The 57,671-nt window shown below is 68.6% G+C and carries 42 protein-coding genes, 1 tRNA gene and 1 pseudogene (1 of these 44 running past the window's edge); 32 read left to right on the top strand and 12 right to left on the bottom strand.

The window, feature by feature from the left end; translation table 11 throughout:
• The first annotated feature begins 309 nt into the window (after nt 1-309).
• On the top strand, nt 310-1,068 hold the full coding sequence (locus ACYVAN_RS19280) for a Fic family protein (protein WP_460961598.1): 759 nt from the start codon (nt 310-312) through the stop codon (nt 1,066-1,068).
• 63 nt (nt 1,069-1,131) lie between these two features.
• Nucleotides 1,132-2,070: a nucleoside hydrolase gene (locus ACYVAN_RS19285; RefSeq protein WP_460961600.1), complete on the top strand. Its 939-nt coding sequence runs from the start codon at nt 1,132-1,134 to the stop codon at nt 2,068-2,070.
• A 137-nt stretch (nt 2,071-2,207) separates the two neighbouring features.
• On the opposite strand, the gene ACYVAN_RS19290 is transcribed toward ACYVAN_RS19285, so the two are convergent.
• Both ACYVAN_RS19290 and ACYVAN_RS19295 read right to left on the bottom strand, forming a co-directional pair.
• A complete protein-coding gene (locus ACYVAN_RS19290) occupies nt 2,208-3,140 on the bottom strand; it encodes an N-acetylmuramic acid 6-phosphate etherase (RefSeq protein ID WP_460961602.1) in 933 nt (310 codons plus the stop codon).
• The gene (locus ACYVAN_RS19295; protein WP_460961604.1) at nt 3,137-4,063 is read right to left on the bottom strand and encodes a MurR/RpiR family transcriptional regulator; all 927 of its coding nucleotides are present in this window, start codon (nt 4,061-4,063) and stop codon (nt 3,137-3,139) included. The genes ACYVAN_RS19290 and ACYVAN_RS19295 overlap by 4 nt, the downstream gene beginning before the upstream one ends.
• Before the next feature lie 210 nt (nt 4,064-4,273).
• Between ACYVAN_RS19295 and ACYVAN_RS19300 the strand changes: the two genes are divergently transcribed.
• Both ACYVAN_RS19300 and ACYVAN_RS19305 read left to right on the top strand, forming a co-directional pair.
• On the top strand, nt 4,274-5,965 hold the full coding sequence (locus ACYVAN_RS19300) for a hypothetical protein (RefSeq protein ID WP_460961606.1): 1,692 nt from the start codon (nt 4,274-4,276) through the stop codon (nt 5,963-5,965).
• A complete protein-coding gene (locus tag ACYVAN_RS19305; RefSeq protein ID WP_460961608.1) occupies nt 5,962-7,728 on the top strand; it encodes a hypothetical protein in 1,767 nt (588 codons plus the stop codon). Before ACYVAN_RS19300 ends, ACYVAN_RS19305 begins: the two co-directional genes overlap by 4 nt.
• Before the next feature lie 166 nt (nt 7,729-7,894).
• On the opposite strand, the gene ACYVAN_RS19310 is transcribed toward ACYVAN_RS19305, so the two are convergent.
• From ACYVAN_RS19310 to ACYVAN_RS19330, 5 genes are all read right to left on the bottom strand, one after another.
• Nucleotides 7,895-8,143: an ABC transporter substrate-binding protein gene (locus tag ACYVAN_RS19310; protein ID WP_460961609.1), complete on the bottom strand. Its 249-nt coding sequence runs from the start codon at nt 8,141-8,143 to the stop codon at nt 7,895-7,897.
• A gap of 134 nt (nt 8,144-8,277) precedes the next feature.
• Complete coding sequence (locus ACYVAN_RS19315; RefSeq protein WP_460961611.1) at nt 8,278-10,020, bottom strand: serine hydrolase domain-containing protein; 1,743 nt, start codon at nt 10,018-10,020, stop codon at nt 8,278-8,280.
• 185 nt (nt 10,021-10,205) lie between these two features.
• Nucleotides 10,206-11,462, bottom strand: a complete 1,257-nt coding sequence (locus ACYVAN_RS19320) for an exo-beta-N-acetylmuramidase NamZ family protein (protein WP_460961613.1) — start codon at nt 11,460-11,462, stop codon at nt 10,206-10,208.
• A 53-nt stretch (nt 11,463-11,515) separates the two neighbouring features.
• Nucleotides 11,516-13,273, bottom strand: coding sequence for a glycoside hydrolase family 3 protein (locus ACYVAN_RS19325; protein ID WP_460961615.1), 1,758 nt, complete (start codon nt 13,271-13,273; stop codon nt 11,516-11,518).
• A 714-nt stretch (nt 13,274-13,987) separates the two neighbouring features.
• Nucleotides 13,988-14,815: an HAD-IB family hydrolase gene (locus ACYVAN_RS19330; RefSeq protein ID WP_460961617.1), complete on the bottom strand. Its 828-nt coding sequence runs from the start codon at nt 14,813-14,815 to the stop codon at nt 13,988-13,990.
• 623 nt (nt 14,816-15,438) lie between these two features.
• Here ACYVAN_RS19330 and ssd point away from each other — a divergent pair.
• The 8 genes from ssd (at nt 15,439) to ACYVAN_RS19370 (ending at nt 21,787) form a co-directional block, all read left to right on the top strand.
• Nucleotides 15,439-16,551, top strand: coding sequence for a septum site-determining protein Ssd (ssd, locus tag ACYVAN_RS19335; protein ID WP_460961619.1), 1,113 nt, complete (start codon nt 15,439-15,441; stop codon nt 16,549-16,551).
• Nucleotides 16,548-17,717 (top strand): TadA family conjugal transfer-associated ATPase, encoded by a 1,170-nt coding sequence (locus tag ACYVAN_RS19340; protein WP_460961621.1) that lies wholly within the window; start codon nt 16,548-16,550, stop codon nt 17,715-17,717. The genes ssd and ACYVAN_RS19340 overlap by 4 nt, the downstream gene beginning before the upstream one ends.
• On the top strand, nt 17,711-18,610 hold the full coding sequence (locus tag ACYVAN_RS19345) for a type II secretion system F family protein (RefSeq protein ID WP_460961623.1): 900 nt from the start codon (nt 17,711-17,713) through the stop codon (nt 18,608-18,610). The genes ACYVAN_RS19340 and ACYVAN_RS19345 overlap by 7 nt, the downstream gene beginning before the upstream one ends.
• Nucleotides 18,611-18,792: 182 nt before the next feature.
• A complete protein-coding gene (locus tag ACYVAN_RS19350) occupies nt 18,793-19,395 on the top strand; it encodes a type II secretion system F family protein (RefSeq protein ID WP_460961625.1) in 603 nt (200 codons plus the stop codon).
• Nucleotides 19,396-19,466: 71 nt separating this feature from the next.
• Nucleotides 19,467-19,784: a DUF4244 domain-containing protein gene (locus tag ACYVAN_RS19355; RefSeq protein WP_460961627.1), complete on the top strand. Its 318-nt coding sequence runs from the start codon at nt 19,467-19,469 to the stop codon at nt 19,782-19,784.
• 233 nt (nt 19,785-20,017) lie between these two features.
• Nucleotides 20,018-20,557 (top strand): TadE family type IV pilus minor pilin, encoded by a 540-nt coding sequence (locus tag ACYVAN_RS19360; RefSeq protein ID WP_460961628.1) that lies wholly within the window; start codon nt 20,018-20,020, stop codon nt 20,555-20,557.
• A complete protein-coding gene (locus tag ACYVAN_RS19365) occupies nt 20,554-20,910 on the top strand; it encodes an Rv3654c family TadE-like protein (protein ID WP_460961631.1) in 357 nt (118 codons plus the stop codon). Before ACYVAN_RS19360 ends, ACYVAN_RS19365 begins: the two co-directional genes overlap by 4 nt.
• Nucleotides 20,911-21,145: 235 nt before the next feature.
• Nucleotides 21,146-21,787, top strand: a complete 642-nt coding sequence (locus ACYVAN_RS19370; protein ID WP_460961633.1) for a bifunctional DNA primase/polymerase — start codon at nt 21,146-21,148, stop codon at nt 21,785-21,787.
• A gap of 128 nt (nt 21,788-21,915) precedes the next feature.
• Here the strand turns inward: ACYVAN_RS19370 and ACYVAN_RS19375 are convergent, their stop codons facing one another.
• Nucleotides 21,916-24,264 (bottom strand): DEAD/DEAH box helicase, encoded by a 2,349-nt coding sequence (locus tag ACYVAN_RS19375; RefSeq protein WP_460961635.1) that lies wholly within the window; start codon nt 24,262-24,264, stop codon nt 21,916-21,918.
• Between the two features lie 527 nt (nt 24,265-24,791).
• Here ACYVAN_RS19375 and ACYVAN_RS19380 point away from each other — a divergent pair.
• The 7 genes and pseudogenes from ACYVAN_RS19380 (at nt 24,792) to ACYVAN_RS19410 (ending at nt 34,113) form a co-directional block, all read left to right on the top strand.
• Nucleotides 24,792-27,155: a sodium-translocating pyrophosphatase gene (locus ACYVAN_RS19380; RefSeq protein ID WP_460961636.1), complete on the top strand. Its 2,364-nt coding sequence runs from the start codon at nt 24,792-24,794 to the stop codon at nt 27,153-27,155.
• A 199-nt stretch (nt 27,156-27,354) separates the two neighbouring features.
• Nucleotides 27,355-28,011: a hypothetical protein gene (locus tag ACYVAN_RS19385; RefSeq protein WP_460961638.1), complete on the top strand. Its 657-nt coding sequence runs from the start codon at nt 27,355-27,357 to the stop codon at nt 28,009-28,011.
• A 180-nt stretch (nt 28,012-28,191) separates the two neighbouring features.
• Nucleotides 28,192-28,776 carry a hypothetical protein gene (locus tag ACYVAN_RS19390; protein WP_460961640.1) on the top strand — a complete coding sequence of 195 codons (585 nt, stop codon included), beginning with the start codon at nt 28,192-28,194 and terminating at the stop codon, nt 28,774-28,776.
• Nucleotides 28,777-28,789: 13 nt separating this feature from the next.
• Nucleotides 28,790-31,654 (top strand): annotated as a pseudogene (gene topA, locus ACYVAN_RS19395) (type I DNA topoisomerase); the annotation flags it as partial.
• A 79-nt stretch (nt 31,655-31,733) separates the two neighbouring features.
• The gene (locus ACYVAN_RS19400) at nt 31,734-32,174 is read left to right on the top strand and encodes a pentapeptide repeat-containing protein (RefSeq protein ID WP_460961710.1); all 441 of its coding nucleotides are present in this window, start codon (nt 31,734-31,736) and stop codon (nt 32,172-32,174) included.
• Between the two features lie 9 nt (nt 32,175-32,183).
• A complete protein-coding gene (locus ACYVAN_RS19405; protein ID WP_460961642.1) occupies nt 32,184-32,711 on the top strand; it encodes a hypothetical protein in 528 nt (175 codons plus the stop codon).
• Nucleotides 32,712-32,826: 115 nt separating this feature from the next.
• Complete coding sequence (locus ACYVAN_RS19410) at nt 32,827-34,113, top strand: DNA polymerase III subunit delta' (RefSeq protein ID WP_460961644.1); 1,287 nt, start codon at nt 32,827-32,829, stop codon at nt 34,111-34,113.
• Nucleotides 34,114-34,134: 21 nt separating this feature from the next.
• On the opposite strand, the gene ACYVAN_RS19415 is transcribed toward ACYVAN_RS19410, so the two are convergent.
• Nucleotides 34,135-35,427: a hypothetical protein gene (locus ACYVAN_RS19415; RefSeq protein WP_460961646.1), complete on the bottom strand. Its 1,293-nt coding sequence runs from the start codon at nt 35,425-35,427 to the stop codon at nt 34,135-34,137.
• 366 nt (nt 35,428-35,793) lie between these two features.
• Here ACYVAN_RS19415 and ACYVAN_RS19420 point away from each other — a divergent pair.
• The 7 genes from ACYVAN_RS19420 to ACYVAN_RS19450 all read left to right on the top strand — a co-directional run bounded on the left by ACYVAN_RS19420 (nt 35,794) and on the right by ACYVAN_RS19450 (nt 42,062).
• A tRNA-Thr gene (locus ACYVAN_RS19420) sits at nt 35,794-35,867 on the top strand.
• 218 nt (nt 35,868-36,085) lie between these two features.
• Nucleotides 36,086-36,922 (top strand): SAM-dependent methyltransferase, encoded by an 837-nt coding sequence (locus ACYVAN_RS19425; protein ID WP_460961648.1) that lies wholly within the window; start codon nt 36,086-36,088, stop codon nt 36,920-36,922.
• A gap of 61 nt (nt 36,923-36,983) precedes the next feature.
• Nucleotides 36,984-37,913: an NADP-dependent oxidoreductase gene (locus tag ACYVAN_RS19430; RefSeq protein ID WP_460961650.1), complete on the top strand. Its 930-nt coding sequence runs from the start codon at nt 36,984-36,986 to the stop codon at nt 37,911-37,913.
• An 84-nt stretch (nt 37,914-37,997) separates the two neighbouring features.
• Nucleotides 37,998-38,657 carry a YdcF family protein gene (locus ACYVAN_RS19435; protein ID WP_460961652.1) on the top strand — a complete coding sequence of 220 codons (660 nt, stop codon included), beginning with the start codon at nt 37,998-38,000 and terminating at the stop codon, nt 38,655-38,657.
• An 800-nt stretch (nt 38,658-39,457) separates the two neighbouring features.
• Nucleotides 39,458-39,784: a M23 family metallopeptidase gene (locus ACYVAN_RS19440; RefSeq protein ID WP_460961654.1), complete on the top strand. Its 327-nt coding sequence runs from the start codon at nt 39,458-39,460 to the stop codon at nt 39,782-39,784.
• A 615-nt stretch (nt 39,785-40,399) separates the two neighbouring features.
• Nucleotides 40,400-41,239: a DUF4231 domain-containing protein gene (locus ACYVAN_RS19445; protein ID WP_460961655.1), complete on the top strand. Its 840-nt coding sequence runs from the start codon at nt 40,400-40,402 to the stop codon at nt 41,237-41,239.
• 166 nt (nt 41,240-41,405) lie between these two features.
• Entirely contained in the window at nt 41,406-42,062 is a 657-nt protein-coding gene (locus tag ACYVAN_RS19450; protein WP_460961657.1) for a hypothetical protein, read from the top strand.
• 229 nt (nt 42,063-42,291) lie between these two features.
• On the opposite strand, the gene nhaA is transcribed toward ACYVAN_RS19450, so the two are convergent.
• The 3 genes from nhaA to ACYVAN_RS19465 form a co-directional block, all read right to left on the bottom strand.
• The gene (gene nhaA / locus ACYVAN_RS19455; protein ID WP_460961659.1) at nt 42,292-43,524 is read right to left on the bottom strand and encodes a Na+/H+ antiporter NhaA; all 1,233 of its coding nucleotides are present in this window, start codon (nt 43,522-43,524) and stop codon (nt 42,292-42,294) included.
• An 813-nt stretch (nt 43,525-44,337) separates the two neighbouring features.
• Entirely contained in the window at nt 44,338-46,131 is a 1,794-nt protein-coding gene (locus tag ACYVAN_RS19460; protein ID WP_460961661.1) for a thiamine pyrophosphate-requiring protein, read from the bottom strand.
• A gap of 262 nt (nt 46,132-46,393) precedes the next feature.
• Entirely contained in the window at nt 46,394-46,882 is a 489-nt protein-coding gene (locus ACYVAN_RS19465) for an inorganic diphosphatase (protein WP_460961663.1), read from the bottom strand.
• A 258-nt stretch (nt 46,883-47,140) separates the two neighbouring features.
• Between ACYVAN_RS19465 and dacB the strand changes: the two genes are divergently transcribed.
• The 6 genes from dacB to folE form a co-directional block, all read left to right on the top strand.
• On the top strand, nt 47,141-51,787 hold the full coding sequence (gene dacB / locus ACYVAN_RS19470) for a D-alanyl-D-alanine carboxypeptidase/D-alanyl-D-alanine endopeptidase (protein ID WP_460961665.1): 4,647 nt from the start codon (nt 47,141-47,143) through the stop codon (nt 51,785-51,787).
• Between the two features lie 101 nt (nt 51,788-51,888).
• The gene (locus ACYVAN_RS19475; RefSeq protein WP_460961666.1) at nt 51,889-53,019 is read left to right on the top strand and encodes a zinc-dependent metalloprotease; all 1,131 of its coding nucleotides are present in this window, start codon (nt 51,889-51,891) and stop codon (nt 53,017-53,019) included.
• A gap of 127 nt (nt 53,020-53,146) precedes the next feature.
• On the top strand, nt 53,147-54,139 hold the full coding sequence (gene tilS / locus ACYVAN_RS19480; RefSeq protein ID WP_460961668.1) for a tRNA lysidine(34) synthetase TilS: 993 nt from the start codon (nt 53,147-53,149) through the stop codon (nt 54,137-54,139).
• Nucleotides 54,136-54,732, top strand: coding sequence for a hypoxanthine phosphoribosyltransferase (gene hpt / locus ACYVAN_RS19485; RefSeq protein WP_460961670.1), 597 nt, complete (start codon nt 54,136-54,138; stop codon nt 54,730-54,732). Before tilS ends, hpt begins: the two co-directional genes overlap by 4 nt.
• 204 nt (nt 54,733-54,936) lie before the next feature.
• Nucleotides 54,937-57,435: an ATP-dependent zinc metalloprotease FtsH gene (gene ftsH / locus ACYVAN_RS19490; protein ID WP_460961672.1), complete on the top strand. Its 2,499-nt coding sequence runs from the start codon at nt 54,937-54,939 to the stop codon at nt 57,433-57,435.
• A gap of 102 nt (nt 57,436-57,537) precedes the next feature.
• Nucleotides 57,538-57,671, top strand: the beginning of a protein-coding gene (gene folE / locus ACYVAN_RS19495) for a GTP cyclohydrolase I FolE (protein ID WP_460961674.1). It continues 1,468 nt past the right edge of the window; 134 of the gene's 1,602 nt are visible here — the first part of the coding sequence; it begins with the start codon at nt 57,538-57,540; its stop codon lies beyond the right edge, outside the window.

Raw genomic sequence — 57,671 nt, forward strand, 5'->3', positions numbered from 1 at the left:
CATTGGCCTGCGCAACAAACGAATCAGACGGCGCGAACGTCCTGCTCTCAGACAGCAAGTTGTCCAAGGTGTTGTTCGGCCCGTCGGACTGGCTCATTTCGGAGAACCTCCCTGGCTGGTGACGCCTGTACGAGGAGAACGGTAATGCGATCCGGCTCACCACGACAGAGGGGACCGACATTGGTGTGAACCAATGAGGAATTCGCTGCGCATCCGGACCGGTGCTCCGCGTGTGCGGTCCGGGCTGTGACACGAGTCGCCGCCGGGGGTGGAGCGGATGCGCGGTGTGGCCGGGTAGCGTCACGCGGCGTGAACGCGCAGGAGTTGCTGCTCCCCCTGCTGGAGCTGCCCGAGGTTCCCGAGGCCGTGGACGCCGCGCGCTCCGCGATCGACGAGGTGCACAACCACCCGGCCAACCGGCGGGGCTGGCCGGCCACCGCGGCCGAGGCATCGGTCCGCGCCGCCCGGGCTTCGGCGGCAGTGGCAGGTGGCAGTACGGAGATCCCGGACAGTGGCGACGTCGACGACCCGATGCTCGCAGGTTCGCTGCGGATGGCCGAAGCGTTGGGGCCACTGCTGCCCACCTGGCAGCGCGCCCCGTTGCAGGCGCTGGCCAGGCTGCATGTGCTGGCGGCGGCGGACCTCGTGGACGATCCCGATGCACTGGGACGCCCGCGTGCCGAGCAGCAGATCTCCAGCCGACTGGACATGTTGGCGCGGTTGGTCGTCGACGCGAGCGGCAAATCCCAGGGGCAGATACCGGGGCCGATCCAGGCGGCGATCGTGCACGGTGAACTGCTGTCGCTGGAACCCTTCGGCCACGCCGACGGGATGATCGCGCGCGCCGCTGCGCGGCTGAGCCTCATCGGAACCGGACTGGACCCGAAGGGCCTGGTCGTTCCGGAGGTGGCCTACTTCCGCAGGCAAGGCGAGTACAAGGCGGCGGTGGAGGCTTTCGCGACGGGTGAGCCGGAAGGCGTCGGCGGGTGGATCGTGTACTGCTGCCGCGCGATGGAGACCGGCGCGTCGGAGGCCAAATCCATCGCGGACGCCGTCCAGGGGGACTGAAACCGACCCGCCGTCGAGAGGTTGGCCGCGAGTTCGGCCCCCGGCTGAGGACACGAGGGAAGCATGACCAAGAAGATCCTGATCGACTGCGATCCCGGCATCGACGACGCGCTGGCGATCGCGCTGGCGCACGGCAGCCCGGATCTCGACGTCGTCGGAGTGACGACGGTCGGCGGCAACGTCGACCTGGCGAACACGACGAACAACGCGCTGTGCCTCGTCGACTATTACGGGATGTCGGGCGTGCCGGTCGCCCGCGGTGCCGGACGCCCGCTGGTGCGGGAGGCACGCACCGCTTCCGGCGTACACGGTGCGCACGGGCTCGGCGACGCGGTGCTTCCGGCGGCGGAAGGGGCCGTCGCCGAGGAACACGCGGTCGACTTCATCATCGACGCCCTCCGCGCCGCGCCCGGCGAGATCAGCCTGGTCGCGGTCGGGCCGTTGACCAACATCGCGTTGGCTCTGCGCAAGGAACCCCGGATCGCCGAGTGGGCGGCCGAGTTCGTGATGATGGGTGGCTCGTACAGCCGAGGAAACGTCACTCCGGCGGCCGAGTTCAACATCTTCGCGGACCCGGAGGCCGCGTCGGTGGTGTTCGGCGGAGCCTGGCGTCCGGTCCTGATCGGGTTGGACCTCACGGCGCAGGCGCGCGCAACGGTGGAGGTCCGCAAGCGGTTCGCCGGACTCGGCCGCTTGGAGTCCGAACTGCTGACTCCGTGCCTGGACTTTTACTCGCAGCACCCGCAGTACCGGGAACTCGGGCCTGCCGTGCACGATGCGTGCGCGGTCGCGTACGCGGCCGACCCCGGCTTGACCACGGCTGTTCCGGCTCGTGTGGAGGTGGAGACCCAGGGGCGGTTCACCGCCGGGATGACCGTCGTGGACTTCGAGGCCCAGGTTGAGTCGCACAACGCTCTGGTAGCCACGGAGCTGGATCGCGACGGCTTCTGGGACCGGTTGTCGAAGTCGTTCGAGCGGGTGTCCGAGGGGTTGCCCGACTGAGGTCGGCACCGCTGGCGTGACCCCTCGGACCGGGACCGCACGTCCGCCGGGCGAACCTCGGCGCACCGGGGGCAGTTGTCCGCCGCGACCGCGTACCGCCCACACAGGTGACCTGGTCGCCTGCTCCCGGCTCGGGTTCAGCCGTCGAGCTGGGCGAGGGCGTCGCGAACCTGCCCGTCGGTGGCCGCGAGCGTGGCGGCGGCCCGCTCCACGTCGACACCTGCCAGCAGGTGCACGAGCGCGGTCTTGAGGTCACCACCGGAGGCGTCGAGCGCTTCCACGCAGGCCTCCTCGGAGGCGTCCGCGGCTTCGCGCAGGATGCTCACGGTGCGTCCGCGCAGTTTGGCGTTGGTGGCGACCATGCTGACCATGAGGTTCGAGTAGGTGCGGCCCAGCCGGATCATCACCGTGGTGGAGAACGAGGTCAGCACCAGTTTCTGAGCGGTGCCCGCCTTCATCCTGGTCGAACCGGTGATCGGTTCCGGACCGGTGTCCGGGCTGATCACCACGTCGGCGGGGGCGTCACCCGCGGTCTCCGGGTTGGCCGATACCAGGCCGGTTCCGGCGCCCAAGCCACGCGCTGCTTCCAACGCACCCATCACGAACGGGGTGCGGCCGGATGCGGTGAGCCCGAGGACGAAGTCGTCGGCGGTGGCCGCCGACTCGATCACCGCCGCGCCGGACGACGAATCGTCCTCGGCGTTCTCCACGGCGTGCTGGAACGCGTTGGTGCCGCCCGCCTGATGGGCGATCACCCAGTCCGGCGGCACGTTGTAGGTGGGGACGAGTTCGGCGGCGTCGAGCACCGCGAGACGTCCGGACGTGCCCGCACCGACGTAGTGCACACGGCCGCCCGCGCACAGCGCCGCCACCGCCATGTCCACCGCTCGGGAAAGTTCGGGCAGCGCCCGGCTTACCGCTTCGGGAACCGCTCGGTCCTCGGCGTTGAGCAGGTGGAGGATGTCCAACGTCGGCAGCAGGTCGATATCGCCTGTTCGAGCGTTGGTGCGCTCGGTGGGGGCGTCCACCCGGACCGATGGGTGACCGGACTGCTTGGTTTCGCGGCTCAACGACCGTCCTCCTTCTGTCGGCGTCGATCCGGGCGTGAACCCAGCCGGTGGGAGCCGACAGCTTCGTAGGTGACTTCGAGTGCTTCCTTGGTGTCCTCGATGCGGTGCTGCGCCACACCGATGAACAGGCAGTCGATCACGGTCAGCTGACCGATTCGGCTGGCCATCGCACCCGATCTGAACGTGGTCTCGCGTACCGCCGTTGTCAGCACCAGGTCGGCGACCTCGGTGATGGGGGACCGCGCGAAGTTCGTCAGCGCGGCCGTGGTCGCACCGTGCCTGCCCGCTTCGCGCAGCGCCTCCACTGTCTCGCTGGTGGCGCCGGTGTGCGAGATCGCCAGCGCGACGTCGCCTTCGCGCAGCAGGGCCGCCGAGGTGAGTGCGGCATGGGTATCCGACCAGGTGAAGCAGGTGAGCCCGATCCGGTGGAGCTTCTGCTGCAGGTCGAGGGCGACGAACGCGCTGGCGCCCACGCCGTACACATCGATTCGGCGGGCTCCGGAGACGGCCTCGACGAGCTGGGCGATGGCCTCGACGTCGAGTTGACCGGCCGTCTCCTCGACCGCTTTGGCATCGGTGTAGGCGACCTTGTGGACGATCTGTTCGAGACCGTCCTCGGGTTCGATGTCGCTGCCGAGATCGCGGTCCCTGGGCGAGGTTCGCGCGGTGTCGGCGGCCAGCGCGATGCGGAGGTCCGGGTATCCGCCCACATCGATCGCCTTGCAGAAGCGGGTCACCGTCGTCTCGCTCGTGCCCGCGGCCTCGGCGACGTCGGTGATGCTCCGACGCGCGATGGAGGCGGGGTCACCGAGAACGATGTCGGCCACTCGCTGTTCCGCGCGAGCCAGTCCGGGCAACAGCGAACGAATCCGGACGAGCGGGCTGGATTCGCCGGATTCTGGCGAGTTCTCGTCAATGCCCATGTGGGAAACTTACTAACAATTTTACCTGCAGGTCAATCCGCCTCTCCTCGCGGTGGGTCCGCGGGCGTGTTCGCGGTGGCAGGGAGCGCGCTCCGAGAACGTCGCGCGGGAACCTCGCCGGCCTGGCGCGCCTGGCGCGGAAGCCGGATGAAAGACGGAACAGGGGAACCCGAACGTTGCATGCGAGATTGGCTAGGCTCGAAACCACCGGTGGCGGCGCGACGAACCGGTGGGGAGACGTACCGGACACCAGCCGACGAGCGGGAGCACATGCAGCGGCCACCGGAAGCGGTACCCACCGAGCTGTTCTGCGCGACCGGCCGGAACATCGCATCCGTGCCCGAGCACGAGGAATTCCTGATCCAACAGCACGAAGCCGGTTCGCTCAGGATTCACGACCGCGGACGGCACCCCGGCGCGAGCGGAACCTCGCGGCGATGGCGGGTCAGCTGGGAACGCGCCGGAAACACCGTCGACGCCGCACTGGCCTTCGACGAGGAAGCGGAACTGCTCCACGCCGTCGCGCACCACGCATCCGGCTGGGGAGCGGACTCGGTGTCACCGATGGTCCGGCTCGGAATCGGCGAACGTCCCCTGCGGGACGCGGCCACCGGTATCCCGTTGACCGGATCGGTGGTCGTCGGGCGGGACCTCGCGCTGCCGGACCTGATCGAATCGCTCCGGACGCGGGCCAACAGCGTTCCGGTCCTGGTGCGGCACGTCGATCCGGCGGCACCCACCGGAGCGTCGACGTTCCGCACAGCCACGACCGGCAACGCCGCCGTGGTGCTGCTGAGCGATGCGGAAGCCGACCGGCTGTGGCGTGAACTTCCCGAGTCCTGGGGTATCCCCCCGCGCGGCGGGCGGTTGTTCCTGCCGCAGCGGGTGCTCGACGAGCCGAGCGGACTCGGGATCTGCGAGGACGGCGCCGATGCCGCGTGGCGCGAAGCCGTCGTCCACACCCTCCGGGCGGCCCGCCACGCACCTCCGGACTCGACGTCCACCCCGGGAGTGACTCCGCGTGAGATCGACACCGCGCAGGACTTCTGGTCGGCACTGCTCTCGGAAGACGGGTACGGCGAACGCGTCGCCGAGTCGGCCGGGCACGGAAGGTCGCCCGGCCCCGGCAGCGGGAAGACGGACCTGCGGCAGCGAACCCGGGCAGCCGACGAGGAGATCGCGAGGTTGCGGACCCAGCTGTCCGAACACGAACGAGCCCGCACCGAGACCGACCTCGAAATCGACGCCTCTCGCGGGCAGCTGACGGCGATCAACCGCTCCCGAAAAGCCCTGGCAGGTGCTGTGCTCCGGTTACGAGCCGAGCGCGACGCCGCGCGCGAGGATCTGGCGAACACCTCGGTCGGAATCGCCGCCGCACGTGAACGCGACGCGCGGCGGCTCGTCCGGCGGCAATCGGCCGAACTGCGAGCGCGTGAAGCCGAACTCGCCGGATTACGTCGCAAAGCCGCCTGGTTGGGAGCCAACCCCGCGGCGGTACCGCCACCCGTGCCGGAGGATCCCGGCGAACTGCCGGGCATCCGCCTCGGCCAGGACGTGACCGCGGAACTGGCCGGGCTCGACGCCGGACGACTGCGGCGGTCCCTGGCAGTCCTGGCGGCGTTGTCCGAACACGCGCGGGCGCCGTCCGGAAGCGCGGCCGAACATCTCCGGTCGACCGGTACGTCCTCGCTGCTGCTCGGAAGCTCGTCGGGGGCGGCCGTGACCTTCCCGGTGCCGTCGGCCATCGACCCGGCGGGCTGGTCGGAATTCCGCGACCACGTGCTGCTCGACCACAGTGGACGGGAACAGCTGGCGATGTACTACCTCGACGACACCGCGGGAGAGACCGGAGCGGTGCACATCGGCTACATCGGGCCGGTGTTGCCGGAGGCTCGCGGATGATCCCGCAACCGTTGCCGCCGACCTCGGCCTGCGCGGCCGGATACGCGGCCGAGAGCATCGCCGACCACGAATCCGCGCTCGTCGGCCTGCACGAATCGGGCAGCATCAGGTTGATCGACACCGGTGGGGACGGCGACCACCTGATGCCCCGGCGCTGGCGCATGAGGTGGGGGCGGGACTCGACGGCGGTGCGCGCAATGCTCGGAATCGCCCGCACCGCGCCTGGTTCCGGCGAGTTCGCGTTCTGGCTGCGCGCCGAAGCCGGGCGGCCGTGGTCCATCCGCGACCAGCGAAGTCCGGTCGAACGGTTGGGGTTGCTCGAACATGCGTTGAAAGACCCCAGCGCCGCGTTCTCGCTGACCCAGCAGAACCCGCTCGTCGGACTCGACGACGTCGGCTTCCTCGAGCACACCTTCAACCACGGGGTGCGGGACAATCCGGTCCTCGTCTACAACGACCACGCCCACGCTCGGTTCAACCACGAGATGCTCCGGTTCCGGAACGCGACCAGGGGATTGTGCGGGCTGCTGCCGATCGACGATTCCGCCCGGAACCGGCTCAACGAACTCCTCCCCACCGAGCGTCAGGTTCCCCGTCGGGCCGTCCGGCTCTACCTGCCGCCCTGGTGGGTGGGACACCTGGAAGACGTGATCGTCCCGGTGGAACGGTTGAGCCGCCCGGCGGTATGGCGCCGGATCGTGGAGACCGTCGTGCACGTCGGCTCGTGGCGGCCAGGTGGCAAGGTTCCCGCTACCGTCGAAACCTGGCAGGCGCTCATGGACGACCCCATGGGGGACCGTCGGGTCGTGCCTGCGACGAGGGGCGGCAACCTGCACTGGCAACCCGTCACCGCGGACCGTGGTGACCAAGCGCTGCGCAAGCGACTGCACGACGGCACCGAGCAAACCCGTCAACTGCGCGCGGAGACAGAGCGCGTCAGGACCGAGACCGCCGACCGCGAGGCCACGCTGCGCGAACTGCGCAACCAGCGAGACCTGGCGCAGCGTTCACGCCGACGGCTGGCCGAACTGACCCACCGGTTCCGACGGGAACGCGACGCCGCCGAACAGGCGCTCCGAGGGGGCGCTGTCGCCGAGACGTGGCACCGAGCGCGCGAAGCCGAACTCGAAGTATCGCTCTACGCCGAGGAACTCGACCGGATCGAAACCGAACTGCACCGCCTACGGTCCGCCACCGCCTCCGCCGTACAGCACCCGGACGCAGACGAACCGGAATCCCGGAGCCCGGCCGCGCCTCCCGGGTTCGCCAACTTCGAGGAACTGCTCGTCGCCGCCCGCGGACTGGACGGGCTCGAACTCGGCGTTCGCACCCGGGCGGCGTCCAAACTCGACGGACAGCGGCGAACCCCGCAATGGCTCCGGCGTACCTGGGACGTGCTCGAACTGCTCGACGCCTACGCGCACGCGCGGCGGGATCCGACCGATCACGGCGCCCCCGACCTGCGCGGATTCGCCCACTACGTGCGCGAACACGGCGGCGACCGGGGGCTCAGCCCGACCCTGGTGGCTTCCGGGGAGAGCGAGCAGGTGGTCAACACGCCACGCTTCCGGGAAGCGCGGACGTTCCCGGTCAGCGTCGAGGTGCGCTCCGCCGGGCAGGCGTTCTTCGGGGCACACGTGAAGATCGACCGGGGCGGCGGTGTAGCACCGCGACTGCACTACCTCGACGACACCAGAGGAGCGACGGGAGTGGTGCACGTCGGCTACATCGGCCCACACCTGCCCGGTCCCGAATCCAACTGAACTCCGCCGTGTGAGCAACCGGAGTGGCCATCACCTGGTCACGAGGAACCTCGGGGACGAGCTTCATTCAGTCGGGCAGCCCGTGCAGGTACTCGGCGAACTCGGCCACTGCACCGGGATTGCGTGGCCCCTCCACGAGAGCCGCGTAGGGCAGCGCGAAGAACCGCTAGTTCTGCACGACATCCACCGCGGCCAGCGTCGGATGCGAGGTGAGGAACTCGATCTTCTCCTGGGCGGACCCGTCCGACGTGTAGGCGTAGTCGTTGATCAGGATCACTTCCGGATCGGCCCGCACGACCGACTCCCGGCCGACGCTGGTCCAGCTGTCGTCCATGTCGGCGAAGATGTTGGTGCCACCGGCCTCGGCGATGATCTGGTCGGCCGCGCCGCCGTGCGTGCGAGCACATCCACCCACACCAGGAAGAGCCCGCCCGCAGGGGCCGCCAGCGCGAGAACTCGACGGTGGTCGGCACCGGCCACCAAGTTGAGGCGTGTGCCGGAGCAGTGTGTGCTCGCTTGCTGCGGCGCAAATCTCGGCGGGAGGACCGGTCAGCGAGGTGTGCTGGTCCAGCCCTCCGGTGTGATCCGGTCCTGCTCGCGTTCACCGTCGAGCAGAACCCGGTCCCGGTCGGCCACAGACAGGCCGTCGACCGACACGCCACGACCCGTGTACTGCTCGTCGGGCGCGTACTTCCAGCGCAGTCGTACCTGATCTCCCGGTGCGGCGGGCACCGTCCCGCGCACCTGCCACCAGGACCGATGTCCCGCACCGGCCAGCTCCCGCTGCTCGCCGTCCGGTGCGCCGGTTCCGTCCGCGGTGAGCGGAGCGGGGCGCCAGGTCCTTCCGCCGTCGACACTGGATTCGACAGTGAGCGGGTCGGCTCCGTCCTCGTTGTTCTGGGTGTCGACGAACGCGTCGAACGAAACCCGCACCGGACCCGCCACCGGGCCGAGCGAATCGGTCGTCAACCGCGCATCCTGGGAGGCGTCGGCGAACCACGCTTCGGAACCGTGCCTCGGAGCAACCGCCAGCGCTTCGGCGAGGCCCTGGGCGAGAGCGCGGCGCGCAGGGTTGTTCGAACCCCATTCCCGCGACGGGTGCACCCGGTTGGTCAACAACACCGCTACCGAACGGGATGCGGGGTCGAGCACCAGCGATGTGCCGGTGTAGCCGGTGTGCCCGGCGCTTCGCGGGGAACCGAGCCCGGCCATGTACCAGCGCTGGTCGAGCTCGAAGCCGAGACCGTGCGAATGCCCCGGGAACTCGGGGTTGTGGTCGGTGAGCATTTGCTCGACGCTCGATTCGTCGAGTACGCGTTCGCCGTCGTAGGTTCCACCGTTGAGCAGTGCCTGGCCCAGCACCGCCAGATCGTCGGCGGTGGAGAAGATGCCCGCCTGCCCGGCCACCCCGCCCAGCGACCACGCGTTCTCGTCATGCACCTGACCCCGCAACATGCCGCGCTGCGGATCGTTCTGGTACTCGGTGGCGGCGATGCGGTCGACCTTGTGATCTGGCGGGTTGTAGCCGGTGTCCGACATGCCCAACGGTTCGGTGATGCGCTCGGCGACCACGTCGTCCAGCGGTTCGCCCGCCGCCTGCTCGACCAGGAAACCCAGTGTGATCATGTTCGGGTCGGAGTAGGTGTAGCTCGTGCCGGGAGGGTTTTCCGGGCTCAGCTCCATGATGGTCGGCACCCGCCGATCCGGGGGGACCTTCCACAGCTGCACCTCGGCCGGCAACCCCGAGGTGTGGGTGAGCAGCTGCCGCACCGTGATCGCCTGCTTGCCGTTCACTCCGAACGCGGGCAGATAGCGGGCCACCGGCGCGTCCAGCTGGAGACGACCGTCCTCGACCTGCTGCAGGACCGCGATCGAGGTGAACAGCTTGGTGATGGACGCGGCGTCGAAGATGGTGTCCGGGCGCATCCGCTCCTGCTCGTCGGGCGCGAGTTCGGTGCCCTGCCCGTCGGCGTAGCGCAGCTCGTGGCCGACCGCGCTGTGATCGACCACGATCCCGTCGTGCGCGAGCAGGCTCACCGCCCCGCCGTACATGGGATGTTCCCGGCCGGGAACGCGCTCGGTCCACGCGGCGATATCGCGCAACGCGGCGTCGATCGGTCCCGCCGCCAGCCCGGCATCCGCCGGAGTGCCCTCGCGCAACGTCGTGTCCGACGCGGCGAAGCCCGACCGTGGTCGGTCGAAGTGCCCGCGCCAGTCCGGAGCAGCACAGGCCGGAACCGCCACCAGCGCGGTGGCGGACAGCAGAGCTACCGTCGTCAGCGTTCTGCGCATCGCGATCCCATCGGTTTCGGTATTCCGCAGGAGGTCGGTGCTCCGCGGGCGGGGCAGCCGATACGAATGTACGCGGGGACCACGGGCCATACACCGCGTTTGCCCACACGCGGGATCTTTCGGACGTATGGGTCGCGTGTTCAGCGGTACATCGGTCAGCGGTACATCGGTCAGCGGTACATCGGTCAGCGGTACATCAGGTAGCGCTGGCGGAGCCGCTGGAACGAGGCCAGTTCCTCGTCCCACGAGCCGATGACCTCGTCGACGCCCGCACCGGCGTCGATCATCGTGCGCAACCGATCCGACCCGGACAGCTTGTCGATCATGTGGTCGGAGCGCCAGCCGAACACGTCCGGATACAGCTTCCGGACGGTCACCAGCATGGTGACCGCAAGGCGAACCGCATCGATGTCGCCGGAGCGGTGGATCTGGACCCCGCCGCAGGTCTCGCCTTCGTGCTTGGAGAACGTCGGCACGAAATAGGACTCCCGGAAGCGCACGCCGTTCAACCCGGCCGCGTCGAGTTCTTCGGCCCACCGCCAGTCGATGCCCGGCGCGCCGATGAACTCGAACGGTCGAGTCGTCCCCCGGCCCTCCGACAGAAGCGTGCCCTCGAACAAACCGGTGCCCGGGTAGACCATCGCGGTGTCCTGCGTCGGCATGTTCGGACTCGGCGGGACCCACGGCAAGCCGGTGTCCGCCCTGCGCTGGAACCAGTCCTCCGTGCGCACCACCCGCAGATCCCGCCCCAGCGGTTTCGGGAGGTGCTGCTCGTCGAACAGCTTCGCCAGCTCGCCGACGGTCATCCCGTGCTGCATCGCGATCGGCAGCATCCCGACGCCCGACGCGAAGTCGGGATCCAGCAGCGGCCCGGCCACGCGCCGCCCGCCGATCGGGTTCGGTCGGTCCAGCACGGTGAACGCCGCGCCGACCTCGGCCGCTGCTCGCATCGCGAGGTACATCGACCAGATGTAGGTGTAGAAGCGGACCCCCACATCGGCGATGTCGAACACCACGTGCTCGACCCCGGCCTTGACGAAGAGCTGCGCGAGCTTGTCGGCACCCACGCCGTAGGCGTCGTAAACCGGGATCCCGGTTCTCGGGTCGGCGTAGTCGCCCTCCGAGCCGCCCGCCTGCGAGGTGCCGCGAAAGCCGTGCTCCGGGCCGAACACGCCCACGATGTCGACCGTGCCGCCCGCGTGCATGTCGTCGACGATGTGGGTGAGCGAACTCAGCACGCCGGTGGGGTTCGTCAACACGGCCACGCGCCGCCCCGCCAGCGGTTGCCAGTCGTCGGCGGCGAGGACGTCCGCGCCGCTGCGCGCGACACCCGTTTCCCGCGGGGCCGCGCAGGCCGATGCACCGCCCCCCAGCATCGGAACCGCCAATGCCGAGGTGGCCAAGAACCTGCGCCGATCAACCCGCATCAAAGAGCCCTTCATCCTTTCTCCGCGCCGCGTGGCGCCCACCGCACTCCAGCCGTGGTGCTGAACTTCTACCAGCTCACGCCGTGGCCGAACGGGTAGCGGTCGACGCCCGGTTCGTTCGGGTCGGGGATCGGGACCGGCAGCTTCCCGGTCGGGGCGACTTCACCGAACATCACCCGCGCCAACGACCCCATTGTGGCCGGTTTGTCCGAGTAGGTCGTCACCCAGGTCGGCACCTCCTCGACGTGGGCCGCGTCGTACGGGTCACGGACGGCGACCGCGACCACCGGGACGCCCGCCTGCTCGATCGCCCGAACGAGGTCGGTTTGAGCGGCGTTGGCCTCCTTCCACGCCGCGTTGGTCAACACCACGGCCATGCCGCTGTCCGTCGCCCGCCGGACCGCCTCGTCGATCTGCTCGCGCGTGGGATCCATACCGGTCGGCAGTGCGGTCGCCCGCGGTCCGCGGGCCCGGATCTCCTCGGCCAGCGCGCCGGTCGCCTCGTCGCCCGCCCCCGTCACCAGCATCCGCTGCGGTGGTTCTCGCAGCGGAAGGAGTCCGGCGTCGTTGCGCAACACCGTGGTGGTCCCGTCGGTGATCTCGCGGGCCGCTCGGCGGTGTTCGGCGTTGCCGACGACCTGGTTGACCGCGCCGACGTCGACGAACGGGTCGTCGAGCACACCGCGTGCCTTCTTCAGCTCCAGGATGCGGGTGACGCTGCGGTCGATGCGTTCCTCGGTCAGCTCGCCGCTGCGGACGGCATCGAGCACGCCGTCGATGGCCGCCGGCAGGTTTTCCGGCATGAGTAGCTGGTCGGCGCCAGCTTTCAGCGCGAGCACCGGGATCTCGGCGTCCGGATGCATCTGCCGGACACCTTCCATCTGCAGCGAATCGGTGACGATCACGCCTCGGTAGCCGAGCTCCTCGCGGAGCATCCCGGTGAGCACCGTCGGTGAGAGCGTGGCCGGCTCGCCCGAGTCGTCCAGCTTCGGCACCAGGATGTGGGCGCTCATCACCGAGTCGGTGCCCGCCGCGATCGCCTCGCGGAACGGTGGCGCGTCGAGCTGTTCCCATTGCGCGCGGGTGTGTTCGATGACCGGCAGCGAGGTGTGGCTGTCCTGGTTCGTGTCACCGTGCCCGGGAAAGTGCTTGACCGCGGCCGAGACGGTTCGGTTCGCCGGTGCGGAGTCCTCGTACCCGCGGACCTGTGCGCCGGTGAGCTCGGCGGCCAGCGTGGGATCGGAGGAGAACGATCGCACCCCGATCACCGGGTTCTCCGGATTGACGTTGACGTCGCCGATCGGGGCGAAGTTGTGGTTGAGGCCCATCGCTCGGAGCTCCCGGCCGGTGACGGCGGCCGCGCGTTCGGCGTCCTCGGCGTCCCCGCTCGCGCCCAGCGCCATGCTCCCCGGGAATTGGGTGGCGGGTTGCCCGATGCGCGTGATCAGGCCCTGCTCCTGGTCGGTGGAGATCAGCAGTGGCACGCCGGCTCCGGACGAGACCGCCGCGTCCTGCACGCCGTTGGACAGTCCGGCGATCTGCTTCGGCGCGTACAGGCTGTCGGTCCAACCGAAGTGGATGAGTCCGCCCAGGTGGTAGCGCTCCACCACCTGGGCGGGCGTGTCCACCCCGAACTCCTGCTGGTTCTGGGGGTGCGCGGTGTCGGCCGTCCGCCCGTAGGCATAGGTGACGAACAACTGTCCGACCTTCTCCTCGAGGGTCATTTCCGCGAGTGGGTCGGCCGGGCCTGCTGACCGGTCGTCGGCGCCTCCGGCGAGCCCGGCCAGTGATGCGGTGGCGGCGACAGCGCTGAACGTGAGCGCCACGAGACGACGATTCGGGGGCGTGCGGCCCACATGGCCTCCCTGGACGAATGACCGCGGTCCCGTAGGCATCGAGTCGGGCCGCATGGCGCGCAAGTGTTTCACCAAAAAGGAGAACGAGTTGGGAAGCTACCCACGTGGGGACGCGAGGTCAACGCTGTGCGTGGGTGCGGTCGCGTACGGTAACGACCGTTCGCGAAGGTGAATCACCGGCGGGCCGTGGTCAGCGCAGGTGGCCGCCCATTACAGGTGGCCCGTGGTCGGCACGAGGGGAGCCGTGGTGAACGGGCCGGTCGTCTCGGTGGAACAGGAACGGTCTCGGCGTGTCCGGCCGGGGCGGGTGCGGGACCGTGTCCGGAAGGGTGGATCCACCCGAACATAGACGGCGGCGTTCGTCCGAGACGAACGCCGCCTTCCGCGTGAATACGGGGTACCAAGCGTGCGACATCTGTCGTAACTTCTGGGCTAGGCGTCCGGCGTCCCGGTACGCAACCCTGTGGACGACAAGCCTCCTGCGGCGGCTGCGCGTGGGTTTCCCGCGATCACGCACGGAGCCGGATCGGGGGAGACGCTACTTCTCCTCCGTAACGTCCCTGGCCAACCAGGTTCCGCACCTTCATTTGTAGTCCGTGATGGCGGTCACTGCAAGGCCTCGAACCGGTGTTGACGGGCCCTTTCGTCGGACACGCCTCGACCACTCGCCGGTTGCCGGTCCCGTCAACGGGGACGGCGCCAATGGCGGAGGCCCCACCACGCCGCACCCGCTGCGGCGACGGCGCCCACGCTCACCCCGGCAGCGGTCATGGCGGTCCGGGAAGGGGTGGGGAAGCGCGCCCGCAGTGACACGGGATGTTCGAAGGTCAGTGACGGCCACCCGCGTTGCACCGCCTCCTTGCGCAGCCCGCGATCCGGGTTGACCACGGTCGGGTGGCCGACGCTTTCCAGCAGTGGCAGGTCGGTGATCGAGTCCGAGTACGCGTGACAGGCCGAGAGGTCGTACGAGTACTTGTCGGCGATTTCGCGCGCGGCGGCGGCTTTGTACTCCCCCGAGCAGTAGAAGTCGACTTCGCCGGTGTATCGCCCGTCGGAGACGACCATCCGGGTTCCCGTGGAATGGGTGGCGCCGAGCAGTTCGGCGATCGGGGCGACAACCTCCTCGCCGGAGGCGGACAGGACGACGATCTCGTGTCCCTCTTCGCGGTGGTCCTGGATGAGCTGGGTGGCTTCCTTGTAGACGAGCGGATCGACGATGTCGTGCAGCGTTTCCTCGACGATGGCGTTGACCTGCTCGACGTCCCAGCCGGCGCACAGGGACGTGATGTGCGCGCGCATCCGCTCCATCTGGTCGACATCGGCACCGGCGAGCATGAAGACGAACTGGGCGTAGGCGCTCTTGAGCACCGCCCGCCGGTTGATCAGACCTTCCTGGAAGAACGGTCGGCTGAACGCGAGCGTGCTTGACTTGGCGATGACCGTCTTGTCCAGGTCGAAGAACGCGGCCACTCCGGTTCCGGTGGGGGTCTGTTGGTTCGCGGACTCTGTCACGCCGCACAGCATACGAGTTCGCCTTCCCGTTGCACGGGTGTGCACATACTGCTTCGCGCGCAAGAGGAATGTCCACGGCGCTGTCAGTCGAAGAACGATTCGGTCGTCGAATGGCAAATCGTGGCTACGAAGAGTCCGCCAGGAGGCGTACATTCCCCCTAATGGACGGAACGCGTCACTGGGTCGTGGAGCGATAGAGTGTCGGAGTCCGTTGATTCGGACGGGTTCAGCCCACCCCCCGGGGCTGAACCGCAGACGACCCCCGTCCCTCCCCCCTGACGGGGGTCGTCGTCGTTTCGGAGTGGGACACAAACACGAAGACAATTCGTATTGAGCCGCGTTTGTGGGATTGACCCACGAATACGTCCGTTCTCTTCCTCCGGCTGAGTGAAGTCGTTTATCCACAGCTCCTGCAGTTGTACACAGATTGCAAATCGAGTGTTGGCAGCTGTTGCTCCCCTGACCACTGTGGATACCAAGCGGGCATTCACCGCCCCGACCTACGGGGGTCCAGTCGAATCGGCAGCGAGCTGTTCCGCGCCGGTCCGGCGATCGGCTACGTCGGCGGGGGAGGCATCGGTGCATCTCGCACTACTGATCCTCCACCGGAACGGAACGCACCCATGGTCACGACCAGACCTCTGCTGATCACACAGGACGCCGAACTCGCCGATGAGGTGTCCAGGCTGGCGGCAGCCGCGAACTGCGAACCGGAGCGGCTCGAGGCCCCGAGCGAGGCAGGCGGTCGGTGGCGAGAGGCGCCGTTGGTGTTGCTGGACGAAGCCACGGCCGTTTCGGCCGCAGCAACGGAATTTCCGCGACGTCCGGACGTCTTCGTGCTCTGCCGTGCGCCCACGCCCGACCTGTGGCGGGCGGCGTTCGAGATCGGCGCGGAACAGGTGTTCGTGCTGCCGGACGAGGAGGCCCCGCTGGTCGAGTCACTCGCCGAAGTGGTCGATGCGTCCGCGCGCCACGACGGCCGGGTGGTGGCCGTCGTCGGCGGGTGCGGAGGCGCGGGAGCTTCCGCGCTCGCCACGGCAACAGCCGCGATCGCCGCTCACCGAGGTGACCGGTCATTGCTGCTCGACTGCGATTCCCTGGGTGGCGGGCTCGACCTGACGGTCGGTGTCGAAGAGGTGCAAGGTTTGCGGTGGTCAGGCCTGACCGTCAGTGGCGGACGGGTGGCGGTCACCGCACTCCACGACGCACTGCCCGAGCGCAAGATCGGTTCGGGAAGGTTGACCGTGCTCGCCTGCGACCGCGATGGCCCCTCCGCCGGATTGACCCCCGAGGCCGTCCGCGCCGTGGTCGCAGCGGGGCGGCGGGCAGGGGACACCGTCGTTTGTGATCTGCCCCGTTCGCTTCCGGAGGCCGCGAAAGCCGGACTGCGCAGGGCGGACATGACCGTGATCGTGGTTCCCGCCGCCGTTCGCGCCTGCGCCGCCGCGGCCCGGCTGGCCGGGGCCGTCGCCGCTGCGGCCACCTGCCCGGTGCGCCTGGTCGTGCGCGGGCCGGCACCGGGTGGTCTTCGCGTCCGGGACGTGGAGCGGGCGGTCGGGTTGGACGCGATCGCCACGATGCGCCCACAGCCCGACCTACCCGCGGTGCTGGACCGGCACGGTTTCTGCGCCGCGGAACGGGCCGCACGCGGCCCGGTATCCCGCGCCGCCAAGGAGCTGCTCACCGCACTCGACAGTCCGGAGACTCCCGGAGCCACGGCGGTGACCGCCCGATGAACAACGAACTGATCGAACGAGTGCGGAACCACCTCGTGGGTAGTGGAGCTCCGGTGACCTCGGCGGCCGTGGCCGCGGCGGTCCGTGAAGAAGCAGGCGGTCTGGTAGGCGACGCTGATGTGCTGACCGCACTCCGCTCCATGCAACAGGAATTCCTCGGCGCGGGACCGTTGGAGCCGCTGCTGCGGGATCCCGAGGTAGCCGATGTGCTGGTGACCTCGTCCGAAGCCGTCTGGGTCGATCGGGGTCACGGTCTCCGGCGCAGCTCGGTGAGCTTCCCGGACGAGGACGCGGTGCGCCGACTCGCCCAACGACTGGCCTTGGCAAGCGGCAGACGGCTCGATGAAGCGCAACCGTGGGTGGACGCATGGCTGCCCGGAGTCGGTTCCTCCGGAGCGACCAGGCTGCACGCGGTGCTGCCGCCCATCGCGGCAGGCGGGACGTGCTTGTCCCTGCGTGTGCTGCGACCGGCAGTGCACGACCTCGACGAACTGCGCAGGCTCGGAGCACTCGACGAGCACATCACCGGGGTATTGCGGTCCATCGTCGCTACTCGGCTCGCTTTCCTCGTCTCCGGCGGCACTGGTGCGGGGAAGACGACGCTACTGGCCGCGCTGCTGAGCGAGGTTCCCGAAACCGACCGGATCCTCTGCGTAGAAGAAGCGGGAGAACTGCGTCCCAAACACCCGCACGTGGTCCGGCTGCTCACCCGTCCGGCCAATGTGGAGGGTGCGGGTGAGGTGCGCATGCGCGACTTGGTGCGCCAGGCGCTGCGGATGCGCCCGGACCGTCTGATCGTGGGCGAAGTGCGGGGCTCGGAGGTCTGCGAGCTGCTGAGCGCGATGAACACCGGACACGAAGGCGGTGCCGGAACGGTGCACGCCAACTCCCCGCAGGAGGTTCCGGCGCGGATGGAAGCGCTGGCTGCGCTGGGTGGGCTCGGGCGTGCGGCACTGCACAGCCAGTTGGCGGCAGCGGTGCAGGTCGTCCTGCACGTCCGACGCAACAGCGCTGCCGGGCGGCACCTCGCGGGCATCGGGGTACTGCGACGCGACACGGACGCGCTCCGCGTGGTCCCGGCTTGGGATGCGGAAACCGGATGGGGGCCGGGAAAAGCGGACTTGGCCGGTTTGCTGGCCTGCCGAGGTGGTGCGTTGCCGTGCTGACCTTGCTCTGCCTGTCGATGTCGTTGTGGTTCTGGCCCGACGGGTATGCGCGGCATCGTGCCCACTGTGCCCGGCACGGTGCTGCACGTCGCCTCCGACAGCCGGGGCACCACCTGGTGCGCGTGTTGCCGATCCCGGCGGCTGCTCTCGGCGGTGCCGTGGCGGGAGTCGGTGGGGTCTGTGCAGCCCTGTCCGTGGCGATCCTGGCCACGCGAACGTGGCGGTCCCGGTGGGAACGGAACCGCAGGCGAAACCGGGTCGCGCAGCTGGCCGGAGGATTGCGTGTCCTGGTCGCCGAGCTGCGGGCGGGTTCGCATCCCGCATCGGCCGCCGCCGGTGCCGCCGCGGACGACCCGCTGGACAGTGATTCGGCTGGGCGAACTTCGGCCCGGCCCGGTCTGCCCGCGCCCGGAAGAGGTCGCCTCACGCCCGCTGGTGCCGCGTCCGGTGGGACGAACAGCGCCGCGACCGTGTTCCGCGACATGGCGGCGACCGCGCGGCTCGGCGGTGATGTCTCGGAACTCCTTCGTGACGAGGACCGGTGGCCCGAGCTGCGCCGACCGCTCGGTCGGATCGGTCGAGCCTGGGAGCTGGCCGATCAGCACGGCGTGGCGCTGGCCGACCTGCTCGACAGCGTGTGCCGTGATCTCGAACACCGGCTCTGCTTCGCGGGCGAGGTCGAAGCACGAATGGCAGGTCCACGGGCGACAGCTCTCGTGCTGGCGGGACTGCCGATGCTCGGGCTACTGCTGGGAGAAGCCGTCGGGGCCGCACCACTGGCCTTCCTGGCTGGTGAGCCTCTCGGGCAGGTATTGCTGGTGGTCGGTACCGGATTGGCCTGCGGTGGAGTTGTGTGGACCCGGCGATTGACCGAATCGGCGGTGCCGCTATGAGCGTGCCGATATTGCTGCTGGCGAGCGCGATGCTGCTCTTCGACACTTCTTCCGCCGGTGCCCGGCTGGTGTCGAGCACTCCGCTCCGTGCCCGGAGCGTGCCTCGCGCCGGAATGCACGGAGGGAGACCGCTGCCACGTGTGTCTTCGGGACGCATGGCAGCGCGGGTGGCACGATTTTCGTTGCCGACCGCGTCTGCGCTGGCGTTGTCGACGGTGTTGAGTGTGTCCGCGGGAGTGTGGGCCGCCGTCGGCATCGGCCCGGCAGTAGTCGTCGGCCCGATCGTCGGGGCTGCCGCATGGTTCGCGTGGGGACGTCTGATGCCGGAGCGGACGATCCGGAGCGACCCCATCGGTTTGGCGGCCTGTTGGGATCTACTCGCCGCGAGCCTGCGCGCTGGACTGGCCGTTCCGGTGGCCGTTCGTTCGGTTTCCGACGAACTCTCGGGTACAGCACGAGCAGCCATGCGGAAGGTCGCGGACCTGTTGGTCCTCGGTGCCGACCCGGTTTCCGCGTGGGAACCGGCCCTGGTCCACCCGGACACTGCCGAGCTCGCCCGTGCGGCACGCCGAACGGCGCGCACCGGCAGCGGGTTGGCCGCCGTCGCGGATGAACTGGCCGCCCGCACTCGGACGAGTGCCGACCAAGCAGCGCAGGAGCGGTCCCAACGCGCGGCCGTATGGGTTACGGCCCCGTTGGGCGGCTGCTTTCTGCCCGCATTCCTGTGCCTCGGCATCGTCCCGGTCCTGGCCGGAATGGTCGGCCGCCTCGCAGCTTCCTGGTGAACACGACGACGCCCTAGATCAACAACCCCAACCCATCCCGACCGGGGTCGGGTGAACGAGAGGAGCAGTACATGACGTTTCGGACCGTGGCACTTCCGGAGCGGAACTCCGCACCGACGAGTCCTCAACCGCTGAACAACGGCCCGACGAGCCCCGTACCGAGTACCGAAGCGCCGACTCGGCGCCAGAAGGGGTGGTTCCTGCGGCGGATGCGTTGGCGGTTGACCGGCCTTCTGTGGGGCGATGCGGGTATGAGTACCGCTGAGTACGCCATCGGGACGATCGCCGCGGCCGCGTTCGCCGCCGTCCTGTACACAGTGGTCACCGGTGACACGGTCACAGGCGCACTCACCGCGTTGATCGAGCGAGCGCTGCAGGACAGTTTCTGATGCAGAGCGTTGCCACCGGCGTTCAGCGGCCTCCCGAACCGGACGGTTCCAGGACTTCCGGCGATGCAGGGACTTCCGGCGATGCAGGGACTTCCGGCGATGCAGGGACTTCCGGTGATGTCAGAGCTTCCCGTGACGTCAGAGCTTCCAGCGATGCCAACGGTTCCAGCTCTTCCACTGGTTCCAGCGTTTCCGGTGGTTGCGGCAGTTGCGGAGAACAGGGTGCCGAGAACATGCCGGAACCGGCGGGTGGCGCGTGTTCTGGCGAACCGCGGAGGGAGACCGACACCGGTGCGGTAACAGTGGAAGCAGCACTCGGAATCTGCGCTGTGATCTCGGTGTTCGTGCTCGGACTGCTCGGGGCCGGTGCGGTGATCAGTCACCTCCGGTGCACCGATGCGGCCGTGGAGGCCGCTCGCCTGGTCGCTCGTGGTGCGCACCGGCAGGCGAGCGAGGCGGTTGGTCGGCTCGCTCCGCGGGGCGCGGAGCTGAGCGTGAAAGTGCGAGAAGATCGGGTCGTCACCGAGGTCACCTCGCCCGCTGCGGTGGAATTCCTGCCGGGGGCGGCAAGTACTGCCTACGCCGTATTGGAACCCGGCGCGATCCCGCCGGATGAATCCCCGCCGGATGAATCCCCGCCGGAGGTGCCGCCGCTGGATGAATCACTGCCGGATGAATCCCCACCGGACGAATCCCCGCCGGATGAATCCCCGCCCAGCGATCCGCGAGGACCGCCGAGCGTGCCGGAACCGGTCTCGGAGCCGGTGTCGTGACGATCCCGGACGAACGTGATCGGGGAGCTGCCACCGCATTGTCCGCTGTGCTGTCCGTCGCGTTGCTCAGCGTCCTGTGGTTCGCCGCTCAGTTCGGCGCGGCAGTGGTTCATCGCCACCGGGCGGAGGGCGCAGCCGATTTGGCAGCGCTGGCCGTGGCGTCGCACGCTCCGTACGGGCGCGATCTCGCGTGCGGCCGGGCGGGCTGGATCTCGGACGGAATGGGGGTTGAACTGCTCGAATGCCGAGTGCATGGCTGGCATTCCCGAGTGAAGGTACGGGCGTCCGCACCAGGAATCCTTTCCGGCCTCCTACATGCCGAGGCACGTGCGCGCGCGGGTCCGGTTTCGTGACCGGTTTGGTTGCCGTTCATCTGCTCCACCGTTCGGTGGTCCTGTCACCCGAACGAACACTCGTCGTCGCCAAACGACCGGTCGTCGATGGAGGGGTCGACTTGAGTGACGTAAATGACGTTGATTGGAGGTGTAGGCGCAAGGCAGGGGCATCGACAACGTGGTCGGGCTTCGAGTGGTCGGTACGGATATCGCCGTCCCGTCGAGCGTCGGCAATCGACAAGGAGGCGACGTAATGGATTGGTCGGCGGACGGTTGGCGAAGCGCCTTCCGGATCGAACTGCGAGTGCAGGCCATCGGTCTCGCATCTCGCGGGTGGCCGGTACTCCCCGGCACCTATCCGGAAGGTTCTCGCTGGACCGGTCGCAGCGGCAACGACGCCGCACACGGCCAGGCGGTTACCGGGCTCGAACCCGTGCACCTGGACTGGCAGCAGCGGCTCGAGCAGGACCGGGACACCGACCAGGTCGCCTCCTTGTGGACCGAGCGGCCGTACAACTTGCTGGTGGCGACCGGTACGGCGGTCGAGGCACTGGAGATCGACGCTGACTGGGGCAAGCGCGCCGCGGGTGCACTGCGGTCAGTGGGGGCGCCTACCCCGATCGTGGCGACGCCCGACGGTCGTTGGTACTTCTTGACGGCTCCGGGCGGGCGGTTGTGCGCCGAACTCGCCGACTCCGGTCGAGTGCGGTTGCACAGCACCGGTAGCTGGATCCCGCTGCCTCCGACCACGTACCAGCACGGTGTTGTGCACTGGCGCGCCAAGCCGGAGACGTGCGGTTGGCGGTTGCCCGTACCCGAGATGGTGCAGGATGCGCTGTGCTCGGGCATGGACGACTTCGAAAACGTGGCGGGCCTCGTCTCGGCCGGCCGTTGACGGCTCATTCGAGCGAATGAGCCGAGGAGACCAGCACTGTGCTGAGCCTTCCCCGAACGCGGGGCAGGCCGTGTCGCCGAGCCTTCCCCGAACGGCGAGCACACCGGCGAGCACGGCACCCGCGTGGCTCAGCCGGTGCGACGGTCTCCCGGATCAGCGGCCGACACGACGTCGAGGACAGCCACCGCCCCAGCCTTGTCCAGCGGTTCGTTGCCGTTTCCGCACTTCGGCGACTGGACGCAGGACGGGCATCCGGCCGGGCACTCGCAGGAGGCGATTGCTTCCCGCGTCGCTCGCAACCAGGTGAACAACGCGGCGAATCCGCGGTCGGCGAAGCCCGCACCGCCCGGATGACCGTCGTGCACGAAGACCGTTGCTTCCCCCGTGTCCTCGTGCAACGCGGTCGAAACTCCGCCGATGTCCCACCGGTCGCAGGTAGCGAACAGCGGTAGCAGGCCGATCGCCGCGTGCTCGGCAGCATGCAGGGCGCCGGGGATGTGCGCCGGATCGAGTCCGGCGGCCCCCGGTGCCTTGCCGGAGAGGATCTCGTCGCTGAGCGTGTACCAAACCGCTCTGGTCCGCAGGGTCTGCGCGGGCAGGTCCAACGGGATCTGGTCGAGTACCTGCCCGGTGGGGAGCTTCCGGAGGTAACCGACCACCTGTGAGGTCACCTCCACCTCACCCAGGTTGACCGTGATGTCCGGCGCCGGGCGGTGGGATTCGACGGTTCGACGGATCGAGATGTCGATGATCTCGCGCGGTGAGGTCGTCCAGTCGGGACTCTCCGCGTGGACGAGGGCCAGTCCGGTTTCGAGATCGAGTTCGTCGACGACGAAGGACTGTCCCTGGTGCAGGTACAGGGCTCCGGGATGCACCGTGCCGCAGGCCGAATCCGGGTCCACCGTGCCCAGCATGCGGCCGGAGTCTCCTTCCACCACGGCGATCTGCTCGCCACCGGAACCGCGCAACTGAACCGTCCGGTGTGGACGGTCGCGGGATGTCCAGTACCAGCCGCGGGGACGTTTGCGGAGAACACCCGCATTGGTGAGCGCTGCTGCTGATTCCACCGCCGGTTGCCCGCCGAAGAAGTCGAAGGTCTCCTCGGTCAGGTGCAGCTCCGCCGCCGCGCAGGCCAGGTGTGGCTCCAGCACGTACGGATTGGTCGGGTCCAGAACGGTCGTCTCCACCGGCTGTTCCAGAACGGCTGGTGGATGGTGCACGAGGTAGGTGTCGAGGGGGTCCTCCCGCGCGACGAACACGACGAGCGCATCCTCGCCGTCGCGTCCGGCGCGCCCGGCCTGCTGCCAGAAGGAGGCGAGCGTGCCGGGGTAACCGGCCACCACGACGGCGTCCAGGCCGGCGATGTCGACTCCGAGCTCCAGCGCGTTCGTGGTGGTCACAGCGAGGAGTTCCCCGGAAAGCAGGGAACGTTCCAGTGCCCGGCGATCCTCCGGGAGGTAGCCGCCGCGGTAGGCGGCGACCTTGTCGGCCAGTGATTCGTCGACCTCGGCCAGGGCCCGCTGGGCGGAAAGCGCGGCCAGCTCCACTCCGCGTCGGGAGCGGATGAACGCCAGCGTCCGGGATCCCTCGATCACCAGCTCGGTGGTGATCCGGGCGGCTTCGCTCCCGGCCGACCTGCGTACGGGAGCGCCGTTCTCGCCGGTGATCTCGTCGAGCAGGGGTGGCTCCCAGAGGGCGACGGTGCGTGCGCCGCGCGGAGATCCGTCGTCGGTGACGGCAAGGCACTTGGCCCCGGTCAGGCGTTCGGCGAAGGCATCGGGCGCGGCGACGGTGGCGGAGGCCAGCACGAAGATCGGTTCGGCGCCGTAGTGCTGGGCGATGCGGCGCAGTCTCCGCAGGAGCAGGGCGACGTGCGATCCGAAAACGCCCCGGTAGGTGTGGCATTCGTCGATGACCACGTAGGTGAGTTTGCGGAAGAGCCGCGCCCATTTGCTGTGCTGCGAGAGGAACCCGTGGTGGAGCATGTCCGGGTTGGTGAAGACCCAGCGTCCGTGGGCTCGGACCCAGTCACGTTCGACGGTCGGCGTGTCGCCGTCGTAGGCGGCGGCTCGGATGCCCGGTAGGTCCAGCGCCGTGATCGCGCGGAGTTGGTCGGCGCCCAGCGCTTTGGTGGGGGACAGGTACAGCGCCGTGGCCTTCGGGTCGGTGTGCAGACGGGACAGCACGGGCAGTTGGTAGACCATCGATTTGCCCGAGGCGGTGCCGGTGGCGACGACGACGTTGTTGCCGTGCCAGGCCGTTTCGGCCCCTTCGGCCTGGTGCGTCCAGGGTTGTTCGGCTCCCGCGGAGCGGAGTGCCGTGACGACCGGTTCCGGTGCCCAGGTCGGCCACGGCGTGTGTCGGGCGGCGCGTGCGGGCAGCTGCTCGACATGTCGCAGCGGCGATTCGCCGGCGGGAATGCCTGCGATCACCCTGTCGAGCAGTTGCCTGCCGTTGCCCGTTCGGCTTGCGGTCACCGTTCGAGCCTCGCATGCGCGTCCCGCGTGCGGTACGCCCGCATACCTCGCTGAGCACCGGCAATCGATTATCCCGATCAGGTGATCTTGAGCGTGGTTTTCGGTGGGTTCGGGCGGCGGACAGGCGGTTCCGGGCGGTGTGGCCGGCCCCCGACGGACTTCGGAGGCGCGCTCACGTACGTCCGGTCCCGACTCTCGCCGAGGAACTTTCCTTGGCCGCCGATCGGGTGACAAGCACTCGCGCGCTGTGGCGCAGGCGCATTACCTTAAGTAGCCCGTTCAGGCCAAATCGATGATTGGCTGAACGGGTGATCAAGTAGCTTCTGAATCGATTCCCACATAACGAATCCGCACGTCGAAGAGAGGCACAGATCACACGGTGAACTAAGACACGTTCTCTCTGAATAGACTCCGCGAGCACGGTTTCGCTTCGATCGGTCCGCCGGGCGGAGTGCGACCACCTACCGCGCGTCGGAGCTGACGCCACTGTCTTCCGGCGCTGAACCGAGCACAATCCAGGAGGACGGATGTCCCTGCTCAACCCGGTCCAGCAAGGCTGGAGTCAGGGCGCTGCACCACCGAGCTCGTCGATCCGTGTCCAGGCCCAGCAGGCCATCGAACTAGGCAGCGCCGACTATGCGGTGGTCGGAGTGGTCATGGTGATCGCTCTGGCCGCTTTGACGTTCGGCTACGTGCTGATCAAGGAGGTCCTGTCCGCCGGGCAGGGCACCGCCAAGATGCAGGACATCGCCAAAGCCGTGCAGGAAGGCGCATCGGCATACCTCAACCGGCAGTTCCGAACGCTGGCGGTCTTCGCCGTCGTGGTCTTCGTACTGCTGTTCGCGCTGCCTGCGGAGAGCATGGGCGAGCGCGTGGGCCGGTCGATCTTCTTCCTGGTCGGTGCGGCGTTCTCGGCGTCGATCGGCTACCTGGGCATGTGGTTGTCGACCCGCGCCAACCTGCGGGTGGCCGCGGCGGCCAACGATCCGGCCGAGGGTCGGGAGACGGCGATGCGGGTTGCCTTCCGCACCGGTGGGGTTGTCGGTATGACCACCGTCGGGCTCGGCCTGTTCGGTGCCACGCTGGTGGTGTTGGTCTACACCGGCGACGCCCCGCGTGTGCTGGAGGGCTTCGGATTCGGTGCCGCGTTGTTGGCGATGTTCATGAGGGTCGGCGGCGGCATCTTCACCAAGGCCGCCGACGTGGGCGCCGATCTGGTCGGCAAGGTCGAGCAGAACATCCCGGAGGACGACCCGCGCAATGCGGCGACCATCGCCGACAACGTGGGCGACAACGTCGGGGACTGCGCCGGGATGGCGGCCGACCTGTTCGAGTCCTACGCGGTCACGCTGGTCGCCTCGCTGATCCTCGGCACCGCGGCATTCGGCCTCAAAGGCCTGCTCTTCCCACTGATCGTGCCCGCCATCGGGGTCGTGACCGCCGTGATCGGCGTGTACATCACCAAGGCCCGGTCGGGGGAGAGCGCCCTGACCGCGATCAACCGCTCGTTCTACATCTCGGCGGGAATCTCCGCTGTGCTGTGCGCGCTCGCGGCCATGTTCTACCTGCCGAGCTCGTTCGGGGAACTGGCCGGTGTGTCCGAGGAGATCCGCGGCACCGAAGGCAACCCCGCGGTGATCGCCATGGCCGCGGTGATCATCGGCATCGTGCTGGCGGTCGTCATCCTCAAGCTGACCGGTTACTACACGGCCACCGAGACGCGCCCGGTCCGCGACGTGGGCAGGTCGTCGATGACCGGCGCGGCGACCGTGATCCTCACCGGCCTGTCGGTCGGCTTCGAATCAGCCGTCTACACGGCACTGGTGATCGCCGCGGCCGTGTTCGGAGCCTTCCTGCTCTCCGGCTCCCTGACGGTGGCGCTGTTCGCGATCGCGCTGGCCGGTTGCGGTCTGCTGACCACGGTCGGCGTGATCGTCGCGATGGACACCTTCGGCCCGGTCAGCGACAACGCGCAGGGCATCGCCGAGATGTCCGGTGAGTTCGAGGGCGAGGGCGCGAACATCCTCACCGAGCTGGACGCGGTCGGCAACACCACGAAGGCCATCACCAAGGGCATCGCGATCTCGACCGCCGTCCTGGCGGCGACCGCGCTGTTCGGCTCGTACCAGGACGCCATCGTGAAGGCGGCCCAGGCGGTCAACTCCGCGATCACCGCCGATGAGTACCAGGTCTTCGCGCCGAACGTCCTGGTCGGCATCACCATCGGCGCGGCAGTGGTGTTCCTGTTCACGGGACTGGCGATCAACGCGGTCTCCCGCGCGGCAGGGGCCGTCGTGTACGAGGTACGGCGCCAGTTCGCGGAGAGCCCCGGAATCATGGACGGTTCGGTGCGGCCCGCGTACGGCCGGGTGGTCGACATCTGCACCCGCGATTCGCTGCGCGAACTCGCCACCCCGGGTCTGCTGGCGGTGCTGGCACCGATCGCCGTCGGGTTCGGTCTCGGCGTCGGTCCGCTGGCGGGTTACCTCGCCGGTGCGATCGCCACCGGCACCCTGATGGCGATCTTCCTGGCCAACTCCGGTGGTGCCTGGGACAACTCCAAGAAGCTCGTCGAGGACGGTTACCACGGCGGCAAGGGGTCCGAAGCGCATGCGGCGACCGTCATCGGTGACACGGTCGGCGATCCGTTCAAGGACACTGCCGGACCGGCGATCAACCCGCTGCTCAAGGTCATGAACCTGGTGGCTCTGCTGATCGCCCCGGCGGTGGTGACCCTGACCGTCGGCGACATGGCCTCTCCCAGTGTTCGGATCGCCATCTCGCTGGGCGCCACCGCCGTGATCGTGGCCGCCATCGTCGCGGCGAAGCGGCGCAGCACCGCGATCGCCGAGGACCACACCGACGACAAGATGGTCAACGGAGCGGCCTGAACCGTCATCGCATTCCGAGGGACGTCGCCCGTTCGGGTGGTGTCCCTCGGAATGTCGTGTCCGGTTTGGTGGCTGCTCAGCGGTTATATGGGGTTTCGTGCGGGGGATCGCCCCGTTTTTCCCAGCCCCGGTGCCGGTCGGCGGTAGCGGTGTACGAGAGGGTCAGGGGGCACGGAGAAGCGACCCTTGGGGAACACGCATGAAGATCCGTTCAGTGTCCGTAGCGGTGTTGGCGACCCTGCCGATCATGATCGCGGGCTGCGGGCAGGAAGACCCCGCCCAGTCGCAGACCGAGCAGGCTCCCGCGGCTGAGCAGAAGGGGAACGAGCAAACCGAGGGGGTCGCCTGGGTGGATCAGATGTGCGGCCACGTCGCGGGTTTCGCACTCTCCCAGCAGGATGGCCCGAAGGTGGACAAGTCGAGCATCCCGAAGTTCAAGGAATCCTCGATCGCCCAGATGCGCGCGGCCGAGCAGTCGGCGAGCGAGTCGGTGGCCGCCCTGCGGAAGATGCCCGAATCGCCGATATCCGGCGGAAACAAGGTGAGTAGCGGTTTCGCGGACGGGTTCACCCAGGTGCGCGACATTCTCACCACCGCGGCCCAAAAGGCGGAGCAGGTGGACACCACCAACAAGGAGACCTTCACCGCCGGGATGGTCGCGGTGCAGGAGGAGCTCAAGAAGGGCGAGCAGCTGAACCTGCAGCCGCAGTTCGACGAGTTCTCCAAGAACAAGGAACTCGCCGCGGCAGCCGAGCAGGCTCCCCAGTGCAAGCAGTTCAACCAGCAGCCGCCGCCCCAGCAGGGCCAGCCGCCGCAGGCTCCCGGCCAGCAGCCCGCCCCGCAGCCGCAGGGCTGACCCGCAGGCGCCGGCCCCCGGGGGTGCGCTCCGCTGGTCGGCACGATCGTCACCCATCCGCGGCGACCCCGTCCGCGTGGCCGGGGTTCGCCGTTCGCGAACGCCGACCGCGCGGACGACGAGTCGACCACCCGCGCAGGAACGGACCCGGGAGGCCGGGATTGCTCTACGATCACGCCCGTGGACCAGCTGTCCTTCTTCTCCGCTGAGGCTCGGCGGCCGCGTGTCGCCGACCTCGCGGGGCTGCTGTGCGGGCCCGGCCAGGCAGTCGGCTTCGGGCGCGGCACGGCGGCGCGCGTCTCGGTCGTGGTCCTCGAGGACTGGCGCGCCCGGTCCGTCGTCGCCGCGTGCGCCGAGCGCGGTATCGCAGCGGAGGTCGACCGCTCCGCGGAAGGCAACCCGCTGGTCCGGACCGCCTTTCGCAGCGACCTGACCGGACTCGCGGGCCAGTGGCTGCGCGGCGCCGTCAAATCCGTGCCCCGGGGTTACGTGCCGGACGGGCCCGCCCTGCGGTTCTGGGCACTCGCGGCCGGGCGGATGGACCCGGCCGGCTACTTCCTCGGGCTCGACCCGCATTCCGAAGCTACGCACGAACCGCTCGCGCAAGCGTTGGCTCACGGTGGTCTACCGGCCGCGTTCGTGGGTACCCGTGCTGGTGGTCCTGGATTGCGGGTCACCGGCAAACGCCGCCTCGCCCGACTCGCCGAGCTGGTCGGGCCTGCTCCCGTTGGCGCGATCGAGCGAACGTGGCCGGAAGCCTCCTGACTGTCTTTGGTGCATGTCACAGGAGGTCACGCAACGGAACACACCGGCTACCCGATACGTTCGTAGAGGCGAAAGACGCAACGGTCGGCGTGTTGTATGCAACGCTGTGCGTCCCCGGCGCGGCATATTGACCCGCGCACGGTGCACACTGGCAAATCGGACGCCTCCGGCGAGAAGAGAGCAGGTAAGCGTGGCTGGGTCGACACGGACGAAGAAGGACGGCGGTACAGGCCGGGCTTCGGGGTCCCCCACCGGGGCGGCCTCCGGAGGGCGTCGATTGGTCATCGTCGAGTCGCCCGCCAAGGCCCGCAAGATCGCTTCCTTCCTGGGCTCGGACTTCGTCGTCGAGTCCTCCCGGGGACACATCCGGGACCTGCCGCGCGGTGCCGCCGACGTGCCGGCCAAGTACAAGGGGCAGGCGTGGGCGCGCCTCGGCGTCGACGTGGAGAACGACTTCGAGCCGCTGTACCTGGTGACCGCGGACAAGAAGTCGACCGTCAGCGAACTCAAGGACGCGCTCAAGGACGTCGACGAGCTCTACCTCGCCACGGATGGTGACCGCGAAGGCGAGGCGATCGCCTGGCACCTGATGGAGACGCTCAAGCCGAAGGTCCCGGTGCGCCGGATGGTCTTCCACGAGATCACCGAGTCGGCCATCCAGGCGGCCGCGGCCAACCCGCGCGACCTGGACCAAGACCTGGTCGACGCCCAGGAGACCAGGCGCATCCTCGACCGCCTCTACGGCTACGAGGTCAGCCCGGTGCTGTGGAAGAAGGTCATGCCGAAGCTTTCGGCGGGCCGGGTGCAGTCGGTGGCCACTCGGATCGTGGTGGAGCGCGAGCGCGAGCGCATCCGATTCGTTCCCGCCTCCTACTGGGACATTTCCGCGACGATGGACGCCGGGGCCGAAGCTGAACCACCTCGGTTCAGCGCCAGGCTGGTCAGCGTCGACGGCGCGAAACTGGCTACCGGGCGCGACTTCGGGCCGGACGGGCAGCTCAAGAACGACGACGTGCGACTGCTCGACGAAACCGAGGCGCGCCGGATCGCCGACGGCCTTGCCGAGGCCCGGCTCGGCGTCTCGAGCGTCGAGGAGAAGCCGTACACCCGGAAGCCGTACGCGCCGTTCATGACCTCCACGCTCCAGCAGGAGGCCGGCCGCAAGCTGCGTTTCTCGGCGGACCGCACGATGCGCACCGCGCAACGGCTGTACGAAAACGGCTACATCACCTACATGCGTACGGACTCCACGACGCTGTCCGAGACGGCGATCGAGGCGTCCCGCAACCAGGCCCGCGAGCTCTACGGCGACGATCACGTGTCGCCCCAGCCGCGCCAGTACAACCGCAAGGTCAAGAACGCGCAGGAAGCCCACGAAGCGATCCGCCCCGCGGGCGAGAGCTTCCGCACGCCTGGTGAGGTGGCGGCCGAACTCGATGCCGACGGCCACAAGCTCTACGAGCTGATCTGGCAGCGCACCATCTCCTCGCAGATGTCCGATGCGAAGGGAACCACGCTCTCGGTCCGGATCACCGGCTCGACCGACGGTGGCGAGGAGTGCACGTTCGCGGCCTCCGGTCGGACGATCACCTTCGCAGGGTTCCTCAAGGCCTACGTCGAAGCGGTCGACTCGGAGGCAGGCGGTGTCGCTGACGACGCGGAGTCCCGGCTGCCCCGGTTGTCGCAGGGCCAGGCCATCAGCGCACCGGAGCTGTCCCCGGACGGACACAGCACCAACCCGCCGCCGAGGTTCACCGAAGCAAGTCTGGTCAAGGCGCTCGAAGAGCTGGGTATCGGCCGTCCTTCCACCTACGCGTCGATCATCAGCACCGTGCAGGAACGTGGCTACGTGTGGAAGAAGGGGTCCGCGCTCGTTCCGTCGTGGGTCGCGTTCGCCGTGGTCGGGTTGATGGAGAAGCACTTCGGTCGGCTGGTCGACTACGATTTCACCGCCGCGCTGGAGGACGAGCTGGACCGCATCGCCGAGGGCACGCAGGAGCGGACCAAGTGGCTGTCGGGCTTCTACTTCGGTGGCGATGTGGGGCCGGGCGGCTCGATCGGCCGGGCCGGTGGGCTCAAGAAGCTGGTCGGGTCGAGCGTCGAGCAGATCGATGCTCGCGAGGTGAACTCGATCCCGATGTGCACCGACGATGACGGCCGCACCGTGTACGTCCGGGTCGGCCGTTACGGTCCGTACCTGGAACGTCCGACGGGCACCGTCGACGAGAACGGTGCGGAGAAGTCCCAGCGGGCGAATCTGCCCGACGACCTGCCGCCGGACGAACTCGACGTCGGGGTGGCCGAGAAGCTGTTCGCCACTCCGATGGAGGGCCGCAGCCTGGGGACCGATCCGGAGTCCGGGCACGAGATCGTGGCCAAGGACGGCCGGTTCGGGCCGTACATCACCGAGATCCTGCCCGAAGGTGACAAGTCCAAGCCGCGGACCGGCAGCCTGTTGAAGTCGATGTCGCTGGACACAGTGACGTTGGACGATGCGCTCAAGCTGCTGTCCCTGCCCCGCGTGGTCGGTACCGACCCGGAGTCGGGCAATGACATCACCGCGCAGAACGGCCGCTACGGGCCGTACTTGAAGAAGGGCACGGACTCGCGGTCGTTGGAGACCGAGGAGCAGATCTTTTCGATCACCCTCGACGAGGCGCTCAAGATCTACGAGCAGCCGAAGCAGCGTGGGCGCCGGGCGGCGACCCCACCCCTGCGCGAGCTGGGAGACGAACCGGAGACGGGCAAGCCGCTGGTGATCAAGGACGGTCGGTTCGGCCCGTACGTCACCGACGGCGAGACCAACGCCTCGTTGCGCAAGGGCGACGACGTGGAGTCGTTGGATATGGACCGGGCTGTCGAGCTGTTGGCCGAACGCCGGGCGAAGGCGCCTCCGAAAAAGAAGGCGCCGGCCAAGAGCGCGTCCACGAAGTCCAAGAGCACGGCTTCGAAGAGCACTGAGTCGAAGAGCACGGCTTCGAAGGGCACGGCTTCGAAGGGCACGGCTTCGAAGGGCACGGCTTCGAAGGGCACCACATCGAAGAGCACCGCTGCCAAGGGCACGGCTTCGAAGAGCACCACATCCAAGAGCACCGCCGCCAAGAGCACCGCTTCGAGCAGCACATCCAAGAGCACTGCTGCCAAGAGCACTGCTGCCAAGAGCACTGCTTCGAAGAGCACGAACTCGAAGAGCACGGCTCCGAAGAAGAGCGCCGGGACCAAATCCTCCGGCACCACGAAATCGAAGAGCACGACGGCGAAGACGAGCACGTCGAAGCAGTCCTGACCGCGCGCACCGCGCGGGGACGTCGATTTCTCGCGAAGTCGACGTCCCCGCCGGGGTGCGGAGTGCGGGTTACGGTTGCACGCTCGAGAGTGGTGGAATGTCCTCTCGCTAGGAGGCAGCCGTGGATGCTGATGCTCCGTCCCGCACGCCCTCCCCATCCGGCACCGCTGCACCGTCCGGCACGCCCTCACCGGCGGGTACGGATGCTCTCTCCGGTGCGGACGGCACTCGCGCCATCCCGCCCGGGCGCAGGTTCCCGGACGCATTGAGCGGTGTCGTGGCGGCCGCCGTTCCCGAGGACCGCCGCGGACAGCTGTGGACGCGCCCACCGGCTCCGGTGCCGCCTCGGCCTCCGGAAGAGCAAGAGCGGCACCGCAGCCAGGAACCCGCTCGACAGCACGCTTCTCGAAGTCGAGGTACCCGCCAACAACACCGCCCGCACCAGCAGTCGGTGTACCAGCACCAACCGGACAGGCGGTCGGGGCTCGCGGATGCGGGAGCGCCCCAGCGTCCGAGCCCGGCGGAACGCGGAACCCGCAGCGCGCCGTCCCGGCAGGCCCGGACAGCGGCGGTGGCGAGCGGGTGCGTCACGGTGGTGCTGGTCGGCGGTTTCCTCTTCATGCTGCTGGTGATGTTGGCTTCGGTGTGAAACCCGGCCGCGCTAGCTGGGAGGAGTCTGCCGGAGGAATGGCCGTGGGAGGCTCGGCCGGAGCAGGAAGCAGAATGGTGGCGGCAGGCACGATCCGTGTGGGAGGCGAGGCGACGTGCTCGAAGCCGAGGTCAGCGACACCTTCGAAGGCGATTCCGCCGAAAGCGGCCATGCCGATCCGGTGGAGGGTGCGCTGCCGCCGAACACCGGTGTGTGGGCCGACGTCGTCGGCCAACCGGCGGCGGTGCGCACCTTGCACGCTGCGGCGCTCGCCGCACATCAGCAGGCGGAGGGCGCGGAGGCTGCCGCGGGGGCGATGACGCACGCGTGGCTGTTCACCGGCCCGCCCGGTTCGGGCCGTTCGGTGGTGGCCCGTGCCTTCGCCGCCGCCCTGCAGTGCGCGGGGGAGGAGGGGGCTCCGGGCTGCGGCCGGTGTACGGCCTGTCACACGGCGCTGGCGGGCACGCACGCCGACGTGAAGGTGGTCGTCCCGGAAGGCTTGTCGATCTCGGTCGCGTCGATGCGCGCGTTGGTACAGGCAGCGGCTCGCAGACCGTCCACCGGGCAGTGGCGGGTCGTGTTGATCGAGGATTCCGACCGGCTCACCGAGGGGGCGGCGAACGCGCTGTTGAAGGCGGTCGAGGAGCCACCGGACCGCACTGTGTTCCTGCTGTGCGCACCTTCGGACCATCCGGAGGACGTTTCGGTGACGATCCGTTCCCGCTGTCGAGCGGTTCAGTTGCGCACACCGCTGCCCGGCTCGATCGCGGAGGTGTTGCACGAGCGGGACGGCGTGCCCGCGGACTCCGCCGAGTGGGCGGCGTCCGTGTGCGGCGGCCACATCGGCCGGGCGCGGCGACTGGCCACCGATGAGCGGGCGCGGGAGCGGCGGGAGTCGGTGTTGAGCATCCCTCTGGGCCTGCGCGGGTTCTCCGACGTGTTCACCGCGGCCGGCGGGCTGGTCAAGGCGGCGGAAACGGAAGCGGCCGCGGCGAACGAGGCCCGGGACGAAGCGGAGAAGGAGGAGCTGCGGACGGCGATGGGTGCAGGCGGCACCGGCAAGGGAACCGGGTCGGCCACGCGGGGCGCGAACGCGGCGCTGAAGGAGCTGGAGAAGCGGCAGAAGTCCCGCACGACCCGCACCCAGCGGGACGCGCTCGATCTGTCGTTGGTCGACCTGGCCGGTTTCTACCGGGACGTGCTGGTGGTGCGTTCGGGGTCGTCGGCTCCGCTGAACCATCCCGACTACGCGCGGTCCGCGTCGCAGGCGGCCGCCAAGTGGACTTCGGAGTCGACGCTGCGGCGCCTCGAGGCGGTGTTGGACTGCCGCGAGGCGTTGAGCCGCAACGTCAAGCCGATCATCGCCGTGGAGGCGATGGCGGCCGCGCTCTACCAGGGTTGAGCGCGCGCCGCGTCATCCGCATCACTGTCGCCTGGGCAGCGCCGCGACGAGGACGGACCCGAACAGCAGCAGGCCGGTACCGGTCCAGAACAGCGGAATCGCGGAATAGGCTCCGCTGGTCACGGCCAGTGCCGGAACCTGCGCGGTGTGGTCCTCGGAGCCGGCGGGCTGTACGGGAGCTGCTTCCTGCGGCGGGTCGCAGTGCACACCGCCTTCCGGCGCGCCGGCCGTGACGGCCTGCTCACCGAACGACACTTCGGCGAGCGAGGTCGGGACACCGATGGCCTCCCCGGACAGCAGTTCGAGGTCGAACAGGCGGGCCCGGCCCTGGGCTTGCGCGCCTTCGGTCCGGTCCTCCAGTTCACCGATGCTCAGGCGCAGCACACCGAGGTCGAGGACGCCTTCGGCGAGTCCGCCCACGACGGGCAGGTCGGGGGCTTCGGGGGTGGCGGGCATCCCGATCGGGATGTCCATCGTCGGGTCGGCCACGTCGACAACGCCGAGCTCTTCCCCACCTTGCGAGATCCGCAGCACCGGCGCCGAGTAGTCCAGGGTGGACGTTTCGGGATCGCCGGTGGAGGTGGCGGTCAGGGTCGGGGTGCTCGCCACGTCGATGCGCAGTTCCTGCGGTGTTCCGGCGAGCAGCCGCACGCTTGCGAGTTGCATGCTGGAGGTCGACCGGACGGCCTTGCCCGCTTGCCCGGGCACGTCGACGAGTCGAACGGTGGAGCGCGCGCTGATCGTGTCGGGAACGTTCAACAGCGATCCGTTCCCGGCCTCGGTCGGTGCCTGCCCGTCGAGCAGTCCGCCCAGCTCGGACAGCGGGCCGGGGGTGTCGACCCGCGCGCTCGGCTCGTCGGGCATCGCGGGGAGCGTGTTGATCGCGGAGATGCTCGCCACCGATGTCCGGGTGTCGGCGATCGGATCCATGCACGGGCCCATCTGCCGGTCCCAGCGGGCGTGTGCGCTGCCCTCGATCGGCCCGAGGTTCAGGTGCTGGTCCGCTGGCGGGCCGGGGACGGTCATGCTTTCGACCGATGGTGCGTCGTGGTCCGGCAGTGCGGTTTGGCTCAGCGTGCCGGGGAGGGTCGGAACGTTGCCGCCGACGGCGAATCCGAGCGGCGACGATTCGGCGATCGAACGTTCCTGCGCCAGGTACGCGTGCGAGTTGGCGCGCGCGACCGCGAGCCCGGTGCCGAACTCTAAGAAGGACTGCTTCGGCAGCTGTCCATCCGGGACCTCGATGATCGGGTCGGCGGGGACCGTCTCGGGAAGGATTCGGACCATGCCGATCCCGGTTCCCGCATCCGCCACGATCGGTCCCGGAACCGGGAAAGGCGGTGGCTCGGAGGCAGGCGGCTGGTTCGGGTCCTCCGGTTCCGGTATGGGTGTGGTCGGAGGGGATTGCGCGAACGCCGCCGGAACACTCAGTCCTGCGAGAGCGAGCGACACCACCGCACACGCGGCTAGTCGACGGACAGGGCGAGCTGTGCGGCGCATCCGGGGTCCTTCCCTCGAGTACCGAGCGATGTGCATCACACCGTTGGACTGGGTAACGATCAGCCGCGTGCTCGGTGACGCACTTCACCTGTCTTGATCGAGCGTGTTCGACGGGTTCAGGGCGATGCGGGGGGCTGCACGGGTGTCGATCGGTGCCCGCTACACTGGGATGCGCAACACGCCGCCTTAGCTCAGTCGGACAGAGCGACGCACTCGTAATGCGTAGGTCGGGGGTTCGATTCCCCCAGGCGGCTCAGTAGGAAGAACCGCAGTTCACCACGTGTGATCTGCGGTTTTTTCTTGTCTGGTTCGGTTGTTTCGCCGCCGGGGCCGCGCGATCTCGGGCTGCGCGTCCGATGGTTGCCGTTGGTTCTTGCGGAACGAATGCACGCCCACAGCCTCCTTCGATCACGGGGGTGCGGGCGCCTAGAGTTGAGGCCACCCAACGTCACTCAGCGTGTGAGGCTTCGGAATGCACGGTTACACCGCCCAGTCGAATGAGGACCACGCGGCGCGGTTGGACACCACGAGAGCCAACATCGCGCGGGTCTACGACGTGTGCCTCAACGGCAAGGACAACTTCGAAGCGGACCGGGACGTGTACCGGCAGATGACCAGGGTCGCGCCGGAGGTCAGCCAACTGGCCTGGGACAACCGGCGTTTCCTGATGCGGGCGACCCGGTTCCTCGCCGCCAAGGCGGGCATCACCCAGTTCCTCGACTGCGGCTCCGGGCTGCCCACCGCCGAGAACACCCACCAGGTCGCGCAGCGGCACCGGCCAGAAGCGAACGTCGTCTACGTGGATGACGATCCGGTGGTCCTCGCGCACGGGCGCGCGCTGCTGGCGGAGAACGAACTGACCCGCTTCGCCGACGCCGACATCTTCGCGCCGCGCTCGGTGATCGAGAACGAAGTGGTGCGGTCCGCGCTCGACTTCTCCGAGCCGATCGCACTGCTGCAGTGCGCGACGCTCGTCCACTGCACCGACGAGCGCGACCCGGGCGAGATCATGCGGGAGTACGTCGAAGCGCTGCCCGCGGGCTCCTACGTGGTCCTGACCCATTTTCACGACCCGGGCGCCGGGGAGCACAGTGCGCTCGCGAAGCGACTCGAGCAGGTGCTCGTGCACAGTCCGATGGGCAGTGGTCGCTTCCGCACGCGCGCGCAGATCGAGAGCATGCTCCCCGGGCTGGAACTCCTCGACCCCGGTCTCGTGCGGGTCGCCGACTGGTGGCCGGATGGTCCGCGGACTGCCGAGCTTCCCTCGATGTCGCACTGCATACTCGGGGCCGTCGGCCGCAAGGAGTGACCTGGATCATGACTCGCCGCCGGCTGGAATATGCCGCGGGAGTGTGAGAGTTGGTGCGGATGTGAAGGTTATCGGCGTTACCGAATTCGGAGGGCCGGGCGCCCTCGCCATCCACGACGTGGCCGAACCGCACCCGGGACCGGGGGAGGTGCGGATCCGCGTGCGAGGCGCGGCCGTGAATCCCACGGACACCGTGCTGCGCAGCGGTGCCTACGGGGGTCAGGAACCCCGGCAAATCCAGGTGCCCGGCATGGACGCGGCCGGAGTCGTCGACGAGGTCGGCGAGAACTGTCACTGGAAGGTGGGTGATGAGCTCATGGCCATCGCGTTGCCCTCTTCCGAGCACGGCGGTGCGTACGCGTCGCACCTGGTCGGCCCATGGGAATCCATGGCCCGAGTCCCCGAGGGCGTCGACCTGATCACCGCTGCGGCCCTGCCGATGAACGCGCTCACCGCGTGGCAGGCCCTCGATCTCCTCGGGCTCGAAGCGGGTCAGCGCCTGGCGGTCACGGGTGCGGCGGGCACCCTGGGAAACTACGTCGTCCAGCTGGCCAAGCACGCCGGGCTGGAGGTCGTCGCCGACTCCGCGGAAAAGGACCTCGGACTGGTCCGGAGCCTCGGCCCCGACCACATCGTCCAGCGAGGTGACGACGTGGCCGACCGGATCCGCGAGATCTATCCGGACGGCGTCGACGGTCTGGTGGACGGCTCGGTGCAGAACGAGCAGGTCGTACCTGCCGTGCGGGACGGTGGTGGCTTCGCGAGCGTCCGCTTCTGGGACGCCCCGCTCGAACGAGACATCAAGCTGCACCAGGTTTCCGTCTTCGACGAGTACCGCTCCCACCACAAGCTCGACGACCTCCGTCAACTCGTCGAGGATGGGGTGCTCACCCCGCGGGTGGCCGACGTCGTCGACGCGGACGAGGCAGCCAAGGCGCACGAGCGGTTCGAAGCCGGTGGCGTGCGGGGCCGACTCGTCCTGTCCTTCTGAGCTTCTTACCGTTGACCCCGGGCCTCGCCGTGCGTGGGTGAGGTGCCGGGGCAATTCGGCTCGGTAGGACAACAGGGGGTCGATATGGCGGCACAGGTGCCCAAGGCGCACCGCGCTGACGCCGAAATCCTGTGGAGCTACCTGAACCTGCGGCACCGACTCCGCGCGTGCGACGTCGGTGTCGTGCTGGGCAGCCACGACCTCGGGGTGGCCACGTTCGCGGCCGAACTCCACCATCGCGGCATCGCCCCCCGGCTGTTGCTCACCGGGGCCAATGCGCCCACCACCATCGACCGGTTCCCCCGGGGCGAAGCGGTGCACTACCGTGAGCACCTGCTCGAGTCGGGCGTTCCGGACGAGGCGATCCTCGTAGAACCCTCGGCGACCAATACCGGGGAGAACATCCGGTTCGCCCGTGCACTGCTGGCCTCCTGCGGGGTCCGGGTCCGCTCGGTGCTGCTGATCTGCCTGCCTTACCAACAGCGACGCGCGTTCGCGACGTGCCGGAAGCTGTGGCCCGAGGTGGACGTCGTCTGCGCGTCGAGCCCGCTGCCGCTGGATGAGTACGTCGCGGCCCTCGGAGAGCCGGAGCGCGTGGTGAACATGCTGGTGGGGGAGGCACAACGGATCAGCCTCTACGCCGACCGCGCCTTCGTCGTTCCGCAGCCGGTGCCCGAGCACGTGCGCGATGCCTACCGGCGACTGGCGAGCGCGGGCTACACGAGACGCCTGCTGCCCGCCTGACCGGCCCGCCTGACTGGCCCGCCTGCTCACGGCTTGATGGATTCATCGGTGCGATCTTGGAGAAGCCCGGTGGGGAGCGCGATTCGGGCGGATTCGGACTTTTCAGCCTCAGTATCACTGAACGTGTTCAGTCCTCTGCAAGATCACCCTAATGTGCTTTCTGGTCGGATAGACCGCGTGCAATGAATGCGCTTGGTGATCACTTCGGATCCGTACGGCGGAATCAGTTCTCGTCGGAGTCCTTGGTCGAACGGTATTGCGTACCGGTAATAACTGGGCCGGTCATTCCATTGTGTTAAGCGCGGAGAGCGCGGGACGCGGGTCTGTGGTTTCGTCTGTGATCGGTCCGGACGCCATATCGGAACTCGTTCACGACGAACGACTTTTGTCTTTCACCGCGGTGTCGAGCGCGCTCGGTCAAAACGCCGTGGTGTGACGAGGTGGAAAGCGTCATGGCAATTCAAAAGAAAATGCTGATCGGAAACCTGATTGTGTTGACGATCGGCAGTGTGTTCGCCGCTGCTCCGGTTACGGCGCAGACGGAGAGCGGGCGGGTTCGGCCGGTAGCGCATGTGCGAGAGCTGCCATCGCGACCACCCGTCGACCCACCTGTTCCCGAGCGGCCTGCTTTCGAGCAGCCTGCCCCCGGACAGCCTGCCCCCGAGCAGCCTGTCCCGGAACAGCCTGTCCCGGAACAGCCTGCCCCCGAAGCGCCTCCCCATGAGGCGGTTCCCGAGAAGAGCTGGACGGCTCCCACGACGGGCCGGATCAGCAGCGGATTCGGCCCCAGGTGGGGGACGATGCACTATGGAGTGGACATCGCCAATGCCATCGGCACCCCGGTGTTCGCGGGTGCGTCGGGCGAGGTGATCGATTCGGGGCCGGCCAGCGGATACGGACGGTGGGTCCGGATTCGACACTCCGGCGACGTGGTGACCGTGTACGGGCACGTTCACGAGAGTTTCGTCGAGGTCGGCCAGCGCGTGGAGCGCGGACAGCGCATCGCGGCCATCGGAAACCGGGGCCAGTCGACCGGCCCGCATCTTCATTTTCAGCTCGAAGTGTCCGGCGAACCGGTCGATCCCGCGGACTTCTACGAGGCGCGGGCGGTTCCGTTGGTCGGCTGACGGGTAGACACCCGCGGGTGCATTTCCGAGTAAGATCCGGATTTCGGCGGTAAGTTGTTCGGTGGCGGACGCGTTTCCGCAACGGTGGGTCATGCCCCCGCCGATGTTCCGGCGGTCGGTCTTTCACCCGCCGATGTTCCGGCGGTCGGTGTTCGATGGCTGATGTTCGGTGGCTGATGTTCCCGTGGTCGATCTGCCGGCACGCGATTGGTCCGATCGGGCGTAGTTGGTCTACGCACTCATAAGTACTAGTCCGGGTACTGCCTACCGGCGTTGGCAAGTCGCTCCGCGCTGTCCGAGGCGAGCCGGAGAACGGCCTTAGCATGGCCGGCTGAACAGCGCTATCCGGCCCCGCTCGTAGATCCCTTCGAGGTCGCTGCCAAAGTGGCACTTCCCGATTTATGGACTGAACAGCAGTGGGCGATGGGGGTCGTCGCGCTATCGGTCGTCACCACTGGCGGGACTCCCGCCAGGACCTCAGCGCTGGCCTGCGGTGATCACGTGGTGCACATGGTTGTGGGCTGAATGGGCCATTCGATCATCACCTTCCTGGCCGATTGTCGTCGCGCGCAGGGAACTACTTCGATCACACCTAACGCCGGAAGGATCGATGTGATGGAGCGTTTGGACGCGGCAACGGGGATCATCGGAGGTGGCCTGATCTCCGGTGGTTCGCAGCCGCAGGACTGGGAACGCCGGATCGGAGAGCGGTCCGAGCAGCTTTACCGTGCGAGGCTGATCCAGCGGTTGTTCCTCGTGTGGGCATACCCGGGGAATCTCGTGCTCGTCGGGCTCGCGGTGGCCGCGATGGTCCTGTTCGGACCGTCGATCAGCCTCGTGGCGGTGCTCGCCGTCGTGTCGATCGGCTCGATGGCGGTGTCGGCGAGGTTCGTCTATCAGCAGCACTTTAGGGTGCGCTCGGTGGAAACGGAATTGCGCGAACTGGAACGTGCTCATAGGGAGTATTTACTCGAAGAGCTCAGTACCGGTGACTTGCTCGGTACCCACAAGCGTTACCGGGCGCAGCTACCGGAAGTGGTCGACGTGTACCGCGCCGAGGCACGCCAGTACCGGTGGAAGGACAACTTGCTGCAAAGTGTTGTCATCGCCGGTTCGATCATGACCGCCTCGGTGACCGCAATCTCGGTGTCCGTTGTGGACTTTCGCTGGGGTTCCGCGGCGGCGAGCCTGGTGGTGGCGATCAGTGCCGCCTACGCCGGTTACGCCAAATACCGCGAACGCAGTGCCGGTCTGCAGCAGACGGCCGATGCGCTGGAACGGGAATACCAGTCGGTCGAGTTGCGTGCGGGGCGTTATCGGCGCTTCGGCGACGAGCGCGCCGCCTACGCGGAATTCGCCGACACCGTCGAAGCGGTTCGGGCGGAGCAGGCCAAACGCCAGCAGCAGCTGGGGCAGGCGGGTGGTCCGCCGAGCATGCGTGCATTCGGACAGTGATCAGTAGTCAAACCGGGGAGTGCGATTCCGATCGCACTCCCCGGTTTTTTCGTGACGGTCCGTTGTTTTTTGTGGGTGGTGTGATCGCTGAAAAGTGGCAGGGGATTCTTCCGTAATCTTCGGCGCGGCGCACAGCAAATCGTTTGTGCAAGAGAGGAGCAAGGCGATGAAACGCACCCTGACCGCAGCGGCCGTGCTGGCCAGCAGCGCGGGCGCACTTGGTTTCGCCGGCACCGCCACCGCTGCCGAAGCCCCCGAATTCCCGGCAGAACTGCCCGTGGACAACAGCCTCGCCAACACGGCGTTCCACCTCGCCGGGACGGCGCACTCGGCGACCCGCGTCGTCGGTGACGTCGTTCCGGTCGAAGAAAAGCTGACCGGCCGTGCCGGTGGCGAAAACCCGGTGAGCACCCTGTCCACCCTGGTGACCGAAACCTCGCCCGCCGACGTCTTCGAGTGGTTCAGTGCTGCTCCGGAGTCGGCGACCGTGGAGGAGGCACCGGACGGAAAGCCGGGCTCTTCCGCCACCACCGAGGGGCGTGCGGGCGGAGCACTGCCGGTGGACGGATCGACGCTGCCAGTCGGTGGTGTCTCCGGTTTGGTGGACAACGTCTCCAACGCCACCCCAGACCTGGTGGGCGAGACCCTGCCGACCGGGCCGATGGCGGGCCGCACCGAGGCGCGGGCCGACCTCACCGAAGGAACTCCGCTGGCGGGCGTGCTGCCGCCGGTCACGGCCGAGCCGCACACGCTCCTCGAGCCGGTGGGCAAGCTGGTTTCCCACGGCCCGGTCGGCGGAGTGACGAACCTCGGCGGCAACTGACCCGGGGTGGCCGGTCGGTCTCGGCGCGGGATGCGGACGGCCACTCGCTCGTGTGGGAAACGGAGTTCGCGCGGGTTCGTGTTGACCCGCGCGAACTCCGTTCAGCGAAGAATGGAAGCTCCCTCGGAGCCGATGTGCCGTCCGCCCTGCCGCGGACAGCCCGGATCCGCTAATCCGGATCCGCTAACCCGGATCCGACGAGCCGGAGATCAGCCCGAATCGGAGCTGATCACTCGGCCGTGTGGTCGGCTTTCTCGGCGTTCTCGCGGTTGCGGTAGTGCGCGCTGCGGGCGCCGAGCACGACCGCGGCGAGCACGGTGGCGATCAACGAGGCGAGCAGGACCGCGCTCTTGGCATGTTCGAGCATGACCGGGTGGTCGGCGTAGGACAGCTCGCTGATCAGCAACGAAACGGTGAAACCGATCCCGGCGAGCTGGGACATACCGACGATGTCGAGCCAGCTCAGGGTCGGGTCCAGTTCGGCCCGGGTGAGCTTGGTGGTCAACCACGCACCACCTGCGATACCGATGAGCTTGCCCAGGACCAGACCCAAGATCACGCCCAGGGCCACCGTGCTGGTGACGGTGCTGGTCCAGCCGCCGAAGACGATCCCGGCGGAGAACAGCGCGAACAGCGGCAAGGCCAGCCCCATGGCCCACGGGCGCAGGATGTGTTCGACGTGGTGGCTGGGCGTGCTCTCCTCGCCGTTGTGAGCATGGGTGCGCATGAGCAGACCCATCGCCACCCCGGCGATGGTGGCGTGGATTCCGCTGGCGTGCATCAGCGACCAGATCACCACGGCGAGCACCACGTACGAGGTCACGGTCGCGACCTGCGAGCGCTGCAGCATCGCCGCGAGCCCGCGCCCACGCTGGAGGTATCCGAACACTCCGAGCAGCGCGATCGCGGCCAGCAGCGGCCCGAACGACAAGTCGTCGGTGTAGAAGACGGCGATCACGACGATCGCGGCCAGGTCGTCGACGATGGCCAGGGTGAGCAGGAACGTGCGCAGTGCCGAAGGCAGGGATTTGCCCACCACGGCCAGGACCGCGATGGCGAACGCGATGTCGGTGGCCATCGGGATGCCCCACCCTTGAGCGGACGGTCCCTGCCCCAGGTTGATCACGGCGAAAATGGCCGCCGGTACGAGCACACCGCAGATTGCCGCGACGATCGGCAGCAGCGCGCGCCTCGGATTCCGCAGCTCACCGTGCACGAACTCCTGTTTGAGCTCGTTGCCGACGATGAAGAAGAACAGCGCCAACAGGCCGTCGGCAGCCCAGGCCTCGACCGGCAGATGCAGGTGCAGAGCCTCCGGGCCGAAACTGAAATGCCGGACCTGCTCATAAACCTCGCCCCAAGGCGAGTTCGCCCAAGCCAACGCCACTATCGCGGCACTGATGAGCAGGAGACCGCCCACCGTGTCGCGACGCAGTGCGGCACCGAACCGAGACAGCAACATCAAACCAACCTTCGCGAACCCAGACCTCACCGCTCGGGCATCAGGTGCTCGCGAGCAGACCCGGTGGATATGCCCGGGGAGGTCAGTCGGAAACGGGACAGGACCGGTGTCGGCCGGCTGAGGTGCCAGCACACCGCACGAGCTCGGTCGAGGCGGGTGCCTCCGGCCGAGTCAGTCCCGTGGTGACGGGGGACAACCCGCCATCTCGCCGTGGGCGTTCGTGCCCCAGGAGCTCAACCATCCGTTGGTTCCGGACTGGCGCATCACGGCCTCGGGTCGTGTCACTCCCCAACCCGTGCGAAACCGGTCCCGCACACGTGGCGAAGCGTTCTTCCGCGCCCGAAGGCCGGGCCGCGAGGGGGCGGCCTGTGCCCCGGCCAACAGCCTTCGAACCGCCGCGCTCCGCGCGGACTTCGACCTGATGGCTGGGGTGAACACGAAATCACGCTACCACCATCGGTGCCGTTGCCGAACCGATCGAGCCCAGCTGTCGCGAGTCTCTCACCCGGGACATCGCGCCGTGAGCTTCGGCCATCGGTCCGCAACGGCAACAGGTCGGCAATCCGCGCGGTCGTCTGCCGCGTTGCGCACTGCCGGTGTCGCGCACTCCGCTGTTACCCCGGTAACGGCGAGGCCAGTGCCGAACCGACCTGCACGATGGTTCCGCGATCGCGTCGGTGATTGGGCGCGGCGAGGGTGCCGTGCCCGTAACCGAGCCGAATCCGTCGGCGGGGACGAGCTCGTCCGATGGCGTCTTGTGTGGGGCGGTCAGCAGGGAGTGTTCGGATCGACACCCCGCCGATGTCCTGCCGCTCAGTCGCGTTGACGGCCGGGCACGAACTCCTGGGCCTTCGACTTCACGCCCTCCTTGACCACCGACCACGTGTCCGGGTCGCCCTGGAGCATCGCCTGTGCGACGTTCTCCATCTGCTCCCAGTTCGCTTCCGGCGGGATCGGCGGTACGGCCGGATCCGTGGCGAATTCGACGAGACACGGCCGGTCGGCCTGGAGGGCCTCCTGCCAGGCGTTTCGAACCTCGTCCGGGCTTTCCACCTTGATCCCGCGCAATCCGAGCAATTCCGCGTAGCCCGCGTAGTCGAAGTTCGGTAGTTGCTGGGAGGGCAGGAACTGCGGGGACCCGGCCAGCGCGCGCAACTCCCAGGTCACCTGGTTCAGGTCGCCGTTGTTGAGCACTCCGATCACCAGCCGCGGGTCCTGCCATTCGGACCAGTAGTGGGCCATCGTGATCAGCTCGTTGAGGCCGTTCATCTGCATCGCGCCATCGCCCACGAGCGCGAAGACCGGCCGATCCGGGTGGGCCCACTTCGCGCCCGTCGCGTAGGGCATCCCGGGCCCCATGGTCGCGAGGGTCCCCGAGAGCGAGCAGCGGATCCGGCCCCGGATCCGCAGGTGCCTGCCGAACCAGTTGGCGGCCGAACCCGCGTCGGTGGTCACGATCGAATCGTCGGGCAGCAGCGGCGAGAGTTCGTGGAAGACCAGCTCGGGGTTGATCGGATCCGCCGCCACGTTCGCCCGCTGCTGCATCGTGTCCCACCAGCGGTCCACGTTGTGCTCGATGGTTTCGCGCCACCGCCGGTCGGGCTTGCGCCGCAAGTGGGGGATCAGTTCGCGCAGCGTGGCCTTGGCGTCACCGACGAGGTTCACCTCGAACGGGTAGCGCATGCCGATCATCGTGGGCTCGATGTCGATCTGGATTCCTCTGGCCTGATCGAACTCGGGGAGGAACTGGCTGTACGGGAAGTTGGCGCCGATCATCAGCAGCGTGTCGCAGTCGCGCATCAGCTCCCACGACGGTCTCGTTCCCAGCAGCCCCGACACGCCGGTCACGTAGGGCAGGTCGTCGTTGAGCACGTCCTTGCCGAGCAGCGCTTTGGCGACGCCGGCCCCGAGGAGGTCGGCCACCTGGCTGACTTCCCCGGCCGCGCCGCGGGCGCCCTGGCCGATCATGATCGCCACGCGTTGACCGGAGTTGAGTATCTCGGCGGCGTGTCGGACGCCGTCCTGATGTGGTGTCGCGGTGGAGGGCGACATGCCGAGGCTGGACGGAACCATCTTGAACGCGTGGGTGGGCGGGGAGTACTCCTGCTCCTGTACGTCGCCCGGGATGATCAGCGCGGTGACCGTGCGTCGTGCCTGCGCGGTGCGCATCGCGCGGTCCAGCGCGTTGGGGAGTTGCTGCGGAGTGGTCACCACCTGCAGGTAGTCGGCGGCGACGTCCTTGTAGAGCGAAGCGAGGTCGATTTCCTGCTGGTAGGCGCCGCCCAGTGCGGTGCTGCCCTGCTGTCCCACGATCGCCACCACTGGGACGTGGTCCAGCTTCGCGTCGTACAGACCGTTGAGCAGGTGCACCGCACCGGGCCCGCCGGTCGCCGCGCAGACGCCGACCCGACCGGAGAACTTCGCGTAGCCGACGGCCTCGAAGGCCGCGAGTTCCTCGTGACGTGCCTGGATGAAGCGGGGGTCGTCCTCGGCGCGTTGCCAGGCGGCCAGCAGGCCGTTGATGCCGTCGCCGGCATAGGAGAAGACCTGGTCGATGTCCCATTCCCGGAGGCGCCGCAAGACGTAGTCGGAAACCAGTTCAGCCATGCCTTCGCTCCATTCGCAGCGTGATCGGCCGTCCGCGGGCATCTTTCGCTGGGTTGCCCGGGCCGGTGGCGCGCTAAACGATCGCCTCGCCGCAGCTCTCACCTCCCGATCCGCGGTCGAACGTTCCGGCAGACCTCTTGACGGCAGGGCCAGAACAGCAACAGGCCAGGCCAGCAACAGGCCAGGCCAGCAACAGGCCAGAACAGCAACAGGGCCCGCACCGAACGGTGCGGGCCCTGGGCAGGTCGGAAACCCGCGGGACTCAGTGACCCTGCTCCTTCTGGCGGTCGTAGGAACGCGTGATCTCTTCTTCGGCCTCGGTGCGCCCGACCCAGGTGGCGCCTTCAACGCTCTTGCCCGGCTCCAGGTCCTTGTAGACCTCGAAGAAGTGCTGGATTTCCAAGCGATAGAACTCGGAGAGGTGGTGGATGTCGCGCAGGTGTTCCTGACGCGGGTCATCGGACGGAACGCAGATGAGCTTGTCGTCCCCGCCCTTCTCGTCGCGCATCCGGAACATGCCGATGGCGCGCGCGGTGATCAGGCACCCGGGGAACGTCGGTTCCTGGACCAGCACCAGGGCGTCCAACGGGTCGCCGTCCTCGCCCAGGGTGTTTTCCACGAAGCCGTAGTCGGCCGGGTACTGGGTAGCGGTGAACAGTGTCCGGTCGAGACGGATTCGGCCCGACTTGTGGTCCACCTCGTACTTGTTCCGATTCCCCTTGGGAATCTCGATCATGACGTCGAACTCCACGCGGTTCCTCACTCTTGTCCAGCTTGTTCTTCGAGCCTGAGTTCGCCTCCGAGGCGCCCCCGGTTCCTTTCGGGCAGGAGCGTTCCACGGTCGCGCCCACGTGCCGCACACAACGGGCTCGACCTGCGATGCGACCGGTTCACGGCGCACCACTTTCCGCGGGCCGGGAACAGGCTCACACGTCGGTTACGGCCGCCCACGCGTGTGCGCGACCACGTCTAGTGTGGACCATGACGGCCCTCCGAGCCCCATCGCAGTGTGGGAACTCGCATCTGGCAGTCTGATGAAGGCGTCGAGGAGGAGTACGTGCCCCAACCCCAGAACTTCAGGGGTGAGCTGTCCGAACCCGACGACTCCGAACCATCGAGGCAGTCCGCGCACCCGTCGTCCGAGGCTGCGGAGCTGCCGGCCGATGGCGGAGGGCCGGACTGGCCCGGCGGACGAACGTCCGTGGAGATGGGGACGGAGCTGTCAGCGGATTCACAGGCCACCACCGCGAGCGAATCGTCCACGGTCGAGCAGGACTTGCCGACCGGGAGCCGGTCATCGGCCGTCGTGCGGGATCCCGATGCGCGGGATGCGGACGCGCCCGATTCCGAGGGACCGGACGATCTCGTCGAACCGGACGTGAGTGATCAATCCGACCTCGAGGAGGCTACCGGTAGCCCGGCAGACTCCGCCGAGGCGGGTGTCGAGCCGGGAGAACCCGCCGCGACGGTGGAGCCGGAGAGCGCACCTTCCGAGGACCAATCGGTGGCGAGCGGTTCGTCGGATGACGAGTCCACCGGAGCCGACCCGGAGGAGGTCGAACGCGCCGGAGGTGACGGCGGCGAGGCCGACTCCGAGGCCGACTCCGAGACGGGGGCGACCGAACCGCGGGCCGAGGATGTGGACAAGGCCGACGCCGACACCGAGACGGCCGGACAGGAGCCCGCAGCCGGAAGCGGGTCCGCCGACCAAGCGGACTCGGTTTCGGAGGCGGACACCGACGGCGGTTCGCAGGAGGGGAGCGGTGACGCGCCGGACGAAACCGGTGGAAGCGCGGATGCGAGCGTAGCCACCGCTCAGCCATCTCCGGAGCAGGTTGACCCCCCGGAAGAGGCGCGGCGCGAGCAGACACCGCACTCACCGGTGCAGGCGGAGTCGGAAGCTGCTGCGGAGACCGCCGAGTCGGACCGCACCGTCGAGGCTGACGAGGATGCCGCGGACGAGTCCAGTGCTGTCGATCCGGTAGGAACCGACGTCTCGGAAGCGACCGCGGAGCCTGCCGATGCGGGTGAGTCCGTACCGGTCGGTGCAGAGGAGCCCGCAGTCGTCGCGGAGTCCGTGGCTTCCGAGGAGTCCGTGACTTCCGCGGAACCTGCGACTCCTGAGGAGCCTGCCGCCCTCGGCGAATCTGCTGGTGCCGACGAATCTCCCACCGACGAATCTCCCCCCGTTGAGGAGCCTGCTGCCGCTGAGGCCGCTGGTGCTTCGGAGTCCGCGGCGACCGAAGTTCCCACTGAGGTGGACGAATCATCGGAGGTGGATGCCTCTGCCGAGACCGGACGGCCCGTCGAAGCAGCTCGTCCCGACTCCGGCATGTCCGGTGCTGTGTTCGGTGGACGGCTCGACGAGGCCGGAGCCGCTACGGCGACCAAGTCGGTCGGGGCGACCGATCCTGCTAAGGCCGCCGATTCTGCTGGGACCGCCGATTCCGCTGAGGCCGCCGATTCTGCCGGGGCGACCGATCCGGGACAGGCGACCGATCCGGGACAGGCGACCGATCCGGGACAGGCGACCGATCCGGGACAGGCGACCGATCCGGTGGAGGCTGCGCAGGCCCTATCCGATGCGGGTGCGGCCGCCGACGCAGCTGGTCCTGCTGAATCGACGAGCGAACCGGACAAGGCCCCTGGCGCAGATCTGCCGGATTCGGGCGTGTTCGCGCCACGGGGCGGCCTGGAAACGAAAGTCCAGCCGTCGGGCGAGTCCGAAGACGTCGAGAAGGTCGGTGAGCCGAGCCAGGAGGCCTCGCCGGAGCGGGTCGGAGATGCCGAGCAGGCAGCGAGCCAAGCCGGGTCCGGGCAAGATCCGGAGCGGGCCAGTGCCCCCGAACAGGCCCCCGAACATGCCGCTGTTTCGGCCGATTTCCCGGAGCTCGACGGTCCGGCTGCGGAGGACGCAGGACGAGACGAGCAGCTGGACGCGCCAGAGCAGCCCGACGTGTCGGAGCAGCAGGACGCGCCAGAGGAAGCCGGGACGCCCGAAGAGCCCGGTTCCGGGGAAGAGCCCGAAGCGGACCCGCCCACTGCCGCGGACGCGGGCGTAACCGGTGCGATTACCCGTGGTGAACCGGACCAGGCCGAATCGGATGCGAGCCCGCGCCAGGAAGTCCGCTCCGGTGATCTGACCGCATCGCTCGACGAGGGCACCAGCACCTCCCCGCCAACGACCGGGGACGCCGACGACCCGGACGATCTGACCGCGCTCGGTGACCGTGCTCCGGCCGAAAACACCCGGACACCGGGCTCCGCTGCGGTGAGCGGCGACCTGACCGGTGATTTCGACTCGCCGACGCCGTCGGACGGTACCGCCGGACCGCCGGGGTCGGGCACCGATGGAAGCCGTCCCGAGTCGGACCCCGCCGGAGTTCCGGACAGCACCGGCATCAGCGGGGACAACTCGGTGATCAGCACGGTGCAGCTGCCCGCGACCCCGGCGGCTCCCGCAGCGGTCACCGAATCCGATCCGGCGCAGGCCGAGCCGGGCGAACCGGATTCCGTACCCGGGCTGGCTCCCGAACCCGAGGCAGTGACCTCCCCGCGTGATCAGCGGTCAGCGGAAGATTCGGCCGACGATCGGCCCACCGGGGAGCAGCTCGGGGTCGAGGCGCCGCCCGGGACAGCGGACCGGCGGACCGGTGAACTGCCCAGGGTCGAGGACACCCAGCAGATCCCGAAGATCCCGACCGGGGAGCCACTGGCCGGGGAATCACCGGCCGGGGAACCACCGACCGGCGATGCGCCCGGCCCGGCCCGCTCCGACCCGGGGCCGGCGACGGTGCAGATCCCCGCGGTCGAAGCTCCGCCGCTCGGTTCGATGGAGCAGACCCAGCAGTTCGCCCGTCCGGACTTCGACGAGCCGCGCATCGCTCAGCCGCAGGATTTCGCGAGCCCGCCACCGGCCGCTCCGCGACCGCCGTCCCCACCGGCAGCGCCACCAGCGCCGCACGACCGGGCGCAGCCGCAGAGGTACGGCCCCCCGCAGTCGTTCCAGCATCAGCCGCCCCGTCGACCGCCCCAACAGCAACCCCAGCAACAGCCCCAACAGCAACCCCAGCAACAGCCCCAGCAACAGCCCCAGCAGCAACCCCAGAACCAACCCCAGCAGCAGCCCCAAAACCATCCGGCTGGTGCGGCTGCACCGCATGCTCCGTCGCGGGCCGAACCGCTCCCGCAGACCGGCGGAGCGGCGTGGGACTCGCCGGGGGAGCGCGCAGCCGACCCGAACGAGACGTATGTCGAGCAGCCCGCCACGCAGATGGCACCGGCCGCGCGTCGTGGTCGGCGGCTGCTGGTCGTCGGCCTCGTCTCCGTCCTGGTCGTGGTCGTCGGCGTGTTCGGCGTCCCGCTGATGTGGAACGGGATTCAGGACGCCCGCATCGCCGATCCGCCCGCCCCGGTGCGCCTGGATCCCGAGATCGAGCCGATCGGCGACTCCGGGCAGGTTCCTGATCGTCAGCGGCTGGCCGCAGCGCTCGCGGGCCCCACCACGAATCCGGTGTTGGGTGAGTTCGCGGGCACCGTGATCGACGCGCGATCCGGTCGAACGCTGTGGCAGCACGAGTCCGAGGCGGGGATGGTCCCCGCATCCACCGGCAAGATGCTGACCATGAGCGCCGCGCTGCTGGCGCTCGACCACCAGCACCGGTTCAAGACCGAAGTCGTGCGTGGTTCCGAACCGGGCAGCATCGTGCTGGTCGGCGGCGGAGACCCGACGCTGTCGACGGCACCCGGCGAATCGGTGTACCCGGGTGCGGCCAGCGTCGACGAACTGGCGCAGCAGGTGCGCGAAGCGGGCGCGGGCAGCATCACCTCGATCAAGGTCGACACCAGTCGGTACTCCGGAGACCTGATGGCGCCGGGTTGGCTGCCCGAGGACGTGCAGGCCGGCCACGTCGCGCCGATGCGACCGGTGATGGTCGACGGCGGCCGCGCCGACCCATCCGAGGACGTCAGCCCGCGCACCGCGGAACCAGCGCTCGCGGCCGGGCGGGCGCTGGCCGAACGCATTGGTGTCTCCCCGGATGCCGTGAGCCGCGGGTCGGCGCCGAAGAACACCGATTCGCTCGCGGTTGTCCGCTCGGCCACCGTGCGGCAGATGGTCGAAACGGTGTTGCAGCATTCGGACAACGTGCTGGCCGAAGCGCTCGCCAGGGAAGTCGCGATCTCCACCGGCAACCCGCCGACGTTCGCTGGCGGGACGAAAGCCGTCCGCGAGGTCCTGTCCCGCAACGGGTTCGCTCTCCCGGGCACCAGCATGGCCGACGCGAGCGGGTTGTCCCTCGACGACCGGGTTTCCACCAAGGCGATCGCGGGGCTGTTGGCGACCGCGACCGCTTCCGGCGGAGGCGAGCAGGGGGAGGGAAAGCAGGCCGCGAAGCTCCGCGCCCTGCTTCCGGGACTCCCGGTCGCCGCCGGTAGCGGCAGCCTGGCGGACCGGTATCAGGACGGTTCCGGGCGTGGCTGGGTCCGCGCGAAGACCGGGACGCTGACCGGGGTCAACGGGCTGGCCGGGACGGTCGTCACCGAGGATGGTCGGCTGCTGGTGTTCAGCTTCATCTCCAACGAAAGCGCTCCCGGAGCGCCGGTCCGGCCCGCGCTGGACGACGTCGCGAACGCGCTCCGCGACTGCGGGTGCTGATCGCGCTCGGTCCGGTCGGCCGTCGCGACCGCCCGGACGAGGGATCGTTCCCGGCGCGCTGAAGTGTCGCCGGTGTGCCGGAGCGGGGTACGGTCGATGCTGTGAACGCTCGGGCATCCACCCTGCAACCACAGCCAGGCGACCCCGATACCGGTGCGGTGGATCGCCGGGCACTCGATTGGGATGTCGCGGTCAGCACAGCCACCAGATTGATGAAGTCGGGGCCGGAAATCAGCCGGTCGGACGCCGAACGGGCTGTTCGGGACCTGCGTGGATTCAGCGCTCGGGCGGAGACCCACGTGCGGGATCTGACGGGTCTCGGGCGGGAACTCCCCGTGTTGGAAGGCGATGTGGTCGACCGGCCCGCCTGGGTCCGGGGCGCGGCCGGTGGTCTGGCGAAGCTCACCGACACGGCCCTGTCGATGACCCGAGACTCCGCCGACGACGGTGCTTCGTTGCTCGGCGCCCTCGGTTCGAGGGGGACGGGTGTGCAGGCCGGTATGGTGCTGGCCTACCTCGGCGGCAAGGTGCTCGGGCAGTACGACCCGTTCTCGCCGCTGGCCACCGCCGAGGAGTCGGGCCGGTTGCTGCTGGTCGCGCCGAACATCGTCGCTGCCGAGCGGGCGCTGGAGGTGCCCGCCGAGGACTTCCGGATGTGGGTCTGCCTGCACGAGTCGACCCACCGACTGCAGTTCAACGCGGTCCCGTGGCTGCGCGATCACTTCGCGGCCAGCCTCGGCGCCTTGCTGGCCGAGGTGGAGACTTCGGGCAGCGATCTGCTGACCCGGTTGCCGGAGATCCTGCGCGAAGTCCGTGCCGGGCGTGCGGACCGCGACTCCAGCCCCGGCGTTCTCGGCGTCGTGGAGCTGCTGCAGTCCCCGGAGCAGCGGGCCGCGTTCGACCGGATCATCGCGCTCTCGACCTTGCTCGAAGGCCACGCCGACCACGTGATGGACGCGGTCGGGCCGCGGGTCGTTCCCAGCGTGGCCACGATCCGGCGGCGCTTCACCGACCGCCGCAACGGTGGTGGACTGCTGGATCGCGCGCTGCGAAGCCTGCTCGGGGTCGACGCGAAGATCAAGCAGTACGCGCAGGGCGCCGCGTTCACCCGGCACGTGGTCGACACCGTCGGTATGGACGGATTCAACGCGGTGTGGACGTCGCCGGAGCACCTGCCGTCCCGGGCCGAGATCTCCGCCCCCGCGGAATGGATCCGCCGGGTCCACGGCTGAGACGACCGCTCGGTCGAGCACCCGCCACCGGTGCGCTCGACTCGGCGTGGTTCAGGGGACCGGCCGTGGGTGGCCGGGCACCGGAGGGGCATGCGCGGGTGCCGGTGAACCGGAGAACAATGGCGGCGTGCCACCTTCCCCCGCCGTCAGCGCCACGCGAAACGCGGTGCGCACGCTGCTCGACTCTCCCGAGGCTGCCCCGTTCGCGGGTGCGCCGCTGGCCGTGGCGTGCTCGGGCGGAGCGGATTCGCTCGCCCTCGCGGCAGCCGCCGCCCGCGTCGCACATCAGCCGGTGCACGGCCTGGTCGTCGACCACGGCTTGCAGGCCGGTTCGGCCGAGGTGGCGCGGCGAGCTGCCGAGCAGCTGAGCGGTTTCGGCTGCGTATCGGCGCGGGTGTTGCGGGTGCGCGTCGACGGGCCGGGTGGACCGGAGGCGGCGGCGCGTCGCGCGCGGTACGAGGCGCTGGCCGAGGCACGGCCGGAAGGCGGCCTTCTCCTGCTGGGGCACACCCTCGACGACCAGGCGGAAACCGTTCTGCTGGGGTTGGGGCGTGGTTCCGGTACGCGCTCGCTGGCGGGGATGCGGCCGTTGGACGCTCCGTGGGCCCGGCCGTTCCTCGGGCTGCCCCGGAGCACGACGGTGGCCGCGTGCGCGGCGTTGAGCACGGTGCCGTGGCAGGATCCGCACAACAGTGAGCCGCGATTCACCAGAGTGCGGTTGCGCACAGAAGTGCTGCCCCTGCTGGAGGAGGTGCTCCAGGGAGGAGTAGGGAAGGCTCTGGGGCGCACCGCCGCCCAGCTGCAGGACGACCTCGACGCACTGGACGGCATGGCCGCCAGGGTGCGTGACCAGGTCGAATCCACTGCCGGGCTGGACGCGGTCGCGCTAGCGGCCGAGCCGGCGGCGGTGCGGCGACGGGTGTTGCGCGGTTGGCTGCTGGACCGGCACGTGCCGGAAGTCAGTGATGCGCACCTGCGTTCGGCGGACGCGTTGGTCGCGAAGTGGAGGGGTCAGGGCGGTCATCGGCTGCCGGGCAACTTTGTGCTCCGTCGGACACATGGCACGCTTCAGGTGGAAAGTGGTGGACGTCCATCCGCCGACCGGGTGATCGCCGGGTGAACGTCAGCCCAACGCGGGAGAGGGGAAGCCGGGCCGTGTACGACGGCGACATTGCCTCTGTGCTCATCACCGAGCAGCAGATCAGCGAAAAGATCAGCGAGTTGACCAAAAAGGTCGACGAGGATTACCGGCACACGCGAGGGGGCGATCTGCTGCTGGTCGGGGTGCTCAAGGGCGCGGTCATGTTCATGACCGACTTCGCCAGGGCCGTGAACCAGCCCGCTCAGTTGGAGTTCATGGCCGTCAGTTCGTACGGCTCGACCACGTCGTCCTCCGGTGTCGTGCGGATCCTGAAGGATCTCGACAGGGACATCGCGGACCGGCACGTGCTCATCGTCGAGGACATCATCGACTCGGGGCTGACGCTGACGTGGTTGCTGAAGAACCTGGCGTCACGCAACCCGGCCTCGCTCGAGGTCTGCACCCTGTTGCGCAAGCCGGATGCCGTCCAGGTCGACGTGCCGGTCAAATACGTCGGTTTCGACATCCCGAACGAGTTCGTCGTGGGGTACGGTCTGGACTTCGCCGAGCGCTATCGTGACCTGCCCTACATCGGAACGCTGGATCCGAAGGTGTACACGTCGGGTGCGTGATCGTTCCGTGCCTGGTGCCGGGCCCTCCGTAACCACGTGGGGCCCGCGCGGGGGTAAGCTCGGCAAACTGCGTAATGCTCGGCGTGGTCGTGCGCTCGCGTCGGCCGGTACGCTGGTCTGAGGGGGTTGACGGCGATGTTGAGTTGTGCCGTCGCCCGAAATGACAGTCAGGGAGGGTCGAGGCCGCCCGCCGGCCGGAAGTGAATGGACCGTAAGCGCCTTCTCCGCAACCCGCTGCTATGGATCTTGACGGCGTTTCTGCTGATCTTTGCCTTCAGCGAGCTCTTCGACGAGACTCGTGCCTACCACGAGGTCTCGACTTCGGAGGCGCTCTCGCTGATCAACGAGGGCAAGGTCGCGGAGGCGACCATCGAGGACAAGGAGCAACGGGTCCGTCTGTCCCTCAAGGAAGGGCAGACCTTCGCCGGTAACGACCGGCTGATCGCGCAGTACCCGGCCGGCGCAACTAATGCGGTGGTCACGGAGATCCGCGACTCCGACATTTCGAGCTGGAACACCAAGGTCACCCAGGATTCGTTCTGGATGCAGATGTTGTTCTACCTCATCCCCATCGGCCTGATCGTGCTGCTGCTGATGTGGACGATGAACAACGTCCAGGGCGGTGGCAACAAGGTCCTCAACTTCGGTAAGTCCAAGGCCAAACAGCTCACCAAGGACATGCCCCAGACGGTGTTCGGCGACGTCGCGGGTGCCGACGAGGCTGTCGAGGAACTCCACGAGATCAAGGACTTCCTGCAGAACCCGGGTCGGTACCAGGCGCTCGGCGCCAAGATCCCGAAGGGCGTGCTGCTCTACGGTCCGCCGGGCACCGGTAAGACGCTGCTCGCGCGTGCCGTCGCCGGTGAGGCGGGCGTGCCGTTCTACTCGATCTCCGGTTCGGACTTCGTCGAGATGTTCGTCGGTGTCGGTGCGTCACGAGTCCGCGACCTGTTCGAACAGGCGAAGCAGAACGCGCCGTGCATCGTGTTCGTCGACGAGATCGACGCGGTCGGTCGTCAGCGCGGCGCCGGTCTCGGCGGTGGCCACGACGAGCGGGAGCAGACCCTCAACCAGCTGCTCGTCGAGATGGACGGTTTCGATTCGCGCGGGGGGATCATTCTCATCGCGGCGACGAACCGGCCGGACATCCTCGATCCGGCGTTGTTGCGTCCGGGCCGGTTCGACCGGCAGATCCCGGTCGCGGCCCCGGACCTGCGGGGACGTCGTGCCATCCTCAACGTGCACGCCAAGGGCAAGCCGTTGGCGCCGAACGCGGACATGGACGGGTTGGCCAAGCGCACCGTCGGTTTCTCGGGTGCCGACCTGGAGAACGTGATCAACGAGTCTGCGCTGCTGACCGCCCGCGAGGGTGCGCAGCAGATCACCGGAGCCGCGTTGGAAGAGGCGGTCGACCGGGTGATCGGTGGTCCCCGGCGCAAGAGCAAGATCATTTCGGAGCGGGACAAGAAGATCACCGCCTACCACGAGGGCGGACACGCCCTCGCCGCGTGGGCGATGCCCGACCTGGAGCCGGTCTACAAGCTCACGATCCTGCCGCGGGGGAAGACCGGTGGACACGCACTTGTCGTCCCCGAGGATGACAAGGACATGATGACCCGGTCCGAGATGATCGGACGGCTGGTCTTCGCGCTGGGCGGCCGATCGGCCGAGGAACTCGTCTTCCACGAGCCGACCACCGGTGCCTCCAGCGACATCGAACAGGCGACGAAGATCGCTCGTGCGATGGTCACCGAGTACGGGATGACGGCCCGGTTGGGTGCGGTCAAGTACGGCAAGGAAGAGGGCGACCCCTTCCTCGGCCGGTCCGCGGGCCAGCAGGCGAACTACTCGCTCGAAGTGGCCCACGAGATCGACGAAGAGGTCCGCAAGCTGATCGAGGCCGCGCACACCGAAGCGTGGGAGATCCTCAACACCTACCGCGATGTGCTCGACAACCTCGTCATGGAGGTCATCGAGAAGGAGACGCTGGTCCGCAAGGACCTGGAGCGGATCTTCGAGCCGGTCGAGAAGCGGCCGCGCATCACGGCCTTCAACGACTTCAGCGGGCGTACGCCTTCGGACAAGCCGCCGATCAAGACCCCGGGCGAGCTGGCGAAGGAACGTGGTGAACCTTGGCCGCCGGTTGCCGAGGAGCCCACACCGTCGCCGGTGGGTGCGGTGTCCGGTCCGGCGCCGAACGGATCCGTGCCGTATGCGGGCGCACCGTACGGTCAGGGCCAATATCCGCAGCAGGGCCAGTACCCGCAGCAGGGCCAGTACCCGCAGGGTCATTACCCGCAGGATCAGGGCCAGTACCCCCAGCAGGGTCAGTACCCGCAGGGTCAGTACCCGCAGGGCCAGTACCCGCAGGGCCAGCACCCCCAGCAGCCGCAGGGGCAGTCCCAGTCCGACCAGCCCCAGGCGGTGCCGCCGAACTACGGTGCCCCGCCCGGGTGGACTCCGGCCACCACGAGCGGTGTGCAGCCTGCGGGGGGCCACAACTGGGTGCCCTCCTGGGAGCGGGGACAGCAGCCCCAGCAGCAGGTGGGTCAGGACGTTCAGGCACCCCAGCAGAACGGAACCTCCGGTCAGCAGGCACGCCCCGACGGCGAGCAGCAGGCCGAAGACCCCCAGCGGGATGCCACCGAGCGGCAGCAGCCGGGTTCGGGCGAGGACAACGGCAACGGCAACGCGTCCCGCTGAGCGACCAGGTGTCGCCCCGCGCGGCACCGCTGAGTCCGGTGCAAACGCCGTGGCAAGCCCGAATCGGGCTTGTCACGGCCCCGGCCGGTGGAGGAATCACAAGTGATCAGTACGGCCGACGGGCCGATCGATCCGGGAGACGATGACGCCCGGATCGACCACGCGCCATTCGAAATTCCCAAGTTCGACCAGGAGCGCGCCGAAGCGGCGATTCGGGAACTGCTCCTCGCCGCGGG

This window comes from Parasphingorhabdus pacifica (assembly GCF_054779195.1).

Excerpts from the sequence above, each read along its gene's own strand:
- ACYVAN_RS19285 (WP_460961600.1), top strand. The coding sequence starts at position 1,132 with ATGACCAAGAAGATCCTGATCGACTGCGATCCCGGCATCGACGACGCG.
- ACYVAN_RS19295 (WP_460961604.1), bottom strand. The coding sequence starts at position 4,063 with ATGGGCATTGACGAGAACTCGCCAGAATCCGGCGAATCCAGCCCGCTC.
- ACYVAN_RS19305 (WP_460961608.1), top strand. The coding sequence starts at position 5,962 with ATGATCCCGCAACCGTTGCCGCCGACCTCGGCCTGCGCGGCCGGATAC.
- ACYVAN_RS19315 (WP_460961611.1), bottom strand. The coding sequence starts at position 10,020 with ATGCGCAGAACGCTGACGACGGTAGCTCTGCTGTCCGCCACCGCGCTG.
- ACYVAN_RS19320 (WP_460961613.1), bottom strand. The coding sequence starts at position 11,462 with ATGAAGGGCTCTTTGATGCGGGTTGATCGGCGCAGGTTCTTGGCCACC.
- ssd (WP_460961619.1), top strand. The coding sequence starts at position 15,439 with ATGGTCACGACCAGACCTCTGCTGATCACACAGGACGCCGAACTCGCC.
- ACYVAN_RS19340 (WP_460961621.1), top strand. The coding sequence starts at position 16,548 with ATGAACAACGAACTGATCGAACGAGTGCGGAACCACCTCGTGGGTAGT.
- ACYVAN_RS19355 (WP_460961627.1), top strand. The coding sequence starts at position 19,467 with ATGACGTTTCGGACCGTGGCACTTCCGGAGCGGAACTCCGCACCGACG.
- ACYVAN_RS19360 (WP_460961628.1), top strand. The coding sequence starts at position 20,018 with ATGCCGGAACCGGCGGGTGGCGCGTGTTCTGGCGAACCGCGGAGGGAG.
- ACYVAN_RS19370 (WP_460961633.1), top strand. The coding sequence starts at position 21,146 with ATGGATTGGTCGGCGGACGGTTGGCGAAGCGCCTTCCGGATCGAACTG.
- ACYVAN_RS19380 (WP_460961636.1), top strand. The coding sequence starts at position 24,792 with ATGTCCCTGCTCAACCCGGTCCAGCAAGGCTGGAGTCAGGGCGCTGCA.
- ACYVAN_RS19385 (WP_460961638.1), top strand. The coding sequence starts at position 27,355 with ATGAAGATCCGTTCAGTGTCCGTAGCGGTGTTGGCGACCCTGCCGATC.
- ACYVAN_RS19425 (WP_460961648.1), top strand. The coding sequence starts at position 36,086 with ATGCACGGTTACACCGCCCAGTCGAATGAGGACCACGCGGCGCGGTTG.
- ACYVAN_RS19435 (WP_460961652.1), top strand. The coding sequence starts at position 37,998 with ATGGCGGCACAGGTGCCCAAGGCGCACCGCGCTGACGCCGAAATCCTG.
- ACYVAN_RS19440 (WP_460961654.1), top strand. The coding sequence starts at position 39,458 with ATGCACTATGGAGTGGACATCGCCAATGCCATCGGCACCCCGGTGTTC.
- ACYVAN_RS19445 (WP_460961655.1), top strand. The coding sequence starts at position 40,400 with ATGGAGCGTTTGGACGCGGCAACGGGGATCATCGGAGGTGGCCTGATC.
- ACYVAN_RS19450 (WP_460961657.1), top strand. The coding sequence starts at position 41,406 with ATGAAACGCACCCTGACCGCAGCGGCCGTGCTGGCCAGCAGCGCGGGC.
- nhaA (WP_460961659.1), bottom strand. The coding sequence starts at position 43,524 with ATGTTGCTGTCTCGGTTCGGTGCCGCACTGCGTCGCGACACGGTGGGC.
- ACYVAN_RS19460 (WP_460961661.1), bottom strand. The coding sequence starts at position 46,131 with ATGGCTGAACTGGTTTCCGACTACGTCTTGCGGCGCCTCCGGGAATGG.
- ftsH (WP_460961672.1), top strand. The coding sequence starts at position 54,937 with ATGGACCGTAAGCGCCTTCTCCGCAACCCGCTGCTATGGATCTTGACG.